42 protein-coding genes (1 of these 42 running past the window's edge) are annotated in these 57,671 nt (G+C 41.8%); 20 read left to right on the forward strand and 22 right to left on the reverse strand.

Translation table 11 applies throughout. The features are described 5' to 3' along the window. Positions 1–838: 838 nt before the first annotated feature. Positions 839–1,759, forward strand: a complete 921-nt coding sequence (locus tag NVS78_RS06560) for an ABC transporter ATP-binding protein (protein ID WP_286358475.1) — start codon at positions 839–841, stop codon at positions 1,757–1,759. Positions 1,760–1,777: 18 nt separating this feature from the next. Then, on the forward strand, positions 1,778–4,075 hold the full coding sequence (locus NVS78_RS06565; protein ID WP_286358476.1) for a Gldg family protein: 2,298 nt from the start codon (positions 1,778–1,780) through the stop codon (positions 4,073–4,075). Positions 4,076–4,281: 206 nt separating this feature from the next. Here NVS78_RS06565 and NVS78_RS06570 read toward each other — a convergent pair whose 3' ends face one another. Then, a complete protein-coding gene (locus tag NVS78_RS06570; RefSeq protein WP_286358477.1) occupies positions 4,282–5,550 on the reverse strand; it encodes a sugar MFS transporter in 1,269 nt (422 codons plus the stop codon). Between the two features lie 306 nt (positions 5,551–5,856). On the opposite strand from NVS78_RS06570, the gene NVS78_RS06575 reads away from it, so the two are divergent. From NVS78_RS06575 to NVS78_RS06610, 8 genes are all read left to right on the forward strand, one after another. Beyond that, complete coding sequence (locus tag NVS78_RS06575) at positions 5,857–6,420, forward strand: RNA polymerase sigma-70 factor (protein WP_286358478.1); 564 nt, start codon at positions 5,857–5,859, stop codon at positions 6,418–6,420. Between the two features lie 117 nt (positions 6,421–6,537). Beyond that, the gene (locus NVS78_RS06580) at positions 6,538–7,689 is read left to right on the forward strand and encodes a FecR family protein (RefSeq protein WP_286358479.1); all 1,152 of its coding nucleotides are present in this window, start codon (positions 6,538–6,540) and stop codon (positions 7,687–7,689) included. Between the two features lie 265 nt (positions 7,690–7,954). Next, positions 7,955–11,203 carry a SusC/RagA family TonB-linked outer membrane protein gene (locus NVS78_RS06585; RefSeq protein ID WP_434802131.1) on the forward strand — a complete coding sequence of 1,083 codons (3,249 nt, stop codon included), beginning with the start codon at positions 7,955–7,957 and terminating at the stop codon, positions 11,201–11,203. 16 nt (positions 11,204–11,219) lie between these two features. Continuing rightward, positions 11,220–12,698, forward strand: coding sequence for a RagB/SusD family nutrient uptake outer membrane protein (locus NVS78_RS06590; RefSeq protein ID WP_286358481.1), 1,479 nt, complete (start codon positions 11,220–11,222; stop codon positions 12,696–12,698). Positions 12,699–12,709: 11 nt separating this feature from the next. Next, positions 12,710–13,396: a hypothetical protein gene (locus tag NVS78_RS06595; protein WP_286358482.1), complete on the forward strand. Its 687-nt coding sequence runs from the start codon at positions 12,710–12,712 to the stop codon at positions 13,394–13,396. 16 nt (positions 13,397–13,412) lie between these two features. After that, the gene (locus tag NVS78_RS06600; RefSeq protein ID WP_286358483.1) at positions 13,413–15,059 is read left to right on the forward strand and encodes a PKD-like family lipoprotein; all 1,647 of its coding nucleotides are present in this window, start codon (positions 13,413–13,415) and stop codon (positions 15,057–15,059) included. 151 nt (positions 15,060–15,210) lie between these two features. Beyond that, positions 15,211–15,813, forward strand: coding sequence for a nitroreductase family protein (locus tag NVS78_RS06605; RefSeq protein ID WP_286358484.1), 603 nt, complete (start codon positions 15,211–15,213; stop codon positions 15,811–15,813). Between the two features lie 209 nt (positions 15,814–16,022). Beyond that, the gene (locus tag NVS78_RS06610) at positions 16,023–16,619 is read left to right on the forward strand and encodes an RNA polymerase sigma-70 factor (protein ID WP_286358485.1); all 597 of its coding nucleotides are present in this window, start codon (positions 16,023–16,025) and stop codon (positions 16,617–16,619) included. A 36-nt stretch (positions 16,620–16,655) separates the two neighbouring features. Here NVS78_RS06610 and NVS78_RS06615 read toward each other — a convergent pair whose 3' ends face one another. Further along, positions 16,656–17,933 (reverse strand): KamA family radical SAM protein, encoded by a 1,278-nt coding sequence (locus NVS78_RS06615; protein ID WP_286358486.1) that lies wholly within the window; start codon positions 17,931–17,933, stop codon positions 16,656–16,658. Between the two features lie 307 nt (positions 17,934–18,240). On the opposite strand from NVS78_RS06615, the gene NVS78_RS06620 reads away from it, so the two are divergent. From NVS78_RS06620 to NVS78_RS06640, 5 genes are all read left to right on the forward strand, one after another. Next, complete coding sequence (locus tag NVS78_RS06620; protein ID WP_286358487.1) at positions 18,241–19,404, forward strand: FecR family protein; 1,164 nt, start codon at positions 18,241–18,243, stop codon at positions 19,402–19,404. 108 nt (positions 19,405–19,512) lie between these two features. Continuing rightward, positions 19,513–22,920, forward strand: coding sequence for a SusC/RagA family TonB-linked outer membrane protein (locus tag NVS78_RS06625; protein WP_434802132.1), 3,408 nt, complete (start codon positions 19,513–19,515; stop codon positions 22,918–22,920). A 16-nt stretch (positions 22,921–22,936) separates the two neighbouring features. Continuing rightward, the gene (locus tag NVS78_RS06630) at positions 22,937–24,418 is read left to right on the forward strand and encodes a RagB/SusD family nutrient uptake outer membrane protein (RefSeq protein WP_286358489.1); all 1,482 of its coding nucleotides are present in this window, start codon (positions 22,937–22,939) and stop codon (positions 24,416–24,418) included. Between the two features lie 11 nt (positions 24,419–24,429). Continuing rightward, positions 24,430–25,119, forward strand: coding sequence for a DUF4843 domain-containing protein (locus tag NVS78_RS06635; protein ID WP_286358490.1), 690 nt, complete (start codon positions 24,430–24,432; stop codon positions 25,117–25,119). Positions 25,120–25,139: 20 nt separating this feature from the next. Then, positions 25,140–26,807, forward strand: a complete 1,668-nt coding sequence (locus tag NVS78_RS06640; RefSeq protein WP_286358491.1) for a PKD-like family lipoprotein — start codon at positions 25,140–25,142, stop codon at positions 26,805–26,807. Between the two features lie 123 nt (positions 26,808–26,930). On the opposite strand, the gene NVS78_RS06645 is transcribed toward NVS78_RS06640, so the two are convergent. Continuing rightward, on the reverse strand, positions 26,931–27,809 hold the full coding sequence (locus NVS78_RS06645; protein ID WP_286358492.1) for a pirin family protein: 879 nt from the start codon (positions 27,807–27,809) through the stop codon (positions 26,931–26,933). A 156-nt stretch (positions 27,810–27,965) separates the two neighbouring features. Between NVS78_RS06645 and NVS78_RS06650 the strand changes: the two genes are divergently transcribed. Then, entirely contained in the window at positions 27,966–28,478 is a 513-nt protein-coding gene (locus tag NVS78_RS06650; RefSeq protein WP_286358493.1) for a TlpA family protein disulfide reductase, read from the forward strand. Positions 28,479–28,568: 90 nt separating this feature from the next. Here the strand turns inward: NVS78_RS06650 and NVS78_RS06655 are convergent, their stop codons facing one another. After that, the gene (locus NVS78_RS06655) at positions 28,569–30,836 is read right to left on the reverse strand and encodes a sensor histidine kinase (protein WP_286358494.1); all 2,268 of its coding nucleotides are present in this window, start codon (positions 30,834–30,836) and stop codon (positions 28,569–28,571) included. A 330-nt stretch (positions 30,837–31,166) separates the two neighbouring features. Then, positions 31,167–32,435, reverse strand: a complete 1,269-nt coding sequence (locus NVS78_RS06660) for an LruC domain-containing protein (protein ID WP_286358495.1) — start codon at positions 32,433–32,435, stop codon at positions 31,167–31,169. Positions 32,436–33,191: 756 nt separating this feature from the next. On the opposite strand from NVS78_RS06660, the gene NVS78_RS06665 reads away from it, so the two are divergent. The 3 genes from NVS78_RS06665 to NVS78_RS06675 all read left to right on the forward strand — a co-directional run bounded on the left by NVS78_RS06665 (position 33,192) and on the right by NVS78_RS06675 (position 39,072). Next, positions 33,192–35,840 (forward strand): zinc-dependent metalloprotease, encoded by a 2,649-nt coding sequence (locus NVS78_RS06665; protein WP_286358496.1) that lies wholly within the window; start codon positions 33,192–33,194, stop codon positions 35,838–35,840. 288 nt (positions 35,841–36,128) lie between these two features. Beyond that, positions 36,129–38,762: a transglutaminase domain-containing protein gene (locus NVS78_RS06670; RefSeq protein WP_286358497.1), complete on the forward strand. Its 2,634-nt coding sequence runs from the start codon at positions 36,129–36,131 to the stop codon at positions 38,760–38,762. Between the two features lie 22 nt (positions 38,763–38,784). Beyond that, positions 38,785–39,072, forward strand: coding sequence for a putative quinol monooxygenase (locus NVS78_RS06675; RefSeq protein ID WP_059025851.1), 288 nt, complete (start codon positions 38,785–38,787; stop codon positions 39,070–39,072). A 79-nt stretch (positions 39,073–39,151) separates the two neighbouring features. On the opposite strand, the gene NVS78_RS06680 is transcribed toward NVS78_RS06675, so the two are convergent. From NVS78_RS06680 to NVS78_RS06720, 9 genes are all read right to left on the reverse strand, one after another. Then, entirely contained in the window at positions 39,152–40,381 is a 1,230-nt protein-coding gene (locus NVS78_RS06680; RefSeq protein ID WP_286358498.1) for a DUF4302 domain-containing protein, read from the reverse strand. A 31-nt stretch (positions 40,382–40,412) separates the two neighbouring features. Continuing rightward, on the reverse strand, positions 40,413–41,300 hold the full coding sequence (locus NVS78_RS06685; RefSeq protein ID WP_286358499.1) for a substrate import-associated zinc metallohydrolase lipoprotein: 888 nt from the start codon (positions 41,298–41,300) through the stop codon (positions 40,413–40,415). 8 nt (positions 41,301–41,308) lie between these two features. Beyond that, positions 41,309–42,748, reverse strand: a complete 1,440-nt coding sequence (locus NVS78_RS06690; protein ID WP_286358500.1) for a RagB/SusD family nutrient uptake outer membrane protein — start codon at positions 42,746–42,748, stop codon at positions 41,309–41,311. Between the two features lie 50 nt (positions 42,749–42,798). Further along, positions 42,799–46,470 carry a SusC/RagA family TonB-linked outer membrane protein gene (locus NVS78_RS06695; protein ID WP_286358501.1) on the reverse strand — a complete coding sequence of 1,224 codons (3,672 nt, stop codon included), beginning with the start codon at positions 46,468–46,470 and terminating at the stop codon, positions 42,799–42,801. A gap of 101 nt (positions 46,471–46,571) precedes the next feature. Next, the gene (locus tag NVS78_RS06700; protein WP_286358502.1) at positions 46,572–47,717 is read right to left on the reverse strand and encodes a FecR family protein; all 1,146 of its coding nucleotides are present in this window, start codon (positions 47,715–47,717) and stop codon (positions 46,572–46,574) included. Positions 47,718–47,867: 150 nt separating this feature from the next. Next, on the reverse strand, positions 47,868–48,413 hold the full coding sequence (locus tag NVS78_RS06705; RefSeq protein WP_286358503.1) for an RNA polymerase sigma-70 factor: 546 nt from the start codon (positions 48,411–48,413) through the stop codon (positions 47,868–47,870). 165 nt (positions 48,414–48,578) lie between these two features. Then, positions 48,579–49,949 (reverse strand): FAD-dependent oxidoreductase, encoded by a 1,371-nt coding sequence (locus tag NVS78_RS06710; protein ID WP_286358504.1) that lies wholly within the window; start codon positions 49,947–49,949, stop codon positions 48,579–48,581. Next, positions 49,946–50,548 (reverse strand): DUF417 family protein, encoded by a 603-nt coding sequence (locus tag NVS78_RS06715; RefSeq protein WP_286358505.1) that lies wholly within the window; start codon positions 50,546–50,548, stop codon positions 49,946–49,948. Before NVS78_RS06715 ends, NVS78_RS06710 begins: the two co-directional genes overlap by 4 nt. Positions 50,549–50,636: 88 nt before the next feature. Beyond that, on the reverse strand, positions 50,637–51,476 hold the full coding sequence (locus NVS78_RS06720) for a helix-turn-helix transcriptional regulator (RefSeq protein ID WP_286358506.1): 840 nt from the start codon (positions 51,474–51,476) through the stop codon (positions 50,637–50,639). A 134-nt stretch (positions 51,477–51,610) separates the two neighbouring features. Here NVS78_RS06720 and NVS78_RS06725 point away from each other — a divergent pair, with 134 nt between their 5' ends. Beyond that, positions 51,611–52,681, forward strand: a complete 1,071-nt coding sequence (locus NVS78_RS06725; protein WP_434802124.1) for an HPP family protein — start codon at positions 51,611–51,613, stop codon at positions 52,679–52,681. A 609-nt stretch (positions 52,682–53,290) separates the two neighbouring features. Here the strand turns inward: NVS78_RS06725 and NVS78_RS06730 are convergent. The 8 genes from NVS78_RS06730 to NVS78_RS06765 all read right to left on the reverse strand — a co-directional run. Beyond that, a complete protein-coding gene (locus NVS78_RS06730; protein WP_110688314.1) occupies positions 53,291–53,806 on the reverse strand; it encodes a DUF4376 domain-containing protein in 516 nt (171 codons plus the stop codon). A gap of 16 nt (positions 53,807–53,822) precedes the next feature. Next, positions 53,823–54,257: a gp53-like domain-containing protein gene (locus NVS78_RS06735; RefSeq protein ID WP_286358507.1), complete on the reverse strand. Its 435-nt coding sequence runs from the start codon at positions 54,255–54,257 to the stop codon at positions 53,823–53,825. Between the two features lie 913 nt (positions 54,258–55,170). Beyond that, complete coding sequence (locus tag NVS78_RS06740; RefSeq protein WP_110688316.1) at positions 55,171–55,647, reverse strand: hypothetical protein; 477 nt, start codon at positions 55,645–55,647, stop codon at positions 55,171–55,173. Continuing rightward, on the reverse strand, positions 55,644–56,450 hold the full coding sequence (locus NVS78_RS06745; protein WP_110688317.1) for a hypothetical protein: 807 nt from the start codon (positions 56,448–56,450) through the stop codon (positions 55,644–55,646). Before NVS78_RS06745 ends, NVS78_RS06740 begins: the two co-directional genes overlap by 4 nt. A 2-nt stretch (positions 56,451–56,452) precedes the next feature. Next, positions 56,453–56,737, reverse strand: a complete 285-nt coding sequence (locus NVS78_RS06750; RefSeq protein ID WP_110688318.1) for a hypothetical protein — start codon at positions 56,735–56,737, stop codon at positions 56,453–56,455. Next, positions 56,718–57,020, reverse strand: a complete 303-nt coding sequence (locus NVS78_RS06755) for a hypothetical protein (protein ID WP_286358508.1) — start codon at positions 57,018–57,020, stop codon at positions 56,718–56,720. Before NVS78_RS06755 ends, NVS78_RS06750 begins: the two co-directional genes overlap by 20 nt. Beyond that, positions 57,017–57,241 (reverse strand): hypothetical protein, encoded by a 225-nt coding sequence (locus NVS78_RS06760; RefSeq protein WP_110688320.1) that lies wholly within the window; start codon positions 57,239–57,241, stop codon positions 57,017–57,019. The genes NVS78_RS06755 and NVS78_RS06760 overlap by 4 nt, the downstream gene beginning before the upstream one ends. Before the next feature lie 5 nt (positions 57,242–57,246). Further along, positions 57,247–57,671: the 3' portion of a hypothetical protein gene (locus NVS78_RS06765; protein ID WP_110688321.1), read on the reverse strand. 115 nt of this gene lie beyond the right edge of the window; the window shows 425 of its 540 coding nt (coding positions 116–540); its start codon lies off the right edge, out of view; the stop codon is at positions 57,247–57,249.

Consider the following 57,671-nt stretch of genomic DNA (forward strand, 5'->3'; position numbering starts at 1 on the left):
CGGACAATAAAGTTTACCCGAGCGAGACCGGCATGTACATCACGAAGATCATGTTCATGGGAGTACTGTCTGCTATTTTAATTTTCATAGCCATATTTATATGGATACGGAGAAGAGGGCGATAGTAATTGCGTGGTGATTTTTACTCATCGCTCGTTTCTCTGCAGGCTTATCCGGCGGGAGACGGCGATGATTTTTGGACAATATGGTTAGAATTTTTAAATAAACCGAGGGGAAATTTTGTAGTGTGTAATTAGCCGTATTGACTTGTAATGTTGATCTAAAGAGGGGTCGTTTGGAGACGAACGATCCCTCTTGTTTTTAGGGTCGAATCATCGATTCAATAAGGATTGAGCATGATATGGAAACGGATAAATAGGTTTTTGTACTCTATTTTACTGGTCCGGTGATAAAATATTGGAGATGTATATGTAAAATTTTTTTTATATTTTTCACTATCGAGTGTATTAAAATAAAAAATTATTTATTTATTTTTGTTAGCCGGATGTAGTATTTGTGTAAAAACAATAATCATGAGAATTGTAAACAAGTTTTTTCTTCTGCAGCTACCGAAAGCTGGTTTTTGTATGCAAAGAGTGTTTGTAAGGCAAAAAGAGAGTAACAAAATCAGTGGGAATCTAAAATTGTTTATTAAACTTATGTAAAGAAAATAGCAGGGGTATCCTGTCGTATCTCTTTGTACAAGTTTCTGAAAAAAATAGGTTTACCTATTATAGAAGTTATTTTGAGCAAAACAGATACAGGGAAAATATACTTTCGATAAGTTATTATGATGAAACGGATGCATTTTAATCACAATTATAAGTAAATCTATTGTATGGAAGAATCAATTGTAAAAGTAGAAAATTTATCCCATCGTTACACGATCCAGTGGGCTGTGCGGGATATCAATTTCGAGATCACCAAGAACGGTATTTATGGTCTGTTGGGTTCCAATGGAGCGGGTAAGTCGACCACGATGAACATCATGTGCGGTGTCTTGCGTCCCACGGAAGGAAACGTTTATATCAAGGGCGTGAGTATCCGTGAGAACCCTGTAGAGGCGAAACGCCATATCGGCTTTTTGCCCCAGACGCCGCCCTTGCACCCGGATTTGACGGTGACGGAGTACCTGGAGTATTGCGCCGGCTTGCGTCACGTCCCGGACAGCGAGATATCGACGGCCGTGAAGGAAGTTATGGGCAAGTGCGGTATCAGTCATTTCAACAAGCGTTTGATCCGTAACCTCTCCGGGGGTTATCAACAACGCGTGGGTATAGCGCAGGCCATCATCCACAACCCGGAGTTCGTGGTTTTGGACGAGCCGACGAACGGTCTGGACCCTAACCAGATCGTGGAGATCCGTCACCTGATCAAGGAGATCGCGGAGGATCGCACGGTAGTCTTGTCGACGCATATCTTGTCAGAAGTTCAGGCGACTTGCGACTACATCCGTATGATCGAGCAGGGTAACCTTGTTTTCTCCGGTACGGTAGACGAGTTCGATAATTACATCATCCCTAACACGCTGGTGGTGACGCTGGTTGCCGCCCCTTCTGTTGACGAGTTGCGTTCAATCCCTGGCGTGAGCGGGGTGGAAGAGCTGGGCGGGATGAAGTATCGCCTTCAATACACGGATTTCCAGGAGGTTACGGAGCGACTGGTGGAGACGAGTGTCTCCCGGGGATGGAGATTGACGGAGGTTTACCAGGAAAAGAGTTCCTTGGATGCCGTTTTTGCCGAATTATCAAAGAAATAATTTTAAAACACGTTTACAATGAAGACAATATTCAAGATAGCGAAGACGGAGTTACAAACTCTGTTCTATTCCCCGATCGCGTGGTTGATCCTGATCATCTTTACCTTTCAATGCAGCATGGCCTTCTCCGATTTAATGGGAGGGATGGTACGTTCCAATTCTTTAGGCTACGGAAACTACAATGTTACCGGAGGTCTTTTTGACGGTTGGAGAGGTTTGTTTGTAACCGTTCAATCTTATCTTTACCTTTACATCCCGTTGTTGACGATGAGCTTGATGAGCCGGGAGTTCGGTAGCGGTTCAATTAAATTACTGTACTCCTCTCCGGTGACGAACTGGCAGATCATTCTGGGGAAGTACGCCTCGATGATGGTGTACGCTCTCGTTTTGATCGGAGTTTTAATGATCTATGCTATATATGCAATTTGTGCCGCCAAAAATATCGATATTCCGTATATCCTTTCCGGGTTATTGGGATTATACTTGCTGATCTGCGCTTACGCGGCGATCGGTTTGTTCATGTCGAGCCTGACCTCTTACCAGATCGTTGCCGCTGTAGGAACTTTAGCGGTTCTTGCGGCCTTATCTTACGTGAAAGGACTGTGGCAGGAGATCGATTTTGTCCGGGATTTGACCTTCTGGTTGGCCATAGACGGTAGAGCCGGAGAATTTGTTGACGGTTTGATCTGCTCGGAAGATGTCATTTACTTTTTGATCGTAATCCTTTTGTTCCTGTCTATGGCTGTGATTCGTTTACAAGCTCGCAGACAGAAGAGTTCTTGGATGGTAAACTGGGGAAAATACGTGGGTGTATGGTGTGTTGCCCTGTTTATCGGTTACCTCTCTTCCCGTCCGTCTTTAATGTCGTTTTACGATGCGACGCGTACGAAACATAATACGTTGACGCAAAATAGCCAGGATATCGTTGCCCGCATGGACGGTAAATTGACGATTACGACCTACGTGAATATTATGGATCGTTTTTATTGGTATGGTTCTCCTTCCAGTCGGAATTGGGATTTGGAACGTTTTAAACAATATGTTCGTTTCAAACCGGATATCACGATGAAATATGTTTATTACTATGATTCGATAAAGGATATGAAGAGTCTCGAAAAGAGATATCCCGATATGACCTTCGAGGAAATGGTAAAAAAGACGATCGAAATCATCAAATTGGATTCGAATAAAATATTGAAACCGGAACAGATTCGCGAACAGATCGACCTGAAGCCGGAAATGAATCGTTTCGTTCGTTTGTTGGAGAGGGAGAACGGTCAAAAGACCTTTTTGCGGGTGTTCGATGACATGATGGTTTTCCCGGGAGAGACGGAGATCTCTGCTGCTTTCAAACGTTTAGTAATGAAATTACCGAAAGTTGGATTCTTAACCGGACATGGAGAGCGTAATACGGAACGTCAGGGAGACCGGGATTACAGTAGTTTTACGCAGGATAAGCCTTTCCGCTATTCATTGATTAACCAGGGATTCGATTTTGAAAATGTAACGTTGGACAAAACGATTCCGGAGGATGTGAATATTCTTGTGATTGCCGAGATGCGTCAACCGTTGACGGCTGAAGAACAAGCGAATTTGGATAATTATATTGCCCGAGGCGGAAACTTGTTTATCGTGGGAGAACCGAAACGTCAGGAAATTATGAATCCGGTGATCGAACAGTTTGGTGTTCAGTTTATGCCGGGTGTTCTTGTTCGTCCGACGGAGAATTTCCAAGCAGATCTGATCGTAGCCCGCCCGACAAAAGAGGCAGCCGATTTCTCTTATATCTATAACGCTATGAGACGTAGAGAATTGGTGATTACGATGCCGAGTGCTACCGGATTGGATTACACGACAGATAAAGGTTTCGATGTAACGCCGTTGTTCGTGAGCGACACCATCAATTGTTGGAACGAGTTGCAGACGACAAACTTCGTGGATGACACGGCCCGTTTCAATCCTTCTACCGGAGAGATCCAGAAAACATTCGTGACCGGATTGGCATTGTCGCGGAAAGTGGGAGAGAAAGAGCAAAAGATCATGATCTTCGGAGACGCTGACTGTGTAAGTAACGGTGAATTCAGCCGGAGCCGGAAGGATATTCCTGCATCCAACTATTCGATCATACAAGGAGCTTTCTTCTGGTTATCCGATGAAGAAGTGCCTATTGATGTTCGTCGTCCCCGCTTGACTGATGACAAGGTTTATGTAGGTGAAACCGGAATGTATATTACGAAGATTGGATTTATGGGAGTATTGCCTGCTATTTTACTTTTCATAGCTATATTCATATGGATTAGAAGAAGAGGCAGATAATAGATAGAATATAAATTTTAAAGATTACCGGAGTTTCATCGATTTACAAGGTTGAAACTCCGGTTTTTTATGGTTGAAAAGGTGATTTGATTTTAAAATGTAGATTTTAAATTGTAAATCGAACGTTGAATTCTTGGATTTTCAACCTGCTACGATCGTCTGTCTTTTTAATTTTGATCACGTAATCATTTAATTACAGAATCACTTCACTGCATAGTTGTAACCCGTCCTATTCTGTATCCTATAAGAGCAAAATAGAGAATTACCGCGTAGCAGGGAATGACGAGCCAGTAAGCTTGTTGATAGCCCCAAATGCTTGTTAAAGAGCCATAAAGCATGGGAAGTAGAGCTCCTCCCGCGATGGCCATAATCAGTAAGGCCGATCCTGTTTTGGTGTGTCGTCCTAACCCGTATATGGCTAACGGGAAAATGGCCGGCCACATGAGGGAATTTGCCAGGCTTAATAAAGAGAGACACCAGATTGAAATCTCCAGAGGCAAGAAAATAACCCCGCAACCTAAAATTAGTCCTAATACAGCGCAATAGGAGAGGGCTTTTTCTTGACTGATGTATTTAGGAATACAGATGATGCCGATAATATAACCTACAATCATGGCCAACATGGAATAGGTCGGAAATACCCGGGCAACATCCATGGACATGCCTTGAGCCGTCCCGTAACGAATGATGGAATCCACTGCAATTACCTCTACCCCTACATACAGGAAGAGGGCTAATACGCCGACCCATAGATGAGGAAATGAAAAAATCGTACATTTGTCTTCCGGTGACAGAGAATCGCAATCGCCTTCGGGGTCGTCGATATAAGGAAGGGGGGAAAATTTGACAAATAACCCTAAGATAACAAAAGAGATCATGATAATAATGTATGGAATGATCGCCTTAGAGGCTAAAATATCTAAGGCAGCAACTCGTTCGACGACTGTCATGTGTTGCAGGTTATCTTCCAGCTGATCGATATTTTTTAACATGATGGAACCTAAAATCAATGGACTGATGGCTCCCGCTACTTTATTGCAGATCCCCATGATACTGACTCTTTGCGCGGCACTTTCCGGCGGACCCAATTCTATGACATAAGGATTAGAAGCTGTTTGAAGTATGGATAAGCCGGTTCCCATGATAAATAATCCTAAGAGGAATAACCCGTAGGTTCGGGTTAAAGCGGCGGGAATAAAGGCTAAAGCTCCGAAAGCCATAATAAGAAGCCCTAACATCATACCGTTCTTGTATCCGGTCTTCTTTAAAACCCAGGAGGAAGGTAATGCCATGACGAAGTAGGCAATATAGAAAGCGAAAGTTACAAGATAACCTTGCCACTCTTCCGTTAATTCACAAGCTATATTTAAATAAGGAATCAGGGTTGCGTTTAGCCAGGTAACGAATCCGAAAATGAAAAAGAGGATACCGATAATAAAAATCCCCGTTCCGTAAGCATTTTTGTTTGGTTTCATTTTGTTTTAATGTATTTGGAATGTAACTTTTATCATACCACACGCGTGCATCGAACGATTTCAAAAGTAAGGACTAAAATTAAGAAATAAAAACCAAACTGAAAAATTAAGTAAATAATGGAATAAGATAGGAGGAAATTATTATTTGCCGGGTAGGACTTATACATATGATTTGGAATAATGGATTTATTATTTTAGAGCATAGGTTGTTTTATAATATATAATCTTTTGTTTCTATATATATTTTTTTATTTTTGAAAATCCAAAGTCACCTTTGCGAAAGTGTGTAATGTAAAAAAAGTACAAGTGTTAACAGATGAGGTACTTATAAGACAGCTTCATGGAGGTAATCATTTAGTATTTAGGGAGATATTTAATCGATATTATTTCCCTTTGTGTTCTTTTGCTTCTCGTTATATAGAAAATGATGAAGTTACGGAGGATTTCGTGCAAGATGCTTTTGTAAAGGTATGGGAGAAAAAATCGGATTTTATTTTATTGGCAAGCTTAAGGAATTATCTGTACGCGAGTGTAAAAAATGCATGTCTCGATTATTTGCGACATAAACAGATGCAATTACGGCATGCCTCTGACTTAACTACTTTTTTTTCGGAGAGCGATGAGGAAAAATTTAAGCTGGAGGAGGAAGTACATGCTTTGATCTATGAAGCGATAAAAGGATTGTCGGAGCAGTCTCGTCGTGTCGTACTGATGACGATGGAGGGATGTTCGAATCCTGAGATTGCTGAAAAGCTGCAAATATCGCCGAATACCGTTAAGACGTTAAAACTACGTGCGTATCGGACGTTGCGGGAGCGTCTGTCCGGTGTTCAATGGCTTATGTTTTTATTACTTTATTCTCCCCTTTGAGTATATTCTTTGATTTTCTCTGAGGATCGGTTTTATTTTAGCATTTTTTCTATAAAAAAAGGGGTAGAGTGTCACCCTGTTTCGAGATAGGTTCGTTTTAAGGGAAATTGATATAAAATGGACCATGAGAGTGTTGAAATATCGAATTTGATCTATTGTTTTTTGAAAGGAACTCTGGATGACAAGGGACGAGGAGAGTTGGACCAATGGCTGGTAAAGCCGGGTAATCGGGAATTGTTCGACCGGATTTGTGATAAAGAACGTATGTTAAAAAAATCGTTTCGTTTTGATCGGTATGATAAGGAAAAGAGTTGGAAGCAGTTGGAGGAGAGGGTGGGAGTTGGTCGAAAGGGGATTCGGAAAAGATGGATTGTTGCTGCTTCTTTTATTATACCGTTCTTTGTTGTTGCCTGGCTGTATATGCGCGAGAATCCTCAGCCTTTGCCTTCCGCTGAGGTGGAAAAAGAGATTGTTCCGGGTATGGTTTGTGCCCGTTTGGAATCAGCCGACGGACAGGTTGTCTATTTGGGGAAAGATTCGATAGGTACGCTTGTTTTAGCTAACGGTGGAGTTTTAAAAAATAGTAACGGAGGAGTTGCCTATTTGCCCGATTCTATATCGGGTTCCCGAAACAGGTATCATGTCATGACTACCCCGAGAGCCGGGGAATTTAAATTGGCTTTACCAGATGGAACGATCGTTTGGATGAATGCGGAATCTTATTTGCGGTTTCCGGAGATTTTTACGGATGATTGCCGGGAAGTATATGCTAAAGGTGAGCTTTATTTTGAGGTGACGCCCGATAAGAGCCGACCTTTTAGGGTGAAAATAGAGAATGGGTACACGGTTGAAGTATTGGGAACGGAGTTTAACATGAGAGCCTATGAAGGATTACCGTTGGCGACGACTTTAGTAAAAGGAAGGATCGTAATCGGGAAAGGAGAGAAACAGGTGGTTTTAAAGCCTGGTCAGCAAGCGGTAAGCCCGGTTGATAGTGAAATAATTCAGGTGAAAGAGGTGAATGTCGAGTCTTGTATTGCTTGGCGGAAAGGTTATTTTCTGTTCGATAACGAACGTTTGGAAGATATTATGTACGAATTGAGCCGGTGGTATGATGTGCAGGTATTTTTTGAGAATCAGCAAGTAAAAAATGAACGTTTCTCCGTGGAACTTCGTCGACATGATGATTTTAAAGATGTTTCGGATTTGATTGAACGTACCGGTTCTGTGAAAATAACGATTGATGGACATGCTGTATTTGTGAGATAAAAAGACGAGGGATGTTACCAGCATCCCTCGTGGAAGTGCCCAAGGGCACATTGTGAAACTTTAATGTTACAAATTTATGAAAAAAAGTGGACAAAAGGGGCTGTACCGACAGACCCGAAAGAAATTTTTGTTGGTTATGAAGTTAACAACGGTATTTTTGTTGGCAACTTTTCTGTCTGTTTCCGGATCTATTTTGGCGCAAAAAACAACCATTAAGGTTGAACATGCGAATTTGAAAGAGGTGTTCAAAGAGATAAAACAGAAAATGGGATACACTTTCGTTTTTAATGAACGTGTGGTAAACAAGGTTGGAAGGATTTCCCTGGATATTACTTCCGATAATGTAAAATTGATCATGGACAAGTGCCTGGAAGGAACTTCTTTAGGGTATTATATTCAGGATGAGGTGATTGTTATTGTGAACAAAACGGATCAATTGGCCCGGCAGGTAAAAGAGGCGTTGAGGATCAAAGGAAAGGTGGTAGATCGGGATAGTCTTTCCATTCCGGGAGTTACGGTATTGTTACGGGGTACGACTATCGGAACGGCTACGGATAAGAATGGATTTTTTTCCATCGAAGTTCCTAAAACGGATAGTGTCGTATTGGAATTTTCTTTCGTGGGCATGAAGAGAAAAGCAATTGTGGTGAGAGGCACGGAAAAAGAGGTAAAACTGTTATACGTGATGATGGAAGAAGATAAGGAGGAGTTGGGTGAAGTGGTCGTGACAGGTATGTTTAATCGTAGAAAAGAGGGATTTACCGGATCGGCCGTAACGGTCAGAGGGGAAGACATAAAAAAATTCAGCACGACCAATATAGCCAAGGCCTTATCGGCCATAGATCCCAGCTTTCGGATCATGGATGATATAGAGAACGGTTCCAATCCGAATCGATTGCCGGATTTGCGTATGCGGGGACAGGCCACATTACCCGGCGGAAGCAATGCCGGCACCTCGGCTGATATGGTGACTTTACAAGGAGAATACGATACCTATCCGAACAAGCCCCTATTGATTTTGGATGGTTTTGAAATCGGTTTGCAGACCATGGTGGATATGGATCCGGACCGGGTAGAGTCGATTACCCTTTTGAAGGATGCGGCTGCAACGGCGATTTACGGGTCGCGTGCAGCCAACGGGGTGATCGTGATCGAGTCCAAAACTCCGAAAGAGGGACGTTTGTGGGTGACTTACGGTGGTAATGTGCGTATCGAGACTCCCGATCTTTCCGATTATAATTTGATGAATGCGGCTGAAAAATTAGCCGTGGAGTTAAAAGCGGGGGTGTACGATAACACACTTTCGTTAGAGGAGTTGGAACGTTATCAGGCGAAGTTGAGAGAGGTTAGACGGGGTGTGAATACCTATTGGTTGGATAAGCCTTTGAGAACGGCCGTTCAGCATCGCCATGCGCTGACGTTGGAGGGAGGGGATAGGGCTTTACGTTATAAACTCTATTTCGGTGCCAATTTTACACCGGGGGTGATGAAAGATTCCAAACGCAATACCATGACCGGATCTTTAGATTTGCAATATCGTTTTAAAAAGGTGCTGTTAAAGAATAGCGTTACCGTTGATAATTCGCTCGGGGATGAATCGCCTTGGGGTGATTTTAGCGAATACACGAAACTGAATCCTTATTTACGTCCGTACGGTCCTGGTGGTGAAATATTAAAGCGTTTGGACTCCTTTGATAACCAATTTCGCGGTTATGAAAATACGAGTTACGCGAATCCGATGTATGATGCCACGCTTCATACGAAAAACCGGACGACTAATTTCGGGGTGAGAGAGCAATTCAGCGTGGAATATAACCCGACGGATGATGTCCGCTTGACGGGAGCCTTTTCTCTTTCCAAAAACAATGGGAAAACCGACGTGTTCCGGCCGGCACAGCATACGGCTTTCGATAAAGAGAAAGATCCGACTAAAAAAGGGGATTTCCGTCGTACGCAGAGAGAAAATCTCTCCTATTCATTGGATTTGACGGCCAGTTACAATAAACTTTTCGGACAGGTACATTACGTGACGGCAAATACCAGAATGTCTGTTCAGGAAAGTCGTAACGAGAGTTACGGGGCTTACGTTACCGGTTTCCCGAACGAGAATATGGACGATATCCTTTTCGGTAAGAAATATAACGAAAAGATGACAGGAACGGAGAATACAAGTCGTTTGATCGGTTGGATCGGGAGTTTCGGTTATTCATATAACTACAAGTATTCCGTTGATTTCAATATTCGGCTGGACGGCTCTTCCCAGTTCGGTAAGGATAATCGGTTTGCTCCTTTTTGGTCGGCCGGTTTGCGGTGGGATGTGAAAAAGGAGCAGTTTATGTCCTGGATCGGTTTTATTTCCGATTTTGTTTTGCGGGGATCTTACGGGGTGACCGGAACACAAGGATTCGCACCTTATCAATCTCGGGAGCTCTATTCGTATGGGGAATTGTTAAAGCCTTACGTATCTTCCGACGGAACGGGGGTTGAGTTGGTAGCCATGCCGAACGAAAAGTTGAAGTGGCAACAAACGGATACCTGGAATTTAGCATTGGAGCTGGGAGTTTTAAAAGGACGGATTACGGCTCGTGCCGAATATTTTCAGAAATTAACCAAAAACTCTTTGACCCAGATTACGCTTGCTCCTTCGCTCGGTTTTGCTTCTTATCCGGAAAATATGGGGACCTTGGAAAATAAGGGAGTCGAATTGAATATCTCTTTCATTCCTTACCAGAATCCGGCTAAATCGGCTTATTGGATCATTTCGTTGAACGGTTCCCATAACGCGGATAAATTGAAGAAAATATCCGAGGCCATGAGGAATATGAACCGGGTAAATTCCGATCAGATGAGTGATATCGGGACGGCAAAGAAGAACGGTTACAAACCGCTTCCGCATTACGAAGAGGGAGAATCGATCAACCGGATTTGGGTGGTGAGGTCTTTGGGAATAGATCCCGCAACCGGAGACGAAATCTTTATGAAGCGAAACGGGGAGATGACCGGTGAATGGGAAGCCGTGGATTTGGTTCCTTGTGGAAATACGGAACCCAAATGGCAGGGAAATATAAACACCTCTTTTACCTATAAGGGATTCGGGGTCAACGTGAGTTTTCGTTATAAATTCGGAGGTCAAATATATAATCAGACGTTGGTGGATAAAGTTGAAAACGCCGACTTGATGTATAATGCCGATAAACGGGTTTTGAATTTAAGATGGGATGAGGTCGGTCTGGCTGCCCGTTACAAAGGACTTTCCAAAGGAGTAAATGGGGCGGCGACCAAAGCAAGTTCACGTTTTATTATGGATGAGAATACTTTCCGGATGGGATCGCTTTCCCTGAATTACCGTATGGATAAAACGAACGCGAAGTATATTGATCGTTGGGGATTGAGTTCCGTGGGGGTAACCTTTAATATGGAGGATTTATTTTACCTCTCTACGGTAAAACAGGAGAGGGGATTGAGCTATCCTTTTGCCCGCCAATTCTCCTTTTCGTTAAATGTGTCGTTTTAATTAAAAATTTAAGCATATGAAAAATATAGTTATCATAATACTGATCGCGTGGAGTATCTCTTCTTGTTCCGATTGGCTGGATGTGCAACCGAAGACGGCTATTCCTGCCGATAAGTTATTTGAAACGGAGTCGGGTTTTAAAGATGCATTGACCGGATTCTATATAAAAATGGGAGATATCGGTTTGTATGGCAAAGAGTTGAGTTATGGTTATTTGGAAGCTTTGGCCTGTAATTATGATGGTTATCCTGAATATAGTGGCTTATCTTGGAAACCGAGGATATACGAATACGACCATCTTTTTTTATCCAAAAAGGACGGTATCTATTTGAAAATGTACAATATCATTGTCAATATCAATAATTTTTTAGTTTATTTGGAAAAGAACCGTTCCGTGATTAAAACCGAGCACTATTACGAGATTATGAAGGCAGAAGCTTTGGGATTGCGGGCATTCTTACATTTTGACCTGTTACGGTTATTCGGGCCTGTGTACAAAGAAAATCCCACGGCGAAAGCGATTCCCTATCGGACCTCTTTTGATCGGCAAGCTACTCCCGTATTGGCAGCCGATCAAGTTGTCGAGTTGTTGTTAAAAGATTTGCAAACGGCGGATTCTTTACTGGAGAAACATGATACCCGTTTCTTCTGGAAAAAATGGGAGAGAGAAGATCTACCCGATTATGACATATTTTTAGATCAAAGGCAGACACGTATGAACGTTTATGCGGTGCAAGCTGTGTTAGCCAGGGTTTATTGTTATAAAGGCGATGAGGCAAGCAAGGCAAAAGCGGTTGAATATGCGAATAAGGTGATTAATGCTCCTGATTTTGAATTATTGAGAAATGCCCAATCTTTTTTATATGGTGAACAAATTTTCGGTTTGAATGTGTATGAATTTGATAAGGTTATTACTAAACATTTCAATACCGTAGTTGATAATACTTCAGCCGGACAACATTTCAGTATTTTAAAAAGCAGATTTGAAAAGATATACGAATGGGGGGAAGGCGGAAATTCGGATTGGCGTTCTCAACTCAAGTCTTTTAAGGATAAAGCAGAGGGCAGAGGATATAAATATTGTCGGAAATACGAACAGGACGGCCTGTCCGATTATAACGGAAAGGATATGCTGGCTTTGATTCGTTTACCTGAAATGTATTATATCGTGGCAGAATGCGCGGATGCGCCAACCAGCGCGGAAGCATTGAATACGGTGAGATGGGCTCGGGGGATTTCTTATGATGACGAGATTATTGCAGGTGCACATTACGATCGGTTGGATACCCGTCCGGGATACGACGATACACAGACCTATCGGGTAAACGAGTTGATGAAAGAGTACAGGAAAGAGTTTTATGCCGAAGGAAAGTTGTTTTATTTTTATAAACTGCATAATTACCAGACTTATGAAGGAGCTCCTTTGAAAGACGTGAGAGATAAATACCGGTGGCCCTTGCCGGATAACGAAATTATTTTTGGTAATAATAATTAAAACGACGAGTGATGAAAAAATATAAGTTTTTATTGTTGTTTCCGGTGATAGTGTTAAGCTATATCGGATGTGAACAAAATGAAATAGCTCTTTATAACGAGTCTCCTCGAATTAATTTTTTGTGGAGTAGACAATCTTATACTTTTCAGGATACGGATTATGTGAAAGGACATGAGTACAAAGAGTTGAAGATAGAAGTGGGATTGCAGGGATATTTATTACAATCTCCGTTGGATTTTGTGGTGAAAACGGAGGCGGGGAGAGCTTACGGGACTCGTGCGGAGGTCGTGTTGTCTCCCAAATATACTTATACGGCTCTTGATACGAATAGACAGTGGATCTTTTTTAAGGTAAAACGTCCGGAAAAACCTACTCCGGCAAACGAGCCGGAGGGGGCTATCTTGAAATTCGATCAGAGCGATCCGGCCCATCGGTTTGCTCCCGGACGAGTGGACATAGATTCTTGCCGTATAGAAGTGTCATACGATATAAGACCGACGGATGCGATGTGGAATGCCAGAAGGTGGGGAGATTACAGTTCCGGTAAATATTTTTTTATGATGGATTATTTTAAAACGGTTTATAAAGATATGGAGGCCGGAAGATTAGCAGAATTAAAGCAAGCTTACGAGGAACATAAACGGATTCATGGTCCGATTCTCGATGATAAAGGTTTGGAAATAGCATTCCCGGATTAATTAAAAAGAAGGTATTATGGAAAAGATAGTAAAAAATACGATTTTATGGATATTTGTCCTTTTGCTGTTGTCTGCTTGTTATGACGATAGAGGGTCATACGGTTATCATGATATAAATGAGGTCGCTGTTACCCTTCCCGTAACACAAGGGGTACGTTTACCAAAAATCGATTCGGTGTTGGTTGAAATAACTCCGGAATTAAAACAGACACGAATGGAAAGCGAGTCCAATTTGAGTTTCCTTTGGCAAAGAAAATTGGAAAGAGAGTCTGAAGAAAATTGGAAAGTCTGTGGAGAAGAGAAGACCTGCCGGATATATATAAAACCGATGGATACCAAAGATATCCGTCTTCGGCTGACCATCAAGGATAATTCGGAAGGAACGATTTGGTATAAGGAAATGGTTCTGAAAGTTATCCAACCATACAGTAAAACTTGGTTCGTGTTACAGGAGGAAAATGGTAGTGCCGTGTTGGGTGCGGTTGACGGAGAAGGAAACTCTTCTATAATTATTCGCAATGTTTATAAAGAAGAGTTCGGAAAAGAATGGGACTTGCCAGGAAATCCGCGTTGTTTAACCGGAAATATCGAATTTGGGAGTTATCTGAGTATATTTATGCCGGATGCGAATCCTATTCAACGGGCGATTATGGTTTTGACGGATCAGGATATGAATGTACTGGAAGCCTCTACTTTCGAAACGCTTTGGTCTTTAAAACAGATGTTAATGCAGGATGGAATTACTTTTTCTCCCCGTTATTTAAGTTCGATAGGCGGTGACAAGGGAGGAGAGGTGTTGATTAATGATGAAAAGATGTATTACGCCAATATGGATGGTTATTCCATATATAACTCGGTGCAAGCAGATGGTTCTTATATTGTTCGTACCGTAGGAAATATGAGTGATCGATACATTGTTTATGATGAAGAGAATCATCGTTTTTTGACATTTGTGGGAGGGTACGATTATGTTCAGGAGATGTATTTGAACAGCTATATTAGAAAGGCAGGGATGGCATTTGTTGATACCCCAGTTGCATTAGAACTTATCGGCGAGAACGAAGAAAATGAACATACGAAAAATGTGTTTGACCCGAACCGGGTGAATCCGGCTTTAACGATGGTAAGTATGAGCGAAATGTCTGATGGAATAAAGATGTTGGCTTTTGCCTATCGTGAAGTTGAGCGGGAAGTGCATGTGTTCGAATTTTCTGTTGACGGCTGGATGTCGGGAGATAAAGAGAATGCCCGTTGTTCAGGAAAATTCGTGATTCCGTTTCCGGAGGGAGCAAAAGGAGAAGATTTATGTTTTGTTACTTCTCAAGGTTTTGACCGTATTTTTTTTATGTCTTCCGGAAACAAAATTTATAAGGTGGATTTAAATCGTAATACACCTAAAGTTTCTATGATATACGAGCATGAAAATACGAATGTAAAAATCACCGGTTTGAAATTTAAATATTACGCTAATTTTTGGGAGGAGAGTGGTAATATAATTCCTTATGCTCGGATGTTGGGGGTGGCGTTGGAATATGGAGCTAATCAGGGAGGTATAATGGAGATGCAACTGAATACCGCAGGAGACGTAGACCGGAATATAAATAGTACGTTCGAATATAGAGGCTTTGGAAAAATTGTGGATTTCTGCTATACGTTTAAATAATTCGCAATAGATATCCGGGATTATTCCCGGGAGACAAGTATTTATCAATCGGAGAGACGTCCCGTGCTGGCGTCTCTCTGAATTTGTGGTAAAATTAAGTAATCTTTTTTAGAAAAATTTCGTATATTGTAAAAAATGAAATTTAGAGATTATGGAAAGAAGTTTGAAAGAGGCGTTAAAGCTTAGAAGAAGCTATTACGCTATCGGTAATAAATCGTTAATTCCGGATGAAGAGATTGAAAATATCGTAAAGCTGGCCGTGAAACATATTCCTTCGGCTTTTAACTCGCAATCAACCCGGTTAGTTCTTTTGTTAGGAGAACAACATCGGAAGTTTTGGGAGATCGTGAAGGATACTCTACGCAAGATTGTCTCTACCGAAGCGTTTAAGGCAACGGAGAATAAGGTGAATAATTCTTTTGAGGCGGGATACGGTACGGTGTTGTTTTTTGAGGATCTGTCGATAGTGGAAGGGTTGCAGAAAGCCTTCCCCTTGTATCATGAAAAGTTTCCGATTTGGTCCCAGCATACTTCGGCTATGCATCAGTTAGCTGTATGGGCGATGTTGGAAGATGCCGGTTTCGGAGCTTCCCTCCAGCATTATAATCCACTGGTAGATAAAGCAGTCGTGGCGAAGTGGAGGCTTCCTGAAAATTGGGAATTAGTGGCACAAATGCCGTTTGGCGTACCTCTTCAGGAACCTGGCCCAAAAGAGTTTAATCCGATAGAGGAACGCGTGAGGGTTTTTAAATAATTTGTTCGAGAGGGAATTTCCCTCTCGAATTTTATTATATTCTCGATAGATCCGTTTAATAACCTATATTTTATTGATATTAAATGAATGCTACGATTGGAGTATGATTGCCATATGTCTATTCGTGGATATCGATTTCCCCCGAAGCTGTGGAAAATATTTATTATTCCAAATTTTATTGTATATCATATAAAAACATGTATTTTTGGATGCATAAATTGATGCGAATGTCGAATAACATGCGTTATACAGATGAATACACGGATCCTGAAATATTGGATGTCGAATGTCCGAAGGTATTCGAGAACGTGTTTCATGAATATTACGCTTCGCTTTGTTATTTTGCCAATAAATTTGTGCATGATCAGGAAGTGGCAAAAGATATCGTGCAGGACGTATTTATCAGTTTGTGGGAGTCGAGTAATAAATTTAGCAATCTGATAGCGTTAAAATCATTTTTATATAATTGTGTACAAAACAGAGCTTTAAATTATTTAGAAAAACGAAATAATCAGGAAAAAGCTAATCGGAAGTTAGGAGAACCCGCGTATGAGGAGGAAAAAATCTTTTGTATGCAGGTAGAAACGGATGTTTTTAAAGAGATATTTGTTATAATAGAAGAACTGCCTGCCGAATGTAAGCGGATCTTCAAAATGAGTTATATCGAATTTTTGGATATAAAGACGATTTGCAAGCGGTTGCATGTAGCCGAAACAACCGTTAAGACACAACGTCGACGAGCCAAAAAATTTTTACGAGAACGTTTAAAGCATTTGTATCCTGTTCTTGCCTTTTTGTTTTTTTGATTTTACCATGTGCCGTTCTTTTTTGTTTGAAAGGAATTATTTTTCAAAAAAGAACTTCTCTTCGCCGAATGCCGGATGAAGTTGATCGAACCAGGTGGCATAGGGATCATATCGGGCGAAAAAAGGAACATCCACCCACCTGGATTTTTTTCCTTGTAGAAAGCGTAACACGAATATTTTTTCTCCTTTCACTTCGCTCATGCCCACTATTTGGATTTTTCCCGGTTCCGTACTCATGCTTGGTCCTCGCACCGTACGGCACACACCGCTAACGTGACTGTAGGCGTCGCGGAATATACGCCAACAGCGTTCCAACGGAAGTTCGAAAAATGTTTTTGATCCGGTATCCCGGGCTACAAACATATAATAGGGGATCATATTCATATCTACTTGTTTTCTCCACATTTCACTCCAAGTTTCGGGTTTATCGTTTATATGTTTAAGTAGGGGAGATTGCGTCCTTATCTGCGCCCCGGTATTGCGTATCCGTTGTACAGCCTCTTTTACCGCGGAGGTAGATAGTTCTGCCGGATGGTTGAAGTGGGCCTGGATGGCTAAATTGCGTCCCGAGGCGACCACTTGCCGGAATAACGCTAACAGTTCGGGAGCATCCTTGTCAGACAGGTAACGATACGGCCAATAAGCTAAGGACTTTGTACCGATACGAATGGTACGGATATGGGAGAATCGTTCGGATAACAGGGGAAGAATATAGGATGTTAATATAGAGGCTGACATCGTCATGGGATCGCCTCCGGTAAACAGTATATCGCTGACCTTTTTGTGACTGTCCAAGTATTGATAAAGCAGATCAGCCTCTTTCATGTGAAATTTTAAAGAACTCATTCCCGAGAATTGCGGCCAGCGGAAACAGAAGGTGCAATAGGCGTGGCAGGTTTGTCCCTGTGCCGGGAAAAACAGGACGGTTTCTCGGTATTTATGCTGCACTCCTTTGAGTTTTACCTCTCCCAGCATGGGGATATTGTACTCTTGTCCGGCCGGATTCGGATTTAATTTTATACGGATTTTTTCGATCTCTCTTTTTAATATCTCTTTATCGGCCTTGTTTTCCAATAAAAATTTGACCTTATTGTAAGCGGTGGCGGGTAGCATCTCACTACGGGGAAAAGTAAGGGTAAATAGGGGATCGTCAGGAATATTGTCCCAGTTGATCAGTTCATCGATGACGTAATTATTGGTCTTAAATGGCAACACTCGCCCGACGACTTCAATGGCTTCTATTTGTGCCGGCGTCAATTTTGAGAGTTGAGGAATCGCTTTGTAATTATGGAGAGTAAAAGAATTATATTCCATTATTTTTATTGGTTTTAGTACATTATCTACAAATATATGATTTTTTTCCATTAACATAGAATATAATGTGTTAATATTTAATTATTTGCGGTATTGGTTTTATTTTATAGCTTGCGGTTTCCTGTATTTTCCTGGAAAATTTAAAAATATGGTTAATATTGTTGGGATGTAATTTGTTAATTCATAGTGTTTTGAATCACTGATTCGTTTGTTTCTCTTTTTATCGGATTCGTTTTGCATAAAATAGACCACTGTTTTTGTCCTCCTTTTTCTTTTTTACCTGTTTTAGAATGAAAACGGATGAAATATGGTTTTGAATTCTAAACGAAATAAGATTGTTGATTTGATATTGACTTATTTGAAAGGAGAGTTGAGAGCGAATCAGGCGGAAGAGTTGACGAAATGGCTCCGAGAGAGTGAGGAGAATCGATTATTATTCGATCGATTGACGGACGTGATGTATGTACAAAAGGAGATGAGGGAGTTTCGACGTTATGATTCGAAAGAAGATTGGGAGAAAGTGGAGAGACGAATCGGTTTCTCTTGCCGGAGGCCGAAGTTTCGTTTTTGGAGATATGTTGCTATGATTATTGTTTTGATGTGTGTGGGTGGCATCGTTTTTTATTTGCAGGAAAGGGGGAATCCCGTGATCGAAAACGCTGGGCTACCTCTTTCTGTTCTTCCGGGATCTTCAAAAGCCGTATTGGTATTGGAGAACGGAGAGGTGGTACCTCTTACGGCAGAATATGATTCTGTATGTAAGGAGTTGAAAGGGGAGAGTTTTGTCAATGACGGAAAAAGGCTGCTCTACATCGACACTCTCGTAACCGAAGAGGCGAAATGGCATACACTGAAAGTTCCCCGTGGCGGAGAGTACATGTTGTGTATGGCAGACGGAACAAAAGTGATTTTGAATGCAGATTCGAAAATCCGCTATCCGGATCGTTTTACGGGAGACCAACGTTTGGTCGAGTTAGAGGGTGAAGCTTTTTTTGAAGTTCGAAAAGACAGTCTAAAACCTTTTATCGTGCAAACGAATCGGTTGAAAGTACTGGTTTTAGGGACTGTTTTTAATTTGAAAGCTTATCCGGATGAGTTACAACAAACGACGCTTGTAGAGGGAAAGGTACGGATTAATGCGGGGGATGAGGAAGTGGAATTACGACCGGGCGATCGGGCGACCTGCTGGGATGAAAAATTGAGGGTGGAGCAGGTAGACGTACGTTCTTGTATAGCATGGGTAGAGCGACGTTTCGTTTTTGAAAACGAATTTTTACCGTCGGTATTGAAAAAATTGGAACGTTGGTATGATATTCGAATATCTATTGAGGATGCTTCCTTACAAGAGATCCGATTTACGGGTAATCTGTCGAAACACGAGAGTATCGATAGGGTTTTAGAGATATTGGAATTAACCGCTCGACTACGTTTTGAGTGGAACGGAAGAACTTTGATTGTTCGAAAAGAGTGAAACAAAACAGGAAAGTGGGCAAACACTTTCCTGTTAATTGATAACAGTCATGTGATAACATGACTATTGTTAACTATAAAACGTTACAAATTTATGAAAAAAATCGAGATGTTGACACGATTAAGTATAAGCGTGTCATACAAAAAAAAAGTATGGTACAAGCGAGTCTTTCTTTACCTTTTGGTTTTGGGATTTATCTCAGTTGCCGAGAGAGCTGCAGCACAAGTACGTTTAAGTATGGAGATGAAGAATACGACATTGAAGGCCGTATTTAAAGAGATTACTCGTCAAACGGGATACGAGTTCGTGTATAGCAACAATGAAATAGAGAGGGTGGGAAAGGTAGACGTGGTTTCTAAAGATCGGAAAGTGGAAGAGGTGTTGGCCGATTGTTTGAAAGGAACCGAGTTGTGGTATAAGATTGAAGATAAGATCGTGATTATCTCTCCTAAATTGCAGAAACAAGAAAAAAAGAGTATTAAATCAAAAGTAGTAAAAGGAAGGGTGGCGGATCAAAAAGGTTTGTCTTTACCGGGAGTAACGGTCGTTATAAAAGGGACTCATTTGGGGCAGGCAACCGATTCGAGCGGTTTTTTTTCCCTGTTGATTCCGGATACGACCCGGGCGGAACTTGTGTTTTCTTTTGTAGGGATGGAGATGCGGGTCATTCCTTTTGAAGACATACCTAAAACGGGAGAGTGGGTAGTTAAGATGAAGGAGAACCGGGAGAACTTATCGGAAGTGGTCGTGACCGGTATGTTTAATCGTCGTAAGGAGGGATTTACCGGATCAGCTGTTACCGTGAAAGGTGAGGAGTTGAAAAAGATCAGTACGACCAATATAGCGAAAGCCTTAGCGGCAATAGATCCGAGTTTTCGGATCATGGAAGATATCGAAAACGGATCCAATCCGAATCGTTTGCCCGATTTGCGGATGCGGGGACAAGCTACTTTGCCGGGCGGTAACGCCGGGGCTTCCGCCAATATGGTCACTTTGCAGGGAGAATACGCCACTTATCCCAATCAACCCTTATTGATTATGGACGGTTTCGAAATCGATTTACAGACGATGGTGGATTTGGATCCGGACCGGGTGGAGTCTATCACGTTGTTGAAAGATGCGGCAGCAACGGCTATTTACGGGTCGAAAGCCGCTAACGGTGTAATCGTGATTGAAACCAAAATCCCGAAGGAAGGTCGTCTTTGGGTCACGTATGGTGGAAATGTTCGAATAGAAACACCGGATTTATCTGATTATCATTTGATGAATGCCGCTGAAAAGTTAGAAGCCGAACGTCTGGCCGGATTTTATAAAGATAACGGAAGTACCGATAATTTTGCATTGGTTCTGTATCAGGAAAAGATGAGAGAGGTCAAACGAGGAGTGAATACGTATTGGTTGGATAAACCCTTGAGAACGGCTATTCAGCATAGACACTCCTTAACTCTGGAAGGAGGAGACAGGACTTTACGGTATAAGTTGTACGTGGGGGTAAATTATACGCCCGGTGTGATGAAAGGATCCAAGCGAAACACGATGACTGGAACCTTGGATTTACAGTATCGTTTTCAAAAAATAGTATTGAAAAATAGTATTACCGTCAATAATTCGCTCGGGGATGAATCTCCTTGGGGAGATTTCAGCGAGTACGCTAAATTGAATCCTTATTTACGTCCTTACGGAGAGAATGGGGAGATATTAAAGCGATTGGATCGTTTCGACGGATTGGTTCGGGGTACGACGGCAATACTGGATTATGCCAATCCCATGTATAATACCACTTTTCGTACGAAAAACAGAACGACAAGCTTCGGCGTGCGCAATTTGTTTAAAATAGAGTACAATCCTCTGGAGAGTGTTCGTTTGGAAGGGAGTTTTTCTTTGTCCAAGAATAATGGAAAAACGGATGTTTTCCGACCGGCACAACACACGGCATTTATTGGGGTGGCGGATCCCGAACAGAGGGGGGACTTTCGTCGTACGCAACGGGAGGATTTCAGCTACGCTTTGGATATCACCGGAAGTTATAATAAATTGTTGGGCATGGTCCATTACCTTACCGGAAATGTTCGTATGTCCGTACAAGAGACTCGAAGTAGTAATTATGGCGCTTATGTGACCGGATTCCCGAATGATAATATGGATGATATTTTATTCGGTAAAAAGTATAACGAGAAGATGACCGGAATGGAGAATACCTCTCGTCTGATCGGTTGGGTTGCGACTTTAGGATATTCTTACGATTATAGATACTCCGTTGATTTTAATATTCGGGCCGACGGTTCTTCTCAATTCGGTAAGGATAATCGATTTGCACCATTTTGGTCGGCAGGAATGCGTTGGGATGTCAAGAAGGAACATTTTATGTCCGGTTTCCGTTTTATTTCCGATTTTGTATTGAGAGGATCGTACGGGGTTACGGGAACACAGGGATTTGCACCTTATCAATCAAGAGAATTGTATACTTATGGAGGGTTACTGAAACCTTATTTGGCCTCCGACGGAACAGGGGCCGAGTTGGTTGCCATGCCGAACGAAAGATTGAAATGGCAACAGACAGATACTTGGAATGTAGCTTTGGAATTAGGATTGCTTGATGGACGAATTACTGCCCGGGTGGAGTATTTCCGTAAGTTGACCAAGAATTCGTTAACGGATATAACTATTGCTCCTTCACTCGGATTTGCTTCTTATCCTGAAAATATGGGATCGATAGAAAACAAGGGAGTGGAATTGAATATCTCTTTTATTCCTTACCGGGATGTGGAAAAAGCTGCTTACTGGATTATTTCTCTCAATGGTTCGCACAACAAAGATAAGTTGAAAAAGATTTCGGAGGCTTTGCGAAACGTCAATTCGGTAAATGCCGATAAGTTGGATGCTTCTCCACTTCCTCATTATGAAGAAGGAGAGTCTATAAATCGGATTTGGGTAGTAAAATCTTTGGGGATCGATCCGGCCACGGGAGAGGAAATCTTCTTTAGACGAAACGGGAATACAACCGGAATATGGGACCCCGTGGATTTGTTAGCCTTTGGAAATACGGAGCCGAAGTGGCAGGGAAATATCAATTCTTCGTTTACGTATAAAGGATTTGGAGTAAACATGAGTTTTGCCTATAAATTCGGAGGACAGATGTATAATCAGACTCTAGTGGATAAGGTGGAGAATGCGGACTTAATGTTTAATGCGGATAAACGGGTGTTGGATTTAAGATGGCAGAAGTGGGGGGATCGGGTAAGGTATAAAAAAATCTCGTCGGATGAAAAAGGTGCACAGACAAAGGCCAGTTCTCGTTTTGTTATGGATGAGAATACGCTTCAGATGACTTCTCTTTCTTTCAGTTACCGAATGGATAAAAACAATGCCAAATATATTGAGCGTTGGGGGATGAGTTCCGTGAACCTGACTTTTAACATGGAAGATTTGTTTTATCTCTCCTCCATCAAGCAAGAACGAGGATTGAAATATCCGTTTGCCCGTCAGTTTTCGTTTGCGTTGAATATTGCATTTTAATTAAAAATTGAGGAATATGAAAAAAATATACATAATTGTCCTTGTGGCTTTCGGGATAATATCTTGTTCCGATTGGTTGGATGTGCAGCCGAAAACGGCTATTCCGGGAGATAAGTTGTTCGAATCAGAAGCCGGATTTAAGGATGTATTGACTGGTTTTTATTTGAAAATGGAATCTGAGAATTTGTACGCGAAAGAGTTGACTTACGGGTACTTGGAATTACTTTCCGGTAATTACGATAATTATCCGGGATTTAAAAGTCTGGATAAAACGCAAATGTACGAATATGACGGACTTTATCTGGATCTTAAGAATAGGATCTATTTGGAAATGTATAATATTATTGCCAATATCAATAATTTCCTGAAATATTTGGAAAAAAATCGTTCCGTAGTCAAAACAAAACATTACTACGAGATGATGAAAGGGGAGGCTCTGGGGTTACGAGCATTCTTACACTTTGATTTATTACGTCTCTTCGGGCCGGTTTATAGTGCCAATTCGTCGGAAAAAACAATTCCTTATCGGAACACTTTTGACGATGTAGCTACTTCACGTTTAACGGCAGACCAAGTGATTACTTCTGTTTTAGCTGATTTGGAGGAAGCGTATACCTTACTGGAACAACACGATCCCCGGAATTTCGGATATCCTGATCTTCTGAATTCGAATTACAATGCTTTTGAAAACCAGAGGCAATTGCGAATGAATGTGTATGCGGTAAAAGCCCTAATGGCAAGAGTATATTGCTATAGAGGAGACGAGGCAAGTCGGGAGAAAGCAGTGCAATGTGCCCAAGAGGTCATTGCTGCTCCTCATTTTAAATTATGTACTTCTAATACCACGCTTGTATTATACGAAGAACATATTTTCGGATTGAACGTGTACGAGCTTAACAAGTTGATAGATACTTATTTTAGTGACAACGAGCTTTCCGGATTTGTATGGGATCATACTTTTATTCTGGAGGAAAATTTTAATTCTCTGTATGATTTCTTGGCTGGAGGAGCAACCGATTTTAGAGCCCAGAGTAAAGCGTTTAAGTCTGTTATGATGAATGGTAAGGTGTATAAATACTGTCGTAAATACAATCAGTCCGGTTACGCGGATGAGTATTCCGGTAAAAATATCGTTCCCTTGATTCGATTATCGGAAATGTACTATATCATAGCAGAATGCGAAAGTGATAAAGCTAAAAGTGCCGAAGCTCTGAATAATGTACGCTGGAAACGAGGTATCTCTTATACGGACGAGATCCTGCCGGATGATAGTTATGATCTTCCGGACACTCGTTCTGGGTACGATCCCACTCAAACCGTTCGGATAAATGAAATCATGAAGGAGTATCGAAAAGATTTTTATGCGGAAGGTCAGTTGTTTTATTTTTATAAACACCGGGATTATAAAACATTTGCCGGATGTCCGATAAGTGATGTCCGAGGGAAATACCAATGGACTGTACCGGATAACGAAATTATTTTTGGTAATAACAAATAAGTGCAAATACGATGAAAAGATATAGATTTTTACTGTTGATTTTGCTGATGGCCTGTTTATATGTGGGGTGCAACGAGAATGAAATTGCCCTTTATAATGGGGATAATAGTGTGAATTTTTATTCCACTAAGATCGCTTATACCTTTCGGGATACGGATTATGTGAGGGGACGAGAGTGGGTTGATTTAACGTTAGAGGTGGAAATACAGGGGGAAGTAAAAGAACCCAAAGATTTTTGTCTGAAAACGGATGAAAATAACAGTTACACGGATAAGGCCAATGTGGCTGCTGAAAATAAATATACGTATACGGCTCTGGATACCACGATACAAGGGGTCACGATACGAGTAGAACGTCCTAAGAATGTGACAACAGAAGAGCCCTGTCGTGCAGATTTGGTCTTTGATCTTACCAATTCTTTCCATCAATTTGCACCGGGGCGAGAGGATAAACGTTCGTGTAAAGTAGAGGTCTCCTATAAAATAAAGCCTAGCGATGATTGGGGATGGTATTTTTGGGGACGCTATTCGGATGGAAAATATTTTTTTATGATGGATATTTTTCAGAAGGTACACAAAGATATTCCCATGACTATTCTGGAACGGGATAAATTGAGAGCGGCTTATGCCGAATATAGAAAAACGAATCCACCTATATTGGATGATGATGGTAGCGAGATTGTTTTTGAATTGCAAATGTGATGAAATTAAAAAGGTAGGTTATGAAAAAATTGAAAAATGGATTATTCCTGTTGGGAATTTTGCTCTTGGCATGGGGGTGTTATGACGATAAGGGTTCATATGATTATCATAATATCAATGAAGTGGCAATCGATTTACCCGCATCCGTGGGTACCCGATTGTTGAAAAATGATTCGGTCTTGCTTGAACTCGATCCTAAATTGACTCAGACACAAGCGAATGATGAGACAAACCTGACTTTTAAATGGGAGATAAAAGAGCCGCAAGGCGGTTGGAAACTATGCGGAGATGAAAAGGCGTGTCGTATTTGGTTACAACCGGAGGATGTGAGTGCTTTTACTGTACGTTTGACCTTAACCGACAATAGTTCCGATGGTACGGTTTGGTATAAGATGGTGAATGTGACACCGATTCCTCCCTATAACAGATGTTGGTTTGTGTTGCAGGAGGTAAACGGGCAAAGTGTTTTGGGAGCTGTGGATGGAATGGGTGAGCATGCAGTTGTTATTCCCGATGTTTACGAAACGGATATGGGTAAAAAATTGTCGTTGCAAGGGACACCGAAAGCATTGATAAATAATATCAAATACGGGGATGCTTGGGGCGGATATTATAGTCCGGCCAAACCTGTCGTTATTTTGATGACAGACCGGGATGCAGTCGTACTGAACTCTTCCACTTTTGCAGTTGAATACACGCTCGAAGATATGTTGTACGGTAAGAAGTTGGCCGGGGATACGGATTTTGCTCCCGAGTTTATCTATTCTAAAACTCAATCGGCAGGTGAGATGATAATCGATCGGGGCGAACTCTATCATGCTACAGCCGATGGTTATTCCGTGTATTATCCGACGGTTTTGACTCAGGGGAATAAAACGGATTTTCGAGCCAAAATAGCGTGTGCTTCTGACGAGTATTTTGTTATTTACGATGAATTACATCATCGGTTTTTGGGTTTTGACGGAGGTTTGTCTTCCTCGTTGGCTGATTATGATCAGTATCTTAGATTATCCGGATCTCCAAATTATTATGTCTCCGGTTATACATTTAAATTGGAGTTGATTCCCGAGAAAGAGGAGAGTGTCAACCTTTTTGATCCCAATAATATCGGAGACGATAAAGTGATGCTGGATATGGGGATTACAGCCCAACGATCGGATGCTTACGGGAAAATAGTATCAATTTTGTATAGTCGGACAGATCATATGTTACATGTTTACGAAATCAATGCTGACGCCGTAAGAGATCCAAAAACACCCTGGTGTTCCGGCAAATTTAAAGTACCTTTACCTGCCGGAGTGGACTATCGTGATCTTTGTTTTACTACCTCGTATCTTTACGATCGACTATTTTTTATGGCTGCCGAGAATAAGATTTACAAGGTGGATTTGAATAGAGTCGTTCCCGAAACAAGTGTAATCTATGAACATTCCGATCCTGCCGTGAAAATTAAACGATTGAAATTCCGTTTGAACTATTATGCCCATTATGTATGGAACGAAGATTGGTTATCCTATATTGCGGAGGGGCTTCCCTATCTCTTGGGTGCGGCCTTGGATTATGGTGGCGATCAAGGTGGTTTGGTTGAGATGAAGTTGAATGCTTCCGGGGATGTTTTGCGGGGTGAAAATAGTTTGGAATTCAAGGGTTTCGGAAAAATTGTGGATATTGGATCTAATATTAAATAATTCGATAAAAATTGATATGAAAGAAGCTGTCTAACTTTTGTGAATCAGAACTTTATATGGCTTTTCTGTTGTTCTGAAGGTCGTTCAATAAGCACTTATTGAACGACCTTCTTATGGTAAATATTAATCTTCTAATTGTCCGAACTTACCTGCGTTTAGGTCTTTGTATGCTTTCATGATCTCATCTTTGGTATTCATTAGGAAAGGGCCGTAGGATACGATGGGTTCCTTGATGGGTTCTCCGCTTAATACCAATAAAATAGAGTTTTCCATGGCTTTTAACGTGATCGCTTCTCCTTCGTTCCGGAATAAGATAAAATGATCCGTAGGTGCCGTCTCTTTTTCATTTATTCGAACTGTTCCTTCGATAACGAGTATACCGGTGTTATAGTATTCTGGCAATATCACTTTGATTGTTGTTTCCGCCTTTAAACGGATATTGTACATTTCGATGGGGGTGAAAGTACGGGCGATGCCTTTTGTTCCTTCGTAAGTTCCTGCAATGACCTCGACCTCTCCTTTGTTTTGTGGTAACAGGTATTTGGGTATTTCTTTATTGGCAATGGATTGGTAGCCGGGAGTACTCATTTTGTCTTTGGCCGGAAGATTGATCCAGAGCTGAACTACTTGAAAGGCTCCTCCTTTTCGGCTGAACCCTGCTTCGTGGTATTCTTTATGCAATACGCCGGATGCTGCCGTCATCCATTGAATATCTCCTTCTCCGATGACCCCGTGGTTACCTTTACTATCATGATGTGCTACCTTGCCGTGATAAACTATCGTTACGGTTTCGAATCCCCGATGCGGGTGTACGCCTACTCCTCTGGGAGTATCCTTGGGAGGAAATTCGATTTTGGCGTTATAATCCAATAAATAGAACGGACTCATTCTATTGGGGGCCATATCGTAACCGTGAGGAAAAAAGTTGTGGACCCGGAAACCATCCCCGACCATGTGAGATGGAGGTGGAGGTAAAATTTGTTGTATTGCTTTTGTTTGCATAAGTGTTTTTATTGATTAAACGGGAATCGGAAACCGAATGTTTAAAATCTTCAATTTATTTTGCTGATGCGAGCGGGGTAGAAGAGAATTGATAATAAATGTTGAATTGTGCTATAATTATCTTATCTTTGTGTAGGAACAACTAAATTATCAATTATGAAACGATTATGGATTATAGCTGTAATGCTCTTGTTAATGGGTGGAATCAGTTGGGTGTTCGCGCAAGAAAAAGAGACTTTGGTAAAAGTCGGGGATAGGGTTCCCTCTTTTGAGGTAAAGATGTTTGATGGAACGGAAATAAAAATCGATGATCTGAAAGGCAAAGTGGTATTGATCAATTTTTGGGCTACCTGGTGCCCTCCTTGTCAGGCTGAACTGAAACGGGTTCAAAAAGAGATTATCGACCGCTTCAAGGGAAAAGATTTTGTTTTTCTTCCGATATCCAGGGAAGATAGCTATGAACAGATAAAAAAATTTCGGGAAAAGAACGGTTATACGTTTCCCATGGGTATGGATACCGACCGGAAGATTTTTGAGAAATTTGCCACTTCTTCCATTCCCCGTAATTACATCGTCGGGAAAGACGGGAAAATTGTTTACTTGGAAATCGGTTATGATGAAGCTTCTTTCAAGACATTGATCGAAAAAATAGAACAGTTATTGAAATAACTTTAAATGTTGCGGAAGTGTTCAACTATTATGGTAACGAAATCGAAACAGGTCGTGTGATGTTGTTGCGCTTGTCGTTGGGTAAAATATTTAGAGTAGTGTCGTATTTACTTGCCTGTTGTCGTTTTTCTCCGAGTGGATATGGCATGGAAACCATGCCCAGAATAGACTTCCCTCGTTTATTTTAGAAGTAACTCCGATTTTTCCGTTATAGGCATCGACGATAGCCTTGCAAATAGCCATACCGAGTCCTGTGCCCTGGGCGAATTTGTTGAATTTTTCGAATCGTTCGAATACTTTGTCGATGTTGTTCTTTGCTATGCCGCAACCGGTATCTTTAACAAATAATTTGACGCCTCCGTCACGGGCTGCAAACCCCATTTCTATACATCCCCTCTCCGTGAATTTTGCTGCATTGGTAAGAAAATTCGTTATGATTTGTGCAACCCGCAGTCGATCTAAGCAGACGATGCACTTTGATGTCGGTTTGGTCCAAATCAGCTGTACGCCATGTTTAAGTTTAGGCCGGATCATGACCTCTTGTTCCGAGAAGAGTTCGATCAAATCGAATTCGCAATCGGTACGACTGATATAGCCTGCTTCGATTTTTGACAGGTCGAGAATATCATTGATTAAGTTGAGTAGGTGTTCGCAACTCGAGTCTATGATTCGTTGATACTCGAGTCGTTCTTCCGGAGATTCGGCCGTTTGTATGAGTTGAGAGAAGCCTACGATGGCATTTAACGGAGTACGTATTTCGTGGCTCATATTGGCTAAAAAAGCAGATTTTAGTGCATCCGATTGCTCCGCTTTCTTTTTGGCCCGGGCTAACTCTTCCTGCTGCCGAACCTCTTCGGTTATGAGCCTGTTAATACCTAATATTTGGTGGTCCCCGCTTTGAGGGTCCTTTATTTTTTGTCCGATAATATGGTTCCATTCGTACCGGCCGGATCGTAGTGTCAATATTTTGCAGTTTATCTCTTGGATTTTCCCGTGGGCCAGATCGTTGAATTCCTGTTTGGTTCGCATCCGGTGGTCGGGATGTACGAATGTGTTGATGTATTCTTCGAATGTTATTCTTTTGTCGAAGAAAAGAGCCTCCTTGCTGCTTGAATAGAGTAGTCCGTTGGATAAATTCCACATCCAGGGAATGATTTTCCCGATGACGAAAGAGAATTCCAGAAGAGTTTTGGTGTATTCTATCTCCTGTCGGTTTTTTATTTGTTCGGTGATATCGTCTATACGAAGTACGATACCTTCTATTTCCTCTGCTTCATTGAGGATCGGGTTGGCTGTTATTTCGACCGATAACCCTTTCGGGGAAGTGTAAGTATGGTATTGTATTTTGCGGGAATTTATGGCTTGGCGGATAGGGCATTCCATGCAAAACAGATCTTTTTTATGAGCGGTAAATTTGTTGCAATGCGTTCCTATCCGGAAATGATTTACGATTTGTGGGTCGGAAAAAACTTTCGATACATTTTCCCAAAGAATCTCATAGTCAGTAGTCATGTAAACGAATCCGGAATTCGCATTGTTTAGGATCAGTTTGTTTTGCTTGATCAGGGAGGCTCGACTGTCCTCGTAAAAAAGTTTTTGGGTAGCGTCTTTTTGAGAGCCGATGATGATGGATACTTTACCGTTTGGAGTGCGTCGGTAAGGTATGGCGTGTATGTTCAAATCTATTTTTTTATTGGATAGATCCCGGATTTTTAACGTGAATTTCTGAAATTCACGACCGTGTTCGATGATCTGATCGAAAGCATCGATCAGTAAATGACGGTAGTCCGGTTCTACACGTAGAAGCAACTCTTCGAATTTCATTTGTCGACCGATGACCGTGTTATTGTGGATGGAGGATATCGTCTTTTTTTCCACATCATAAGTCCATGACGATAAGCCTCCGGCAATTAATGCGCCGTGTAATTCTTGGTTGTGCGTTTGTGTTTCTCTCTCTTTTTCTATATTAATGAGTTTTGAGATGTCGCGAATCTGGATCGCTATTCGTTTATCCGGGATTCTGGAGACTATTATTTCTATGTCTCTGTCATGAAGATTGTCTTCGAAATGGATCGTTTTACCTGTTTTAAGGACGGAATCGAAAATAGTGTCGATTTGACAACAAAGTTTTTGATAGGGAAAGGTCGGATCTTTACAGTAGTAATGAAGAGATTTGCCTGTGATCTTGTATAGATGATCGGCTATCGTTTTTTGAGAAGGGACGTTGTAGATGCGAATGATGTATTTGTTTTTATCCAACAGAATAATGGTTTGGGGCACGGAACCGATCATTGAACGATATAGCTCAAGTTCTTGCTCTATGGTTGTCGTTTCGGAATTTTCGTATAATGCTTCCATCGTCGGTAGAAGTTTCTGTTGTATTTCATTTTAGATATAATCCAATTTGTTTTCAATTCTCTTGTTAAATCGATTATCTATGTGTTTTCCACCTCGGCATGTCTTAAAGAGAAAGATGCAATAATCATGCATTTGTCTCCATTATGTGCAAAATTAATAATAAAATTGACATGTTGCTAATAATATGGATATAAAATGAAATAAAATGGAATTATGTTTTCCTGGGGATTGCCATTCGATGTTTTTATTCGTTTCGTTGTTTGTAAAAAAATAACTTCTTCGTTTTCTGCGAAGAAGTTATTTCTTAATATTACTCTTACCTTTATAGGGTTATTTAACTAAATTGGCATCTATCCGATTATCGCCTTTGTCTTCATACCAGTCTGTGTTTGTGGAGCCTCCCGATTGGGCCCATTTGGCAAAATTGGGGTAAGCTTTTAAAAAATCTGTGTTTTCATAGGCATGTGGTATGTCTGCCGGAATGCTTAATCCCCATATCAGATTGGTTTTGGAATAGTAGTATTTATTCGGATCGATATTATTGCTGTTGGCCACTAAGTTGTCATAGACGGATTGTCCTAACAGCGAAGGGGCGAATCCTCCCAAGTGTATTTCTCTTTCCGTGTTGGCAATAAAGAAATCGAATTTATCGAATGTCACGTCTTCGATAGCGATCGAATTTCTGAATTGAACAAAATAGGCAACTGTAACCCAGTCGCTTTCCGGCATTTCGTAACCCCGTTCCGTGTTCAGATATATTGCTCCCTGGGGTTTTTTGTCATTCTTTTTGATGTTTTTAAAAATAAAAGTGGCAGGAGTGTGAACACTATTTCCGGGATTGAGTTGTACCATTTCTGCCGTTGCGGCAGCGTTATGACTGCTGTAAGGGGTGATTTCATCGATCTCTCCTCCCTTTACCCCCGTTAACGTGAGGTAAAAGTCATTAGGAATAGAGCCGCCTACGGCTTTCACTCGAATACCGATCAGCATGCTGTTCACTTTATTTTTGTTTTGCATGTAAAGTTGTATTTTGTAATTGGCTACTAGATCGTTAAAATCATAGTCTCCGTATCCCGGCCATAAATCCTCGAACATTAATGTACCCCAACCGTTATTTCGTGCAGGATAATATATAGTCCCCACGTTTTGTTGAGGAGTACGCGCTATTGCTCTTTGAAGATTGAAGATTTCGGTTTGGGGCGCAACATACTCTTTGCTGTCTTCGGGGATCGTGTAGGACAAGGTTGTCCCCGCCGGAATTAATTCCACTGTTTTAAAGCTCCCGTCCTTCGTTTCGTATTTTACATACACTTTTTTCGTGGAGGTCGGAAGGTTTAGATATACGTTATCGGTTTCGCGACCGACGATAAAAGTGGCAAAAGATGCCTCTTCTTTTGTAAGCGATACTTCGACTTTCGTATCCTGTTGGGCCGTAAAGTTACAGGCTATGTTGGCAGAAGTTTTCCAATCGAAATTAGATGGTATGTTTAATTTCGTAACTTTCTCCGGCGTATTAGTACTCGGAGAACTTTCTTTTACGCATGAGTAGAAAAAAGTCATGCCCACTAACAAGAAAGAGAATAAGATGATTCGTTTCATTGGTGTGATGTTTAATATTTCTGGTTTGTGGTAAAGGTATGATATTATTTATAACTAAACAAATAAATATATTATAAATACATCTATATAGATATATTTATGTTTATTTATGAAGTTTAATCTTCCTTTTTCTGTCAGGTAGGCTCCGCCGATAATCAGAACGAAACCCAAGACGGTCGTTGCGGGCACCGCTTCATTAAGGATGTAAAAAGGAGGTCGTTAACACGTTGAGGGGGCTTAAATAAAGGTAGTGGCTGGGCGGGTACTTCTTAACTCTTTTACGGCAGGATTCCAAAGTATGAAACAGATGAAAGGGGAGGTTATTCCTAAAAAGAAGCATGCCCCGTACGGATGGGGATAAAAGTATTTGGATGTTGAAATGCAAAGGGGTAAAAAAGAATACGGGTTGAAATGTCATTCACCCGTGGATGAATACTTTTCGGGTAATGAAAGGGGGACGTAATGGATGATAAAGCGTACGGTGATGTTTATTATGCATATAATATGAATATTCAGTAATAAAGTTACAAAGATATGAGAATCGAAAAGTTTTGATTTTTGGGGGAGAAAAGTGTGTTAAAATAGTGGAAAAGAGATGAGTGTGGTGTTTATATCTCAGATTATCAGCAAGTTGTTAAAAGGTGCGTGAAGAAGATGCGTCTTTTTCTTGTTAATTTATCGTTAAAATGACGAGAAGAGTATCGTAATGTGGAATCTTAATGTAATTTTATCGCATATTTATTAAAATTTGTTTGTATGAAAAAATGGATTGTATTATTTGTGGCTGCATTGTTTGTTGTGCCCTTTGCCAATGACAGCTATGCTGCATCACGCAAAAAGAAAAAAAACAAGAACAAAACCGAAGAGGTAGCTCCGAAAAAGAAGGAGACACCCTATGAGAAGTTAATGAAAAAACCGGGACGCGAGACTGCCGAGGGTAAATTCTTGACTTTACACAAAATCGATGGTAAATTGTATGTAGAATTACCGTTAAAGTACATTGGACGCGATATGTTGATTGCTTCTACCACGGCAGAATCCAGTAATTCTGAGATCGCTACCGTCGGTTATAAACCGAACGATCCGTTGCATGTTAAATTCAATAAGATCGACAGTACGATCGTTCTTCAAGAAGTGAATGCCATAACTGAAGGTGATCCTCAGTTGAAATTGGCTTTGGAAAGGAATTATATGGATCCTTTCATGAAGAAATACAAAATCGAGGCTTACAATGCGGATAGTACGGCGGTGATGATCGATATGACGACCATGTTTACCGCAAGTGAACCGGCTCTTAGCCCGATGTCCAGTTATTACGGCTTTTTGAATGTGGTTTCTACTTTGAAGCCGGATCTGTCTATTTTGGGTAAGATCAAAGCTTTTGAAGATAATGTTTCCATCGAGTCTTATATGACTTATTCCTATAAATTGCAGTTCTGGATGTTCATTTTCGGAAGCGGAGAGGTGACTGCTAAAGTTAACCGGACCATTCTTTTGTTACCGGAAGAACAAATGAAACCGCGTATCGCTGATAGCCGTGTCGGAATCTTCCTGACAGGTAAACAAAACATCACGATGGAAGAAGACGGTATTCAGAATTATACGTTAGCTAATCGTTGGCGTTTGGAACCCAAAGATATGCAGGCTTGGGAACGCGGAGAACTGGTAGAACCCGTTAAACCTATCGTGTGGTACGTGGACGATGCTTTCCCGGAAGAGTGGAAAGAACCTTTGAAAAAATCCGTGTTGGTTTGGAATCAGGCTTTTGAAAAAATCGGTTTCAAAAATGCCATGCAGGTATACGATTTCCCGAAAGACGATCCTAATTTTGATCCGGACAATTTGAAATATTCCTGTATCCGTTACGTGCCGATAGAGGTTGCAAATGCTATGGGCCCCTCTTGGGTTGATCCGAGAACAGGTGAAATTATCAACGCTACCGTACTGGTGTACAATGATGTCGTTAAATTGATCAATAACTGGCGTTTTGTTCAGACAGCTCAGATCGATCCTTCTGTTCGGACGAAAAAAATGCCGAAAGAGATTATGGATGAGTCTCTTACCTATGTGTTTGCTCACGAAATCGGACATACTTTAGGTTTGATGCACAATATGGCAGCTTCTAATGCTTTCCCGGTAGACTCTTTACGTTCTGTTTCTTTCACTCAGAAGTACGGAACCACTCCCTCTATCATGGATTATGCCCGTTTCAACTATGTGGCTCAACCGAATGACAAGGGAGTTAGATTGACTCCTCCTGATATGGGTATTTACGATTTGTATGCTATCAAATGGTTGTATTCTCCGATTCCCGGAAATAAATCGGTAAAAGAAGAAGCCAAGGTATTGGAAAGCTGGGTTGACGAAAAAGCCGGAGACCCGATGTATCGTTACGGAAGACAACAAATTTTCAGCCGTTACGATCCGAGTGCGTTGGAAGAAGATTTAGGCGACGATGCTATGAAAGCCGGTGATTACGGAATCAAGAATTTGAAATATATTTTGAAAAACTTGAATAACTGGATTACTGATGATCCTTCAACCGCTCATCGTCAGGATTTGTATATGAGTATTGTCAATCAGTACTTCCGTTATTTGAACAATGCATTGGTGAATGTCGGCGGTATCTACTTGTCTGACGTGAAAGACGGAACTCCCGGAAAACGTTATCAGGCCGTACCGAAAGAGGTTCAAAAGAAAGCGATGAATTGGGCTATCAAACAAGTTCGTAACAGCGATTGGTTGAATGACAAAGAGTTGACATCCAAATTCCCCTTGGCTTTGAATATGTCTATTACTTTGAGAGCTGCTGTCGCTAAGAAATTATTCGGATTGAATAAGAACGTGATGGTATCTTCTCATGTGGCTGACAAAGCTTATTCTTTGAAAGAGTTCTATGACGATTTGTATGCCGGAATTTGGGAACCGACGATCCAAGGTCGTAAATTAACTGAAGGCGATAAATTGTTGCAGAGAAATCTGGCCGCAGAAGTCGTAGCCTCTGTTAACAAAGTAGTAGGAAAGAAGAGCGGCGGATTATTCGGATTGCAGGGTGAAAACCTCGAACTCGACGCCTATGCTCCTTCTGTAGACGAGATCGTTGCTTACGGATTGGATGAGTCGGGAGCTGTTGCTCGTTTCCAAAAACGTTTACGTCATATCGAAAGCGAGTACGGCGCCGGATGTGTTGCCGCTCAGATGCAAAAAAATCAATTCGGTGATGTATACGGATACGGATGGCAACGTGAGGTTCGCATCGACAATATCGATGAGACCGGGGCTTACAATACGGCTTTGATGGAAAAAATGATCTCTTTGCTTAAGAGTAGAATTCCGTCAGCTAATGCTGCCGACAAAGCTCATTATCAATCAATTCTTTTGTCTTTGGAAGCTGTGAAAAAATAAGATAATCGAATGTTTTATAAAAACGTGTTGGGGAGACTCAACACGTTTTTTTTTGATCTGTCTCCATTTCATGGCATCGGCAAATAAGATGTTGCCCTTGTGTTCCTTTGTCCGAAAGGGTTACTTTATTTTCTCCTTCCGAAAATTCGTATTCGCCTAATAATGCCCATCCCGAATCCTTTAAAATGTCGCTGCTGATTTCCCGATTTGGAATGTTCATGTATTGGTAAAATAGTAAAAGATTTCTGGAAAATATCCATTATATTTGCTTTATAAACTCCTGAAAAGATGAAACTATTTATTATCGGACTGGTTATGTCCCTGTTTTTTACTTGTTGTAAGCATCCGCATTTTATTTCGGATCGGGATTATAGAGCGGAGGTCCGGCATGATTTCGACCGTAAAAGAGATTTACTGACAAAGTCTACGGAGAATCTATTGGAAATTTTTGATACCCCCATGAATTGGGAAGAACGGGAAGCGATGGAGTTTTTGTATGCCTATTCTCCGTTGGTGGATATCTCCATGCAAAGCGGTGCGTTCTTTCTAAAAAATGTCAGGGCTTCGCTTCGGGCTAAAGAGGAGATGCCCTGGGGAAAAGAGATTCCGGAGGTGATTTTTCGTCATTTTGTTCTTCCGGTTAGAGGGGGAAAGGAGGCATTGGATTCTTCCCGCGTTGTTTTTTACAGGGAGTTAAAGGATAGGGTAAGAGGTTGTAAATCCATGGAAGAAGCGGCTTTAGAGGTCAATCACTGGTGTCACGAGAAAGTGGTTTACAGACCGACGGATGCACGTACTTTTTCTCCTTTGGCAACCGTGAGTACGGCTTACGGACGTTGCGGAGAAGAGTCGGTATTCACGTTAGCGGCTTTAAGGGCTGTAGCTATTCCTGCCCGGCAGATTTATACACCCCGTTGGGCGCATTGTGACGATAACCACGCCTGGATAGAGGTATGGGTGGACGGTGAGTGGAAGTACTTGGGGGCTTGTGAACCCGAGCCCCGGTTGAATATGGCCTGGTTTACCGTTCCGGTACAGCGGGCTGTTTACGTAGAGGCTGATGTGTTCGGGCGTTACGAGGGAGACGAAGAGGTGGTGTATGCCACGAGGAACAGTACCGGGATTAACGTGACGTCCCATTATACGAAAGTCGTTCCGACGGTGGTTCAAGTTGTTGATTCTTTACAACAACCTGTTGCCGGAGCAAAAGTGGAGTATAGATTGTTTAATTACGGGGAGTATTATCCGGTAGCGACTTTATATTCGGATAAAGATGGAAAATCCCGTTTGACTTTGGGATTGGGTGATCTGATCGTTTGGGTTTCCAAGGGAGAAAAATACGGCTTTGGCAAGTATGATGTAAAGGAGGGGGATACCCTTCGGATCGTCTTGAATAAGGATTCGGATAGTCGATACGCGGAAGAGTATGTTTTGGTGCCACCGGTCGCCGAACCTGTCGATGCTATTGCCAACAGTGATGAGCGAGCCTTGAATGACAAGAGATTTACCCGGGAAGATTCGATCCGGAATGCTTATGTCGCTTCCTTTATGCAGGAAGGGGAAGCCGAAAAGATCGCGAAGGATTTAGGAGTAGATCCGGAACGATTCGTCCGATTCGTAAAAATAAGCCGGGGAAACTACGCGGAAACGGTACGTTTTCTCCGGGAGATATCCCCGGAAAAGAGAGGGATGGCTATGGCATTGTTAAGCGTCGTGCCGGAAAAGGATTTGCAGGATACTCCGGCCCGGGTATGGACGGATCATTTGAATTCGGCATGGAAGTACAGGGAAACCCCGATGTTTAAAGAGTATGTTTTGAATCCCCGAATCAGGAACGAATTTCTGACGGCTTATCGTTCGTTGTTGACCGATTATTTGTCGAAAAAGCGGATCTCTTCCGTGTCCGATTTGACGGAGGAGATAGATCGTATCTGTTTGGTAGATTCTATCTATCCGGCAAAAATCATTACTCCTCCGGAAGGAGTTTTGCGAACAGGTTTTACGGATTCCCGTTCGAGAGATGTTTTTTTTGTTGCGGCTTGCCGCTCTTTGGGGATTCCGGCTCGGATCGATCCGATTTCGGGAAGACCGGAATATTATGAGAACGGAAACTGGAAATCGATCCCGGTTGTCGCTTCGAATATCGCCGGTCCCAAAGGGAGGTTGATGATACGTTACAAGGGAGATGAGGTAAAGGATCCCCATTATTTTTTGAATTTCACGATCGCCCAATTGAAAGATCGGGCAGTGCGGACCGTGGATTTGGGAAGTAATGCCGCGGTGGACATGGGAGCCGGAGCTTCTTTAAAAAGCATATTTGCAAAGCCGGTAACTTTAGAGGAGGGGAGCTATCTTTTGATCACGGGTAATCGCAGAAGTGACGGTGCCGTGTTGTCCGGTATGACTTCGTTTCGAGTAAGGACCGACGAAATAACGGTTATGGACATGCGTATCGTTCCGTGTAAGGAAACAAGCCGGATCGTGGGGTATATCGATCCCGATTTGGTTTACGGGTCGGGAAAAGACGGCGGGCGGGAATTTTTAAGTTGGCCTTCGACGGGCTATACTGCTTTGGCTTTGATAGAAGCGGATAAAGAGCCGACCAATCACCTGTTGCGGGATATTAGCGGCATGAAAAGTGATTTTGAAGAGTTGGGGATACCGATGACATTTATTTTCCGAAATAAGGAACAATGGGAAAAATTTGATCGCTCTGTTTTTCGTCCTTTCCCGACTATACTGAGTTTCGGTTATGACATCGAGGGCAGGATACGGAGTGCATGGGAAAAGACATTGGAGTTAAAAACGGGGCAATTGCCCTGTGTCGTTGTTGCGAACCGGAAAGGGGAAGTGATCTTCGTGTCCCGGGGATATAGGGTGGGATTGGGTACTCAGTTATTCAAAATGATGCAGCTGGAATGAGGATAACCAAAAGAATAAGGATATGATTAGGATTAATGTTGCTCTTCGGGTGAAATCCGAGAATAAAGAAAAATTATTGGCGGTTTTGCGGGAACTCGCCGTTCAATCGCGGCAAGAGGAGGGATGTGTGGGATATGCTATTTTTTCAAATGTAATGGAAGCGGATCAGTTGGAGATCATCGAAACCTGGGCGGATGCCGGAGTACTGGAAGCTCATCGTCATACGGAACATTTTATCCGTTTGGTTCCCCAAATGATTGCCCTCAGCGAGGAGAAAACGACCGATAAATTCACTTACGAGGTAATCTGATATAAGGAAAAGAGGTTGTCTTCGATCTCGTTCTTGCCGGTTTATCGAGCCAGAGACGGAAAGACAACCTCATGGGAGATTATAAGGGCTCTACAAGCATGTAGATATAGGGATCGTCGTTTTGAATAAACCAGTATTTGCCGTTTCGTAAAACTAACGTGAACGCCCGATCCGCGAAGACCTGATACAGGTCGGGAGCGATATCGGCAGCGTATTCTTCGGCTTCTTCCGATTGCGCTTCAATGACATTCATCGTCATCACATCTTTGTCGTACCGGAAGTCCATATCCCATACCAGGTATCCCCACTCTTCGCTAAAGAAATTCAATTCGTTCATATCTTCGTCTTTCCCGTAATTCACGTAAAGTTCGATATCGTAAAAATCCGGGTCGTTTTCGTAGGCCAAGTCTACCATATCTTGCATCCGGTTACTGTATTCGATGACCACGAAGCCGCCTACTTCTTTTAAAAAATCCTGTGTGGAATTTCCGAATCGGAAGGGTTTTTCATCGCTGTAATCCAAAGTTCCCACTTTGGCCCTTTCATCCCAAACCTCGAAATGATCCTCCGTTTCGTTGTAAACCAATTTTGCGATATTCGTATTCTTTACTTTAAAAGGGGCTCTGAACTCGAATCCGTTTTCCGTAATTTTAATGGGTAAACGTTGGGTGTGAAAAACATTATTCTCTTCCCATTCCAAGTTGAGGCCGCTTCCCCTCCAAACGCAATATTTTGTATCCGTACCCTGGATGTTCATAACACGGTAAAAAGGTCGACTCGGGTCAGGGAGCAATCGGTTGTACATGGCCAGTAGTTTTTCGTAAGTGAGGTTGCCCGTGTTGGGTTCGAATTCGATATGACTCTCCGGCTCAAATGTACTGCTGCGACTTGTAAAATAGAGTAATCCGTTTTCTTTCCGTTCGAGTTCGAAGCGGAAATCGCCCTTGTTTATGCTGTTCACGAACATGGAGAAGACAGAGTAGGTGTCAAAAATCAAATCTACTTGTTGGGAATAACGGAGGGCATAACTGCTCTCTTCCGTTATGATCTTTCCTTTCTTGGAATAGGTGATTTCAGCCCGGTTATTCTCTTTAAAAATAATTTTAAGGTAGATATCGTCGGCCGATTCGTTGTAAATATAGTGCGTGATCCATCCCTCTTTGGCGGCGATTAATTCGTTTTGAATTTCGCTGACGCTTTGGGTGACTCTTGCCTCCGGGGAGAGTTGAAAGAGGTCGTCTACTTTATTGTCTTGGCAAGAGACAATGAACGTCGTGCATATCAATAGTAAAAAGGTAATCGTTTTCATATCGTTTCTATTTTTGGATTTGACAATGGTCTTATTCTTCATGTCCCAAACGGTGTTGTAAGTCATTTCGAATGTTTTGCAGATCGACACCGATCCGTTGCAGGTACTTTTCCATTGTCAATAATTTTTTCTGGATAATTCTTCTTCCCGTGTTCATTTCTACCACGTCTTGTACTTGGGAGGGTTTAAGTCCGCTGGTCGGTTGTTCGTTGAAGACGTACTTCAGGTCTGCATACGGGCTGACGATCCAGAAATAAAAAAGTTCCGCGAAATCCTCTTCCGGGGCAGAACAGGCGTAATTGGAGACCATACCCATTTTAATGGCATCTTTGAGTTTCAACGATTTCCATCCTCCTTTCGTATAGCTGTCGGGCGTGATGTTGCGATAGTCATCCGGAAAGCCGAACGTTTGGTGGAGAATATGGGCGTATTCGTGGAAAGCGGTTTCCAATTGTGCTACGATCCATTTCTCTTTTTCGATGTTGTAGTCATTTACCTCCGTGAAGCGGATAAGAGTTCCTCCCTCGGCCTGTCCGGTGACCCGCGTGCCGTCCATATTGTAGGCCGGTGACCCGATAAGGAGGATCATACGCGGGAAGTTCTTTACCACGAACTCGCGGGAAGATCCGGCTTCCAGGGGGCCGATCCAATACGCTTTTAAAAATTCGGCCATCGGTACTACCAGCTTTTCTTCGACCGGATAAATATAATACCAGTCGTCCGGAATCAGGTTTTTAATATACCGGTATTCGACAATCGTGTTATAGGGACGGAAAAGTTCGTTTAATTGCTTATCCAGCTCCGTGTTTGTTTTTGTCGGAAAAAGTTCTTCTTCGGAGGGGAGTAACGAATCGTTGTCGGAACATCCGGTTAGGCCCGAAACGACAAAGAGTAAGGCAAAAAATATCTTTGTTTTCATATGTTCAGTTATTTATTGGGTTCAAGTCCGGCCTCGATCGCGTAACCGGGAATTTGGTAATCTTTGTTCGGTGCGATCTCCGATAAACGAATGGTGGTACCATCCTGCAGCAGATGCTCCACATCCAGGTTGTAGCGTTTAATGTCGAACCATCTCATACCTTTCATCAGAAATTGTACCCGTCTTTCGAAAAGGATATACCGGATCATGGATTCCTGTTCCGTGTCGGCCGGATAGGCTTTTTGTATGGCGGCTCTGCTTACTTTGGAGCTGTTGTAGTTGTAATAGACTTTTTTGCCTAAAGCATGTAGCATCTCCAAGGCCCGATCGAAATCTTCTTCCCGGGCGTATCCTTCGGCAGCATTGAGTAAGGCTTCCGACATGGGAAACAGATCGTATGCCGAATAGAGGGTGTTCTCTTTTTCCGGAACAAAAAAGTACATGGGCGTAAATATGTTTCCTGAGGTAAGGTATTTGCCTTTTAAACGGAGGTCGTTTTGTTTGAACGGATTTTTCAATTCCGTGTCCTTAATTCCGTCTGTCAATTGATAAATAAAAGCATAATTGACCATGGTAGCCGAAATCTGTACCAATCCCACTTCGCTTTGGGTGACGTCGACAGGACCTTCCTGGTCTTTCCCGTATTCGGTCCAGGAGCGCATCACCAGTAAGCCTCCGAATTGTTGGATTGCTTTATTGGCATATCGGATAGCCAGCTCTATATCTTTTTTATCCTGATTTCGGAAAGTGTAAAAACGGGAGGCATACAGGTATACCGTCGGAAACGTAAAATGGTATTTACTCGGATTAAATAGTTTGGGATGTTTTTCCAATAAGCGGATTCCTTCCTGTAAATCTTCTTCTGCCAGTCGGTATACCTCTTCCACGGAAGCTCTTTTGTAATGAACCACCAATTGGCCTTCGGGTTTGACAACGTAAGGAATGCCCGGATCTGCCGAGGCCGTGGATTTGTCAAAATGTTTCGCGAATAGGTTGACCAACATAAAATGGCAGTAGGAACGGATAATCAGGGCCTCTCCCCGTATAACTTCCGCTTTGGCCGATTCTTCCGGAAGGATCTTCAATTTATCCATAGCCTCGAGGGCATGGTTGATGTTGGCAATGGAGCTGTAAGTGATCGTCCAGTAAGATGCCGGAGCATCCTGGTGCGTCTGGTTCCGGAAATCGCGATTCCATGTGTACAGGTCTTCGATTGTTTCCTGCGTGCGGTTTACCCCCTTTACGGCAGTGACATCGTCGGAAGAGATGTGTGTAAACCTGAAGCCGTACTTGTTCTGGTAAGCTCCGGTGACCGTTTGGTAGACCTTGTCGAGGTTATCGATTTCCATGCGCTCGTCCGGAGATACGTCTAAAAAGTCGTTGCATCCCGTGAAGCAAAGAACGGCAGAGAAGAGCATGGCATATAGCGGTAAATAATATTTTTTCATCGTTCTGAATTTTAGTTTCGTTTATTCTTCTTACTACGTTTGTCGTAAACTTAGAATCCTATATTTAAGGTGAATACATATTGGCGGCTGATGGGCATGATGGTACCTCCCGACCAGGAAAATTCAGGGTCTTCACCACCTAATTTCTCCTTGTCCGCCAACCACAATAAGCCCACGTTCGTGGCTGAAAAACCGAGGTTTACATGATCTATCGATAGCTTTTGCATCCATTTTTTGGGCAGTGAATAGGATAGGGACAAGTTTTTTAACCGGATAAAGGAAGCATCGGCTAACCATAAATCCGACATACCGTATAGATTGTAGGCCGTAGAGATATCCGTTTCATTGGAACGGTTATAGTAATCCTTATCCAAAATAGCCGGGATAGAAGTGATTTTTTCATCTCCCTTTACCCGCCAGCGGTTTTTTAATTTGGAAGGTAAAGCTTCCGAATCGTAATATCCGTAACTGTAATTTTGCATAACCCGTTTTTTGTGACCGAATTGTCCGGTGAACAAGGCCGAGAGCGAGAGATTGCCGAAGGTAAAAGTATGTTGCATGCCGGCATTCGAGGTAGGTTCCAAATTCCCGCTGTAAACGAAATCGCTCCAATCGTAGCTTTGTAATTTCAGGTAGTATGTCTTTTCCTTGTTTTTATTGAAAAACATGGGAACCCCGTGGTCGTCCAATCCGGCAAAGCGGGAGGAATAAATGCCTCTTACCGGGCCGTTCAGTACCGGAACGCCGTATGTGCTTACCGCTCTTCCCACCCAGTCCTGACTGATCAGTTTTATGATCTTGCTGTGGTGATAGGCGTAGTTGATGTTAAAGTTCCATCGGAATTTTTGTGTTTGAACCGGAGTGCAGGTTAAAGTTAGTTCTATACCGTGCGAATTCATATCTGCAATATTTCCCAGTTTCAGGCGCTCGCCGCCCACTCCCGACGATGGGTAGGCTCCTATCAAGTCGAAGGCCTTTCTGTTGTAATAGTCGATGATCAGGTTTAACCGATTTTCCCATAATCCCGCATCTATTCCGGCGTTGAATTCATGTTGCTTTTCCCAGGTGAGATCCCGGTTTCCCAAGCTGACAATGTCGATCTCCAATTCGGAAAAGGAGGGATGGAAGGGGTGGTTGTTCACCCGGGTACGGGCTAATAAGGTGGAGTTGGTCGCGTTACCGAGGGAAGCGTTCAGCCCGTAGGTCAGACGCAGGTTCAGCTGACTTAACCATTCGATACGATTCATGAAATCTTCCTCCTTTACGGCCCATTTGCCACTGATGTTCCAGGTGGGTAACCAACGGGCGGAACGGGCATGTCCCAGGCGGTTAGAGCCGTCATAGCGAATTGTTCCGTTAAAGGTATATTTTCCCTTGAATGAATAGCCGTAATTTAGGAAAAAGGCAGCAAAGCGGTCGAAACCTTTGGCTTTTCCGAAATAGGAGCCGCCTACCGATTCCAAATACTCCATGTAATTGGCCGAAGGTTTGGATACGTTTCCCGCGTCGAAAAAATGGCCGTAACCGTAATTCCAATCCTTATCCCGGTTGATGTAACGGATTTCTGTTCCCAACAGGAAGGTAAACATATGGTCGGAGCCTATCCGGGGATTCCAGTTGGCATTTGCATTCAGGTAATAATTGATCATTTCGTCATAATAGGTTTCGTAAATGCCCCCTTCCGGCAGGATACTGTATTTGATCCCCGAATTATCGCCCGGCTTCTGGAATAGCAGGCCGTTGTTTTCTTGGATCAGGCCGGAATCGTCCGGTCCGGTTCCAGCCCGGTAAGCTTTGGCTTCATTGGAATTTTCGTGTACTTTTCGATCCAGTTTGGATAGGTAATACCGGGCGGATACTTTTCCGGAAAGGGAAAAACTACTCGTGATGCTGTAATTGATATCTGCCGTAAAAGACATATCCCGGACCGTTGCTTCAATCCTGTTTTTGGACAATTCATCCACGATATTGTAATCCGTATAATTTTTCCGGAAGAATTCCAGGTTGCCGTTTTCATCCCGGCAACGAATTGCCCGGCTGGTTTGTAGGGCATACAGGAACGGATTGTTGTCGAAGTTTCGTTCGATACGTCCCGTGTAACGATCCACGCCGTTCACGTCATCCGTACTTTGCGAGGCTCCTGACAGGCGTTGTTTCCGGAAAGACATATTGGTGGAGGCCGTTACCGTCAATTGCTTCGTGATATCGAATGTTCCTTTTAATAAAGCCGTATAGCGATCTACTTTATCGGCTATCGTCCATCCGTCGTCGTGCAGATAACTGATGGAAGCGTAGAATGTATTTTTGGTTCCTCCTCCCGAAATACTGAGCGTGTGTTGCTGTTGTATTCCCGTGCGAAAAAGTTCTTTGAACCAGTTCGTATTCGCGGTCTCGTATTTTCGTAAGAAAGTATTGATTTCGTTATGGTTATCTACCCATGCGATTCCGTTTTTGGCGATGAGGTCGAACATTTTTCCGTAAGGACCGTGATCGATAGCGGATGGGGTCTGGGCTATGTTAATCCAACCTTTTTCATAGAGTTCGCGGTTCACGGACATCTGTTCTCTGGAGTTCAGTATGTTGTAGTCGTCGTATGAAGGAATGGGTTTGATGCTGATATTGGTCGAATAATTCACGGATATTTTTCCTTGTCGTCCCTTCTTGGTGGTGATTACAATGACTCCGTTCATGGCTCTTGCTCCGTATAGGGCCGTTGCCGATACGTCTTTCAATATTTGCAGGGAAGCGATATCGTCCGTGTTCAATCCTGCCACGCCGGAGCTGATAATGGTCGCTATATTTCCGGAATTCAGCTCATCCATGGATACATTCACGGCATCTTCCAGTACTACGCCGTCGATCACCCATAAGGGTTTTTGGTTTCCGTAAATGGAAGAAGCTCCGCGAATCCGTAATTTGGGGGCACTACCGAAAGTGCTCGATACGTTTTGAATGGAGACTCCCGCTACTTGGCCTTCCAGGGCTTTGGTGATATCCGGTTCTCCGGGTAGATAGATGTCCTTCATGTCTACTTTCGAAGCGGCTCCCGTGAAGAGTTTGCGGTCGATTTTTTGATATCCGGTTATCACTACTTCTTCCACGCTTTGTATATCTTCCTTTAGAACGATGCTCATCGATTTTCCCTTATACATAACCTCCTGGCTTTTCATTCCCACGAAAGAAAAAGTCAATACGATCGTATCCTGTTTGGGGACGTTCAGCTGAAATTCTCCTTTTATATTGGTCGTGCTTCCCGTGTGGCTTCCTTTCAAAATAACCGATACGCCCGGCAAAGGTTCTCCGGCTTCGTCTTTTACGATGCCTTTTATCGTGATCATGGTTATTTTTTCTTTCTTCTCTTCCCTGTTTTTGATGATGACGAGCTGGTGATTTATTTCGTACGTCAAATCGGTTTTAGCCAAGCAAATGGTTAGAATCTCTTTTAGCTCAGCCTGTTTTACATCGATTTTAATCGGGGCTATTTTGTCGATGTCTTCGATCGAGTAGAGAAAGGTATATTCCCCTTTTTGTTCGATGATTTTAAAAACTTCTTCCAATGTCCCTTTCTCTAACGAGATATCGTATTTCACGGACTGGGAATATACTCCTCCGAAGCTTTGAAGTATACTGATTAGAAAGAGTAGGATCGTTAGTTTCATTTTTACAAAATTAGCGGGCACTTCTCCTTTGGAGCGTGGGCCGGGTTCTCGTTTTTTTTTCATAGATTTGCAGTATTAAAAGTTACACATGGTTGTCCTGTTGTTGGAGCAAACGGACAACGATTGAATTTTGATCGGGGAGGTGTTGGAGCATTTCCCCGTTTTTATTTCTTTTTTACCGTGACAATGGATCCGGTAATGTCGAAGTTTACTTTTCCCGTTTTTTCAATCATCAGTAAGGTTTCGCTTATGGTTTCGTAACGATTCATGATACCGGAGAACAGGATCTCTTTTGTTCCCTCTTCATACCTGACCTCCATGTTATACCACCGGGCCAGATCGTTCATGATGGATTCCAGCCGCTCTCTTCTGAATACAAAATTGCCTTTGGTCCATGCCCGGTAAGACTCTGCATCTACTCGCTTTATCGTTAGGTGTTCACCGGTTAAATCAGCCTGCATGTCAGGGGTCAACACGATATTTTTACCTCTCGTACTTATTTCGATCTTTCCATTCATTAACGTGGCTGTCGTACGCCCTTCTTCCGGGAAAGATTTCAGATTGAACGAGGTTCCCAGTACTTTAATCGTCATGCCGTTTACTTCCACGATAAAAGGATGTTTCTCGTCCCGCCGGACTTCGAAATACCCCTCGCCCTCCAACCGAACCGTTCTTGTCGCGCCGACAAAGGCTACGGGATAGGTAAGACGGGATCGGGCATTTAGCCACACGTTGGTGCCGTCGGATAAAGTTACTTGAAATTCACAACTGTTTGGTGTTTCAAGGGTATCCCATAGCTCTTTCGATTCGTTTTTATCCGTCGCGTAGATCAGTTTGTTTTTTATTTTTTTGATATTTCCGGATATGCTGTTTTGGGTAATAATAATATCGGTATCCGTTAACAAAACATTTTCACCGTTCGCCCGGTAAAGGATGGCTTGCCCGGAACCCGGAACGGATGAGGAGACGGAGGGTGTGTTTCCCCTGTTTTTTGTATGTTGCTGAAGATAGAATCCTATTCCCAGCAATAGTATGATACCGGCCGCGTAACCCATTTGCTTTAGGATGGTCCGTCGTTTCCGAAGGGAAATCCGTTGCCACAAATCACTCCATGCATTTGATTCGGATACCTGTTTATACCGTTCATACTTTTGTGCCCAATCGGATGCTTTCAGAAGCTTGTCGGAAATCGTCCGGTTCGAAACGCTCTCTTGTCTCCATTCGTCCAATTCCTTTTGCTCCTGTTCGGAAATGATTCCGTTTTTTTGTTTGTAAATAAGCTCTGCTATTTTAATGTATTTCCGGGTCATTTTTCTTTTTATTTTATTGCTAAAACAACTGAAAAGGAAAAATGGGTAGTGGATACCTGAAAATATAATCTATTCTGAAATGAAAATCATCCGATCTGTATTGGATAGGTTTTTGACAGATAGTCTATTCGCGTCGGAATATTTAATAATTTAAACTAAAAGCAACAGGTAGAAATAATCCTGTAATTTTTCCCGGAGGAGTTTATAAGCATTTTTTTTGTGGAATTTTACCGTGTTTAAGGAGATATTTAGTTGACGGGAGATTTCCAGATTATTCCATCCCTCTAAATTCAGTAAACAAACTTTACGGCATTGTTCGGGTAAAGAATCTATTGCAGTAAAAATCATTCTTTGGGTTTCTTCTTCGATAACCGATTGCATATAATAAAATTCCGAATCTATTTTTTGCAATCGTTCCCGGTTATATTCATCTGCAATTTTTTGATGTTTTAAAAGATTCAGGGCTTTGTTTCTTGCTGTAGAGTACAAATAGGCTTTGATTGCCATTTCGTCCTGAAGGATCGATCTGTTTTCCCACAGGGCCATGAAGGCATCTTGTATGACGGATTTGCTCTCTTCCGAATTATTCAAATAGCGTTCGGCAAAAAGAACCAATGAATTGAAATATTGATCGAATATTGTTTGAAAGTTTATTCGAGTTCCGTTTTTTAATGATATATTGTAATGGTGATTCACGTATCGTCCTATTTTGTAGGGTGTGGTGACAAATATGCATATAATTTTTATATTATAAATATATTTTGAATTAAAAAATAAGATATAATATTGGAATTGGATTTGAAGGAGGGATGATAACGAGTAGTTATAATAAAAGCGAGAAATTTTTCTCGCTTTTATTGATTAAGAAAATAATATATTGAAGGATTCAGTCATGCTTGGGTGCGTGTAGATAAAATCCCGAAGTACCGTGTAGTCCAGATTGTTTTTCATTGCCAGTGCGACCGTGTTGATCATCTCGTGAGAGTCCGAACAGAAAAGGGTACATCCGAGAATCTGATTTGTTTTGGCATCTATAATAGCTTTTAGTATTCCCTCTGTTTCCCCTACTGTCAGGGTGCGAGGTATGTTGGCAACAGCTAATTTTTTTACCACTATTTCGATTTTGTTCTTTCGGGCTTCCTCTTCACTTATGCCTACCCGGGAAAGGGGAGGATCAATGAATACGGAGTAACTCACCGGATTCCGGTCTGACGTGTTTCGTTTTTGATCTCCAAACAGATCATCACTAACGATCCGCGAGTCATCCAATGAGATATAAGTGAACTGTAGACCTCCGGTCACATCTCCCATGGCATATATATGCGGAATATTGGTTCTTAAGTGTTCATCCGTTACAATAGCTCCTCGTTCATTGGTTTTTATTCCGATGCCTTTCAAGTTTAATCCGACCGTATTGGGTTTACGGCCTGTGGCCAGAAGAACGGCGTCTGCTTTTATTTCGGCCCGGTGGGTGTTTTCTGTGGTTTGGTAGCTGACGATGGCCGTCTTTCCTTTGTCTTGAATCGAGGTTACTTTCACTCCCATGTAGAACCGTACGCCTTTCTTTTCCAAGACCTTTTTTACATTTGCCGCAATATCCCTGTCTTCTTTGGGAATCAATTCGTTGAACCCTTCGAGAACGGTTACTTCGGAACCGAAAGAGGCGTATATGGAGGCGAATTCCAGCCCGATATAACCACCTCCCACGATAACCAGATGCCGGGGAAGCTCCGGTAAATTCATAATAGAGGTGCTGGTATATACTCTTTTGTTGTTTGCTATTCCTTCTATCGGGGGGATAACCGTTTCGGCTCCCGTGTTGATGAAGATGTGTTTCGCTTCTAATTGAACATAGCCTTCCGGCATTTGCACGGAAACCACTTCGGGAGATACGAACGAACCCGCACCGGTATAAACGGTGATATTCTTTTCATCTGCCAGGTTGTGGTAATTTTTTTCCCGAAGTAAAGCGGTCACCTCATTTTTCTTTTGAACGGCCTGACGATAAAATGCCCGTTTTTCTTCAAAAGAAGAAAAATCCTTGTATTCAGCGATTTTAGCCTGATGTACCAATGTTTTGGTCGGAATGCACCCGATATTGATACAGGTTCCCCCGTACATTTGTGCTGAACGCTCGATCACGGCTACCGTCCAGTTGCGTTTGGCTAATCCTGCGGCAAGTGTTTTACCTCCTTTGCCAAAACCGATAATGATTGCATCGTACTGTTTCATAATGAATTATTTTTACGTTGATTCCTTAATATTCTTTGGGCGGATTCCGAAAGTAAAATGATCGCTCCTGCGAGAATGGCCGTGTCTTTAATCACTAAACGTCCGGCTCCGCTAAGCAAGGGAAATCCATATTCTCCGCTTCCTAAGTCGGGAACCCATACTTCCGGGGTGGTGACGAGGAAAGAGAGAGTCCCAAGGGTCATGACGATAGCCAATAGTGCTCCGATAACTCCTATTTTCGGGAAAAACATACCTAAAAATACCAATATGCCGATACTCATGATTAGGATTCCCAACCCGCGAGAAAAGCCGTAAGTGTTGTTTCCCTTATGCCAATTTTGTTTTAATTCGTTTTGTTCTCCTTCTTTCATCTTGTAGTTTTTATATTCCGGAGCTTGTTTGGTATAAAAGAAACTCATGAAAGGGCTGTTGGCGACAAAGGGAACGATCCCCTCCGCTTCGTAGTTCCAGAATTTTAACCCTCCTATCCAAACAAAGATAACCAGAATAGCTATACGTGTTAGATTGATGCCGAGTTGTTGGGTGGAGGAGATAATTTGAAGAAAGGGGTAAAATAGGTTGTTTAATTTTGTTGTCATGTTATTTCCGTTTTAAATGGTTAAACTTACAGTACGAAGGTCGGATGTTTTACCTCGGAAATAAATGGCCATTTTACCGGATATATTGTCAATTCTTCCCGATCTCTCTTTGTCTGTAGGAAGAAATGTTCTCTCCCGTCATATTTTTAAAGAAACGACTGAAGGCAGAAAGGTCTTCGAATCCCAAAATATCGGCGATCTCCTTGGCGTTTTTAGAGGTGTATAGCAACAATCGTTTCGCTTCGGTTTCTATTCTTTCGTGAATAATACGTAGGGGAGTAGGTATATGATAGGCAGCAAAAAGGTTAGAGAGGGTTTTGGGCGAGCGGAATAAAAGCTCCGCATAATCCTGTACTTTTTTCTTTTCTTTAAAATGCTGGTCTACCAAGACGTAAAACTGACGGATCAGATCGAAATTTTTCTCTTTTTCCCGGCTTATCGCGTATTTATCCTTTGCGATCCGCGTGCAGGTGATAATAAAGCGTTTTAGAAGAATACGCAACATCTCCTCCTGTAGATTGTCTTTGATTCGGTATTCTTCCGCGAGTTTGCCGGTGAGTTCCTTTAGCAGAGAAGATTGTTTTTGCGTCAATTGCAATTTCATAATTTGAGAGCCTCCATTGAAAAGGAAGCCGTTGCAGGATACTTCGTTATCGTGTCCGTAAATACAGTAAAAATTACTGTTGAACAATAGGGTTAAGTATTTTCCATTGATCTCTTTTATTTCAATGTGGTGCAATGGGGTTAAAGAGATCATCTCGTCTTGATTTAACGTGATAATAATGTGGTCGATTTCTAATGTTAGTGTCCCGTTTTGAATCCAGATAAATTTATAAAGGCTGTTGTTTTTTTGAAGGGATAAATCGGCATGGAAAGCATGAGTTAAACTCATATTTCCGTTTAAACGGGTAACGAAGTGATATTCCATGATATACAATTAATTTTCTCATAAATATACGAATTAAAAGAACGACTGGAAAATTAGACGGATGATTCTTGTTTTCTGTACTATTTTTGGATGAAAAATAGTACTTTTGACGATCTGTCATGAAAAAATGGGATATGGGTCAAAATGAATCGACATTTCCGGGAAAAAAGGGAAAAGCGGTATTTTCCGATGTTTCTGATCGAAAACGTTATTTGGCCGCATTGCTGATGATTTTGGCAATGGTCGGAGTGGCCGAGTTTTTTGGGGAAAAAGAGATTATCTTCCCGGAGATGGCAGCCCTTGCCATCGGAATGTGGATCGTTGACAAACGGGTATGGCAGGTGGGGCGGATTGCTATGATCGTGATGATGACGTCGGGGGCTACTTTTGGTGTTGTGCTTGTGCGCTATTCCGCGTTGCCTTTAATGGTGAATCTGGCATTGGCTTTCTCTTTTGCTGCCGCGATCCTACTATTGATGCGAGCCAGTCTGATACCGTTACTATCGGCTTGTATGTTGCCGGTTGTGCTACAAACAGAGAGTTGGGTTTATCCTGTAGCGGTGTCGGTTATGTCTTTGATACTTGTTATCGGACAAGGTGTAATGGAAAAATACGGACTTCGAAAAAAGATTATTCATGTTCCGGTCGGGAAGGATCGAAAGAGAGAGAGCGTCAGATGGGGAATGTTGTTGCTTTCCTGGATGATTATCGCGTTTTTTCCGATATATACGTCGAATCTCTACTGTATATTGCCTCCTTTGGTTGTAACTTATGTTGAATTTGCCAACTCGAAATCCGGATTCAGAAATCGTCCGCTTCAAATCTATTTGTTGTTGGTCACGGCTGCCGTGTTAGGAACCGTATGTCAGTTTGTCGGCTATGTTTTATGGGAATTGCCGGAAAGCATGATTGCTTGTGTGTTGTTTCTTTGTCTATTCACTTTGTTTGAATTGTCCGGTAAGTTTTTTGCTCCTGCCGGAGCTGTCGCTTTGATACCCATGATTATTCCCGCGAAAGATCTGTTATGGTTTCCTTTCCAAATTGCCGTGGGAACAGCGGTGTTTATAGGTGTGGCGATGTTGTTTTTTTTGAAATGCTATAAATGGCCGAAATCTCATTTAATCGTATGTATGCTTCCGACCTATTTGCATCGGGTGCGTAAGAAGAAAGCAGGGAAAAGGGTTGTCAGAGAGACAGAAGCATAGCAGAAGATCAAAGCGAGGCTCGGATATTTGTTTTTGTGAGGAAAAAATCGTAATTTTATAGTGTACGTTGATGTTATGTGATCGGTGCATTCATCGATGTTTTGGTAAAAACAGAAAATCGTCGACGTACAGTTCTTTCAGTTACGAACCAATAGCGGAAAGGGGTGCCTATGAGGATTGTTTTTGCGTGTAATATCGGTTAATTACCCGTGGTTTGCCACAGTTCGAAGTAATGTTTTGAACCCGGAGAAGAGGAGGATAAGATACATTGGAAAAAAAAAATCAAATCATTTGACATACTCGGTTTTGGTATTGTTTATACAACGATCCATTATTTTGTAAAATAATGACGCTTAGAGCGTGGAAAATAGAATCCGCAAGAAATATTTGCGGATTTTTTATAAAACTGCATCCTGAACAATTGGAATTATAACTTTATTATTAAAATGCGGAAGTCGAGAAGCTTTCTACGTTTAAAATTTACACTTTTCGTTTTGCCCCTTATACCCTTATATATAATCGACAAATCGAAAAGTACATTTTTAAAAAACGATTTGTACAAATTTTAAATGCAGAAATCGAAAGGGTTTCTGCATTTAAATAATAGAATTATAATACCAATTTATCAGGGTAGCCGGTTTTAAAATCATAAGCTTTTATGGCCTCGTCAGTTTCGAGAGTTAAAATGGCGGCTCTATGGGCTTGTGTACGATCGAAACATTCGGAAGCGTATACCTCGAGCGAAAACAACATTTGTTGTGCTACATTAAGAGGTAATTGTATTTGCGTTGTACCATACCACAGCGTTGTTGTTGTTTTACCGGCCGCAATTTCAGCGTCGAATCTTAACTTTAGACCCGTGCGAGTTTCTTTATCAATCCACATCTGAACACCTTGTATAGTGAAAGAGTTTATTTCTGTTGATCTGTCAAACTCGGTGAGTTGAGCCAATTTTTTATCTTTTTCGTGTGCTGGAGGGTATACCAATACCGGATAATCATTCTGGTCTGAAATTATTATCTTTCCTTCCTCCTGCCCGGCAAGAAGTGCATAATAATGCTCTTCAGAGATTTCAATGCACCCCTCAATTGGCGTGTCGTAGAATCCTTCTTTCCAATATTTCATAATATAAATTTATAAGTTAATAACCGACAGCGATATACATTATGTTAACATCAGCAGTAGGCCCTCCCTCTACTGTAATTTTAGAAGCCGAATACGGTTTTACAGACGTTACATTGTTATTATAGTATTGAAATGCAACAGCTATTTTATAATTTGTATTGCTGAATGATGTTGACAACGTATGCGGAACGGCTTTAATAGAGAAAACTCCCCACTGGATTATCAGGCCGTCTGGAGCTTTATAATACCCGTTAGAACCTAGTGATTTTACGAGAGTTACATTTGAAAGAGTATTGTTCGCCTTTGCGTTCCACGTTGTTTTTTCCGTGTCTGTAACGAATCGATGTGTTGCGTCTGGCGTAATCATTGATGCGGGATGGCTGGCCGGGTGAGTGTAGGCGTTTGCCCCGGCTGCAATACCAGATAATTTTGAACGTTCAGCATCTGTCATGAAACGTTTATCCGTGGTCTCTGTTACTTGTGAAGCGGGATGAGTGTGACTACTCGCCGCTTTCCCGTTCCACGTTGTTTTTTCCGTGTCTGTAACGAATCGATGCGTTGCNCCGGGTGAGTGTAGGCATTTGCTCCGGCTGCAATACCAGATAATTTTGAACGTTCGGCATCTGTCATGAAGCGTTTATTCGTTTCCTCTGTTACTTGTGAAGCGGGATGAGTGTGACTACTCGCCGCTTTCCCGTTCCACGTTGTTTTTTCCGTGTCTGTAACGAATCGATGTGTTGCGTCTTCGATAATATCCGAAGCAGCCCCGGTAAAAGCGATCTTTTTTAAATCAACAAACCATTTACATACCTTTCCCCATAATATAGACAATTTTTCTCCTGATTCTATATTATTTCGTTCTGTTTCCTGAGAAAATGTCACCGTAACATCCCGGCCATTCCCTGTTTTGTCTAATTTTTCTGTTAGATGAATAGCATCAACAAATTGTCTTACTTCGGATGTTCCTATTTCTAAAAATTTGCCCTCTGACGGTTGAATCACGGAAGCCTGAGCGTAGAAGTTATATGCGATAGGTTTGACTTTATTATCTGCGTATTCCCGGTCTATAACATTATAAGCTAATGTTAGATATAACGGTAAAGTAACTTCATTTTTTCCGGAAAATGGTACAACTTTAAAAGTGTTATTTCCGTCTTGATCTATCCCGGATAAAGCAACATACCCGGGTGATACATTATACATGCCATTATTCGCTACTGAAACTTCACACCCTTTTATCACGCAATTCCCGTATTTTTCAAAAAACGAATCAATTACGTTCAGGGGTTCTTTTTGGAGATCGATAAAATCTTCCCCTGCCCACTTCCTGACTCCCGGTACTTGAATATGTCTTTTCATATCATTTAGTTTTGAATGATTTTATATTTAACTAATGCCTGCTTGTAATTCTCTATTTCAGCCTGAACCAGATTGATATCGACCTCGGGAGGGATATAAACAATAAAGTCAGCATTTCCGAATTGTTCCCTGATCTCTCCGGTCAGGGGAATACTTGTAAAAAATTCATACTGATTGCCGATCTGAGGCATCATCGTGATCCCCTCACGTTCTAACCCAACTAACAGCAATCCATCCGCGAATGTTATAATTTTAATCGCTATCGGTTGGTTATATTTTTTCCGCAAATAACCTTCAAAAATTTTTACCTGACTGTTTACATTTAACATCATTCTCGTGTTGTCTCTCCATTTGTAAAAGTCATCAAACAGGTATTTTAACGGGTTTAAGAACGAGCGTAATAGTGTTAATCGGACTATTTGCCGTTTATGGGGAGGTAGAAGTTGCCTAACCAGATTGTATATATTTATATTTGGTGTCATTGTTGAAGTTCTTTAATTGAGTAGAGATTGAGTTCAGAATCACTCGAGTATTCAAAATATCCACTTTCTAACTCCGCTACCACTTTTATTGTTTTGAATATTGAATCTGATACTCCTTGTCGTTCAATGGAAACCAGCTCGCAAGTGATAACACCTTCCGCGGACATTACAGCATCAACAAGTTTTTGTGAATATATCATACTATCGAATCCAAGATTTTTTTTAAAATCGTCGAGAGCCGCTAGGACGTTTGAACGAACGAGAGTATTAGGTATTGCCGGGTCAAACCAGACTGATATATTATATCGTACTTTATCCTCGCTTGTAGATATTATCTCCGTGGTTACTCCAGCGAATTTTATCGCGTCAATATATCCCGAGAAATTATATTTTTCGGATAGAGACAGGGGAATGATTTTACCGCTTGAATCAATTTTTGCGGCCTTGATTGTTAATTTATTTTGCTTTTCTGATATCGCGACAATCTTGATAATTCGTGCAGATTCATCTTCGGTTGCATAATAAAGCATCGCAGTTTTTTTATCGAAAAGTAACTCGTGTTCATTTTGAAACCTGTAACACATTTCAGCGTACCAACGCACGGTTCCGGGGGTTATTTTATTTGTTGCCTCGTTTACCTCTTTACGAAATAAATCGAGGATGACCTCGAAAGCGTGTATGGCGGAGGCCTCGACATACGTCCACAGCCTCCATTCGGCTACTTTTGAGGCTGATAATTTTAAACCAGATTTTTGCAAGTCTGTTATAATGTCGTTCTGTATCTGTAAAATCGCACGTGCCATTGTTATAAATTAAAAGTTGTTACCTCGTTAGTAATCTCTTTAGTTACACTCGTTTTTATAAATTGGCTATCAGGGTTTACTTGTAATTCAAACCCGGGTTCTACCGGGGCGTCGAGATAAAACGCTCCATCTGTCAGGTAGTTTATACCTAAAGCTGTTAGAGCCGTTTTGTCGTTACGGATATTTGGATTATTATTTAAAATTTCTGATATTGCCTCGCAAGAACCGTAATTTTCGATAGCGAGATCGAAGATTGTCTGATTCTGTTTAACTATTATTACTTTCATATTCAGCTTCAATCGTTAATTCATCGTTAATGATTTTGATATTCTTTACTTTCATGCCGTCTGCCGTGTATTCTTTCCGAACGGTTCGTAAAAAGTTTTCCGGTTCCGTGTCGTTTAGATAGTTTATTGTTCCAACTCCCAACGTTGGAAATTCTTTATAATGTCCTTTATCGGCAAGAAGAATATCTCGTTGATGTTGCCCGGTGGATTCTGAATAAATCAGATCGCCAGAATTGAATTCTATATCCCCATCTTGGGTTTGTGTAATATCTGTAACCATCATGAAATAATATAGTTAAATTTTCCGGTCACCGTCCCACCGGTTGGGGGGGCAACTAGGCCAGTTACATAATCGATTTGCACGCTTTTAATGGCATTTATAACCGCATCCGCTATTTTGTCTGCAACCTTGTCAATTGCGTCCTCTCTGTCTTCTTGTTGGTTCATTACCGTGACAAAAGCTGTTTTTATTTCTTTTTTTATAGTTGCTTTTTCAAGTGCCATATTGTTTATTCTAAATAGTTTACCAAATCCTGTTTTATTTTTAAAAATTCTGGATTATTAATTGGCACGGATGATGGGCCCACGGCCGTTGAGACTGTTAATTTCATTATAGCGTCTAAAAGATCGTTTAGCGTCTTTTTTAATCCAGATTTTCCTTTGTCGATAGTTATCCCTCCCGGGGTTGTTTTAATTATAGAATCATTAGCTTTTATAGTGCACCCTTCTTCAGAAGTTTGGATAATAATATTTGAAACGGTATAGATGATTTTACTTATTTCTGAAAACATGGAAACGAAATAACGTTCGTCCATGATTTTGCTAACCAGAACAATACTTCCAATCTCCGGGATCATCACGAAACCTTTTAAATCAGATTTTTCAATGGAGTATAATAAAATATTTTCGTAATGAATGTTATTCATTTCTACTG

The sequence above is a fragment of the Gabonibacter chumensis genome, from assembly GCF_024741215.1.
GTDB lineage: Bacteria > Bacteroidota > Bacteroidia > Bacteroidales > Marinifilaceae > Gabonibacter > Gabonibacter massiliensis.

What these genes read in the sequence shown, in the direction of transcription:
- NVS78_RS06560 (WP_286358475.1), top strand. Translation starts at nt 839, where the DNA reads ATGGAAGAATCAATTGTAAAAGTAGAAAATTTATCCCATCGTTACACG.
- NVS78_RS06565 (WP_286358476.1), top strand. Translation starts at nt 1,778, where the DNA reads ATGAAGACAATATTCAAGATAGCGAAGACGGAGTTACAAACTCTGTTC.
- NVS78_RS06570 (WP_286358477.1), bottom strand. Translation starts at nt 5,550, where the DNA reads ATGAAACCAAACAAAAATGCTTACGGAACGGGGATTTTTATTATCGGT.
- NVS78_RS06580 (WP_286358479.1), top strand. Translation starts at nt 6,538, where the DNA reads ATGGACCATGAGAGTGTTGAAATATCGAATTTGATCTATTGTTTTTTG.
- NVS78_RS06585 (WP_434802131.1), top strand. Translation starts at nt 7,955, where the DNA reads ATGGGATACACTTTCGTTTTTAATGAACGTGTGGTAAACAAGGTTGGA.
- NVS78_RS06590 (WP_286358481.1), top strand. Translation starts at nt 11,220, where the DNA reads ATGAAAAATATAGTTATCATAATACTGATCGCGTGGAGTATCTCTTCT.
- NVS78_RS06595 (WP_286358482.1), top strand. Translation starts at nt 12,710, where the DNA reads ATGAAAAAATATAAGTTTTTATTGTTGTTTCCGGTGATAGTGTTAAGC.
- NVS78_RS06600 (WP_286358483.1), top strand. Translation starts at nt 13,413, where the DNA reads ATGGAAAAGATAGTAAAAAATACGATTTTATGGATATTTGTCCTTTTG.
- NVS78_RS06605 (WP_286358484.1), top strand. Translation starts at nt 15,211, where the DNA reads ATGGAAAGAAGTTTGAAAGAGGCGTTAAAGCTTAGAAGAAGCTATTAC.
- NVS78_RS06610 (WP_286358485.1), top strand. Translation starts at nt 16,023, where the DNA reads ATGCATAAATTGATGCGAATGTCGAATAACATGCGTTATACAGATGAA.
- NVS78_RS06615 (WP_286358486.1), bottom strand. Translation starts at nt 17,933, where the DNA reads ATGGAATATAATTCTTTTACTCTCCATAATTACAAAGCGATTCCTCAA.
- NVS78_RS06620 (WP_286358487.1), top strand. Translation starts at nt 18,241, where the DNA reads ATGGTTTTGAATTCTAAACGAAATAAGATTGTTGATTTGATATTGACT.
- NVS78_RS06625 (WP_434802132.1), top strand. Translation starts at nt 19,513, where the DNA reads ATGTTGACACGATTAAGTATAAGCGTGTCATACAAAAAAAAAGTATGG.
- NVS78_RS06630 (WP_286358489.1), top strand. Translation starts at nt 22,937, where the DNA reads ATGAAAAAAATATACATAATTGTCCTTGTGGCTTTCGGGATAATATCT.
- NVS78_RS06635 (WP_286358490.1), top strand. Translation starts at nt 24,430, where the DNA reads ATGAAAAGATATAGATTTTTACTGTTGATTTTGCTGATGGCCTGTTTA.
- NVS78_RS06640 (WP_286358491.1), top strand. Translation starts at nt 25,140, where the DNA reads ATGAAAAAATTGAAAAATGGATTATTCCTGTTGGGAATTTTGCTCTTG.
- NVS78_RS06645 (WP_286358492.1), bottom strand. Translation starts at nt 27,809, where the DNA reads ATGCAAACAAAAGCAATACAACAAATTTTACCTCCACCTCCATCTCAC.
- NVS78_RS06650 (WP_286358493.1), top strand. Translation starts at nt 27,966, where the DNA reads ATGAAACGATTATGGATTATAGCTGTAATGCTCTTGTTAATGGGTGGA.
- NVS78_RS06655 (WP_286358494.1), bottom strand. Translation starts at nt 30,836, where the DNA reads ATGGAAGCATTATACGAAAATTCCGAAACGACAACCATAGAGCAAGAA.
- NVS78_RS06660 (WP_286358495.1), bottom strand. Translation starts at nt 32,435, where the DNA reads ATGAAACGAATCATCTTATTCTCTTTCTTGTTAGTGGGCATGACTTTT.
- NVS78_RS06665 (WP_286358496.1), top strand. Translation starts at nt 33,192, where the DNA reads ATGAAAAAATGGATTGTATTATTTGTGGCTGCATTGTTTGTTGTGCCC.
- NVS78_RS06670 (WP_286358497.1), top strand. Translation starts at nt 36,129, where the DNA reads ATGAAACTATTTATTATCGGACTGGTTATGTCCCTGTTTTTTACTTGT.
- NVS78_RS06675 (WP_059025851.1), top strand. Translation starts at nt 38,785, where the DNA reads ATGATTAGGATTAATGTTGCTCTTCGGGTGAAATCCGAGAATAAAGAA.
- NVS78_RS06680 (WP_286358498.1), bottom strand. Translation starts at nt 40,381, where the DNA reads ATGAAAACGATTACCTTTTTACTATTGATATGCACGACGTTCATTGTC.
- NVS78_RS06685 (WP_286358499.1), bottom strand. Translation starts at nt 41,300, where the DNA reads ATGAAAACAAAGATATTTTTTGCCTTACTCTTTGTCGTTTCGGGCCTA.
- NVS78_RS06690 (WP_286358500.1), bottom strand. Translation starts at nt 42,748, where the DNA reads ATGAAAAAATATTATTTACCGCTATATGCCATGCTCTTCTCTGCCGTT.
- NVS78_RS06695 (WP_286358501.1), bottom strand. Translation starts at nt 46,470, where the DNA reads ATGAAAAAAAAACGAGAACCCGGCCCACGCTCCAAAGGAGAAGTGCCC.
- NVS78_RS06700 (WP_286358502.1), bottom strand. Translation starts at nt 47,717, where the DNA reads ATGACCCGGAAATACATTAAAATAGCAGAGCTTATTTACAAACAAAAA.
- NVS78_RS06710 (WP_286358504.1), bottom strand. Translation starts at nt 49,949, where the DNA reads ATGAAACAGTACGATGCAATCATTATCGGTTTTGGCAAAGGAGGTAAA.
- NVS78_RS06715 (WP_286358505.1), bottom strand. Translation starts at nt 50,548, where the DNA reads ATGACAACAAAATTAAACAACCTATTTTACCCCTTTCTTCAAATTATC.
- NVS78_RS06720 (WP_286358506.1), bottom strand. Translation starts at nt 51,476, where the DNA reads ATGGAATATCACTTCGTTACCCGTTTAAACGGAAATATGAGTTTAACT.
- NVS78_RS06725 (WP_434802124.1), top strand. Translation starts at nt 51,611, where the DNA reads ATGGGTCAAAATGAATCGACATTTCCGGGAAAAAAGGGAAAAGCGGTA.
- NVS78_RS06730 (WP_110688314.1), bottom strand. Translation starts at nt 53,806, where the DNA reads ATGAAATATTGGAAAGAAGGATTCTACGACACGCCAATTGAGGGGTGC.
- NVS78_RS06735 (WP_286358507.1), bottom strand. Translation starts at nt 54,257, where the DNA reads ATGACAGATGCTGAACGTTCAAAATTATCTGGTATTGCAGCCGGGGCA.
- NVS78_RS06740 (WP_110688316.1), bottom strand. Translation starts at nt 55,647, where the DNA reads ATGACACCAAATATAAATATATACAATCTGGTTAGGCAACTTCTACCT.
- NVS78_RS06745 (WP_110688317.1), bottom strand. Translation starts at nt 56,450, where the DNA reads ATGGCACGTGCGATTTTACAGATACAGAACGACATTATAACAGACTTG.
- NVS78_RS06750 (WP_110688318.1), bottom strand. Translation starts at nt 56,737, where the DNA reads ATGAAAGTAATAATAGTTAAACAGAATCAGACAATCTTCGATCTCGCT.
- NVS78_RS06755 (WP_286358508.1), bottom strand. Translation starts at nt 57,020, where the DNA reads ATGATGGTTACAGATATTACACAAACCCAAGATGGGGATATAGAATTC.
- NVS78_RS06760 (WP_110688320.1), bottom strand. Translation starts at nt 57,241, where the DNA reads ATGGCACTTGAAAAAGCAACTATAAAAAAAGAAATAAAAACAGCTTTT.